The sequence below is a fragment of the Bacillus sp. SIMBA_154 genome (assembly GCF_046536015.1).
Classification (GTDB): domain Bacteria; phylum Bacillota; class Bacilli; order Bacillales; family Bacillaceae; genus Bacillus; species Bacillus pumilus_P.
The window spans coordinates 1-55,631 of record NZ_JAWJBV010000020.1; the positions used below are offsets into that span (position 1 = coordinate 1).

General features: G+C 41.8%; 58 protein-coding genes, 2 tRNA genes and 1 pseudogene. 60 read left to right on the forward strand and 1 reads right to left on the reverse strand.

Annotation, left to right across the window (positions count from 1 at the left end):
* Positions 1-208: 208 nt before the first annotated feature.
* The 13 genes from R0K30_RS18750 (at position 209) to rsmI (ending at position 9,351) form a co-directional block, all read left to right on the forward strand.
* Positions 209-400, forward strand: coding sequence for a sigma factor G inhibitor Gin (locus tag R0K30_RS18750; protein WP_017359334.1), 192 nt, complete (start codon positions 209-211; stop codon positions 398-400).
* Between the two features lie 128 nt (positions 401-528).
* Positions 529-1,143, forward strand: coding sequence for a 5-bromo-4-chloroindolyl phosphate hydrolysis family protein (locus tag R0K30_RS18755; protein WP_099728344.1), 615 nt, complete (start codon positions 529-531; stop codon positions 1,141-1,143).
* A gap of 19 nt (positions 1,144-1,162) precedes the next feature.
* The gene (locus R0K30_RS18760) at positions 1,163-2,227 is read left to right on the forward strand and encodes a toxic anion resistance protein (protein WP_410612236.1); all 1,065 of its coding nucleotides are present in this window, start codon (positions 1,163-1,165) and stop codon (positions 2,225-2,227) included.
* Between the two features lie 77 nt (positions 2,228-2,304).
* A complete protein-coding gene (locus R0K30_RS18765; RefSeq protein WP_410612238.1) occupies positions 2,305-3,714 on the forward strand; it encodes an aminotransferase class I/II-fold pyridoxal phosphate-dependent enzyme in 1,410 nt (469 codons plus the stop codon).
* Positions 3,711-4,349 (forward strand): dTMP kinase, encoded by a 639-nt coding sequence (gene tmk / locus R0K30_RS18770; protein WP_410612240.1) that lies wholly within the window; start codon positions 3,711-3,713, stop codon positions 4,347-4,349. Before R0K30_RS18765 ends, tmk begins: the two co-directional genes overlap by 4 nt.
* Before the next feature lie 79 nt (positions 4,350-4,428).
* On the forward strand, positions 4,429-4,758 hold the full coding sequence (locus R0K30_RS18775; protein ID WP_024425625.1) for a cyclic-di-AMP receptor: 330 nt from the start codon (positions 4,429-4,431) through the stop codon (positions 4,756-4,758).
* 12 nt (positions 4,759-4,770) lie between these two features.
* Positions 4,771-5,211: a YaaR family protein gene (locus R0K30_RS18780; protein WP_230031690.1), complete on the forward strand. Its 441-nt coding sequence runs from the start codon at positions 4,771-4,773 to the stop codon at positions 5,209-5,211.
* A gap of 11 nt (positions 5,212-5,222) precedes the next feature.
* Positions 5,223-6,212, forward strand: a complete 990-nt coding sequence (holB, locus tag R0K30_RS18785) for a DNA polymerase III subunit delta' (RefSeq protein WP_230031691.1) — start codon at positions 5,223-5,225, stop codon at positions 6,210-6,212.
* A 2-nt stretch (positions 6,213-6,214) separates the two neighbouring features.
* Positions 6,215-7,042 carry a competence/sporulation regulator complex protein RicT gene (gene ricT, locus R0K30_RS18790; RefSeq protein ID WP_099728338.1) on the forward strand — a complete coding sequence of 276 codons (828 nt, stop codon included), beginning with the start codon at positions 6,215-6,217 and terminating at the stop codon, positions 7,040-7,042.
* 14 nt (positions 7,043-7,056) lie between these two features.
* Positions 7,057-7,410, forward strand: coding sequence for a DNA replication initiation control protein YabA (yabA, locus tag R0K30_RS18795; protein WP_230031692.1), 354 nt, complete (start codon positions 7,057-7,059; stop codon positions 7,408-7,410).
* A 55-nt stretch (positions 7,411-7,465) separates the two neighbouring features.
* Positions 7,466-8,209: a tRNA1(Val) (adenine(37)-N6)-methyltransferase gene (locus R0K30_RS18800; protein WP_230031693.1), complete on the forward strand. Its 744-nt coding sequence runs from the start codon at positions 7,466-7,468 to the stop codon at positions 8,207-8,209.
* Entirely contained in the window at positions 8,196-8,495 is a 300-nt protein-coding gene (locus tag R0K30_RS18805) for a GIY-YIG nuclease family protein (RefSeq protein WP_099728336.1), read from the forward strand. Before R0K30_RS18800 ends, R0K30_RS18805 begins: the two co-directional genes overlap by 14 nt.
* A complete protein-coding gene (gene rsmI, locus R0K30_RS18810) occupies positions 8,470-9,351 on the forward strand; it encodes a 16S rRNA (cytidine(1402)-2'-O)-methyltransferase (protein ID WP_099728335.1) in 882 nt (293 codons plus the stop codon). Before R0K30_RS18805 ends, rsmI begins: the two co-directional genes overlap by 26 nt.
* 44 nt (positions 9,352-9,395) lie before the next feature.
* On the opposite strand, the gene abrB is transcribed toward rsmI, so the two are convergent.
* Entirely contained in the window at positions 9,396-9,686 is a 291-nt protein-coding gene (gene abrB, locus R0K30_RS18815; protein ID WP_087975202.1) for a transition state genes transcriptional regulator AbrB, read from the reverse strand.
* Between the two features lie 519 nt (positions 9,687-10,205).
* Here abrB and metG point away from each other — a divergent pair.
* From metG to lysS, 47 genes and pseudogenes are all read left to right on the forward strand, one after another.
* Positions 10,206-12,206, forward strand: coding sequence for a methionine--tRNA ligase (gene metG / locus R0K30_RS18820; RefSeq protein WP_099728334.1), 2,001 nt, complete (start codon positions 10,206-10,208; stop codon positions 12,204-12,206).
* A gap of 81 nt (positions 12,207-12,287) precedes the next feature.
* Positions 12,288-13,055, forward strand: a complete 768-nt coding sequence (locus tag R0K30_RS18825; protein WP_230031695.1) for a TatD family hydrolase — start codon at positions 12,288-12,290, stop codon at positions 13,053-13,055.
* A gap of 244 nt (positions 13,056-13,299) precedes the next feature.
* Complete coding sequence (locus R0K30_RS18830; protein WP_410612246.1) at positions 13,300-14,502, forward strand: ubiquitin-like domain-containing protein; 1,203 nt, start codon at positions 13,300-13,302, stop codon at positions 14,500-14,502.
* A gap of 160 nt (positions 14,503-14,662) precedes the next feature.
* A complete protein-coding gene (gene rnmV / locus R0K30_RS18835; RefSeq protein ID WP_034324499.1) occupies positions 14,663-15,223 on the forward strand; it encodes a ribonuclease M5 in 561 nt (186 codons plus the stop codon).
* Positions 15,216-16,094, forward strand: a complete 879-nt coding sequence (gene rsmA, locus R0K30_RS18840; RefSeq protein WP_099728331.1) for a 16S rRNA (adenine(1518)-N(6)/adenine(1519)-N(6))-dimethyltransferase RsmA — start codon at positions 15,216-15,218, stop codon at positions 16,092-16,094. Before rnmV ends, rsmA begins: the two co-directional genes overlap by 8 nt.
* Positions 16,095-16,417: 323 nt before the next feature.
* Positions 16,418-17,302 (forward strand): sporulation peptidase YabG, encoded by an 885-nt coding sequence (yabG, locus tag R0K30_RS18845; RefSeq protein ID WP_099728346.1) that lies wholly within the window; start codon positions 16,418-16,420, stop codon positions 17,300-17,302.
* Positions 17,303-17,515: 213 nt separating this feature from the next.
* The gene (veg, locus tag R0K30_RS18850; protein WP_003217979.1) at positions 17,516-17,773 is read left to right on the forward strand and encodes a biofilm formation stimulator Veg; all 258 of its coding nucleotides are present in this window, start codon (positions 17,516-17,518) and stop codon (positions 17,771-17,773) included.
* A gap of 162 nt (positions 17,774-17,935) precedes the next feature.
* Positions 17,936-18,121, forward strand: a complete 186-nt coding sequence (locus R0K30_RS18855) for a small, acid-soluble spore protein, alpha/beta type (protein ID WP_012008653.1) — start codon at positions 17,936-17,938, stop codon at positions 18,119-18,121.
* A 146-nt stretch (positions 18,122-18,267) separates the two neighbouring features.
* On the forward strand, positions 18,268-19,137 hold the full coding sequence (ispE, locus tag R0K30_RS18860) for a 4-(cytidine 5'-diphospho)-2-C-methyl-D-erythritol kinase (RefSeq protein ID WP_410612249.1): 870 nt from the start codon (positions 18,268-18,270) through the stop codon (positions 19,135-19,137).
* A gap of 55 nt (positions 19,138-19,192) precedes the next feature.
* Complete coding sequence (gene purR / locus R0K30_RS18865) at positions 19,193-20,026, forward strand: pur operon repressor (RefSeq protein ID WP_099728329.1); 834 nt, start codon at positions 19,193-19,195, stop codon at positions 20,024-20,026.
* Between the two features lie 38 nt (positions 20,027-20,064).
* Complete coding sequence (gene ridA, locus R0K30_RS18870; RefSeq protein WP_099728328.1) at positions 20,065-20,442, forward strand: 2-iminobutanoate/2-iminopropanoate deaminase; 378 nt, start codon at positions 20,065-20,067, stop codon at positions 20,440-20,442.
* A 225-nt stretch (positions 20,443-20,667) separates the two neighbouring features.
* The gene (spoVG, locus tag R0K30_RS18875) at positions 20,668-20,964 is read left to right on the forward strand and encodes a septation regulator SpoVG (protein ID WP_008357439.1); all 297 of its coding nucleotides are present in this window, start codon (positions 20,668-20,670) and stop codon (positions 20,962-20,964) included.
* A 199-nt stretch (positions 20,965-21,163) separates the two neighbouring features.
* Positions 21,164-22,534, forward strand: a complete 1,371-nt coding sequence (gene glmU, locus R0K30_RS18880; RefSeq protein ID WP_410612253.1) for a bifunctional UDP-N-acetylglucosamine diphosphorylase/glucosamine-1-phosphate N-acetyltransferase GlmU — start codon at positions 21,164-21,166, stop codon at positions 22,532-22,534.
* Between the two features lie 22 nt (positions 22,535-22,556).
* Entirely contained in the window at positions 22,557-23,510 is a 954-nt protein-coding gene (locus R0K30_RS18885; RefSeq protein ID WP_099728326.1) for a ribose-phosphate diphosphokinase, read from the forward strand.
* 137 nt (positions 23,511-23,647) lie between these two features.
* Positions 23,648-24,274, forward strand: coding sequence for a 50S ribosomal protein L25/general stress protein Ctc (locus tag R0K30_RS18890; protein WP_099728325.1), 627 nt, complete (start codon positions 23,648-23,650; stop codon positions 24,272-24,274).
* Positions 24,275-24,414: 140 nt separating this feature from the next.
* On the forward strand, positions 24,415-24,981 hold the full coding sequence (pth, locus tag R0K30_RS18895) for an aminoacyl-tRNA hydrolase (protein ID WP_099728324.1): 567 nt from the start codon (positions 24,415-24,417) through the stop codon (positions 24,979-24,981).
* A 55-nt stretch (positions 24,982-25,036) separates the two neighbouring features.
* On the forward strand, positions 25,037-25,267 hold the full coding sequence (fin, locus tag R0K30_RS18900) for an anti-sigma-F factor Fin (RefSeq protein WP_003217967.1): 231 nt from the start codon (positions 25,037-25,039) through the stop codon (positions 25,265-25,267).
* 67 nt (positions 25,268-25,334) lie between these two features.
* A complete protein-coding gene (gene mfd / locus R0K30_RS18905) occupies positions 25,335-28,868 on the forward strand; it encodes a transcription-repair coupling factor (RefSeq protein WP_099728323.1) in 3,534 nt (1,177 codons plus the stop codon).
* Positions 28,869-29,007: 139 nt separating this feature from the next.
* Positions 29,008-29,544 carry a stage V sporulation protein T gene (spoVT, locus tag R0K30_RS18910; RefSeq protein WP_003217990.1) on the forward strand — a complete coding sequence of 179 codons (537 nt, stop codon included), beginning with the start codon at positions 29,008-29,010 and terminating at the stop codon, positions 29,542-29,544.
* Between the two features lie 204 nt (positions 29,545-29,748).
* Positions 29,749-31,353 (forward strand): putative polysaccharide biosynthesis protein, encoded by a 1,605-nt coding sequence (locus tag R0K30_RS18915; RefSeq protein ID WP_410612257.1) that lies wholly within the window; start codon positions 29,749-29,751, stop codon positions 31,351-31,353.
* On the forward strand, positions 31,343-32,827 hold the full coding sequence (yabN, locus tag R0K30_RS18920; protein WP_410612259.1) for a bifunctional methyltransferase/pyrophosphohydrolase YabN: 1,485 nt from the start codon (positions 31,343-31,345) through the stop codon (positions 32,825-32,827). The genes R0K30_RS18915 and yabN overlap by 11 nt, the downstream gene beginning before the upstream one ends.
* The gene (locus R0K30_RS18925; RefSeq protein WP_008341839.1) at positions 32,824-33,084 is read left to right on the forward strand and encodes an RNA-binding S4 domain-containing protein; all 261 of its coding nucleotides are present in this window, start codon (positions 32,824-32,826) and stop codon (positions 33,082-33,084) included. Before yabN ends, R0K30_RS18925 begins: the two co-directional genes overlap by 4 nt.
* A gap of 75 nt (positions 33,085-33,159) precedes the next feature.
* Positions 33,160-33,468, forward strand: a complete 309-nt coding sequence (yabP, locus tag R0K30_RS18930; RefSeq protein WP_034665732.1) for a sporulation protein YabP — start codon at positions 33,160-33,162, stop codon at positions 33,466-33,468.
* Positions 33,465-34,103: a spore cortex biosynthesis protein YabQ gene (gene yabQ / locus R0K30_RS18935; RefSeq protein WP_099728320.1), complete on the forward strand. Its 639-nt coding sequence runs from the start codon at positions 33,465-33,467 to the stop codon at positions 34,101-34,103. Before yabP ends, yabQ begins: the two co-directional genes overlap by 4 nt.
* Positions 34,104-34,121: 18 nt before the next feature.
* Entirely contained in the window at positions 34,122-34,496 is a 375-nt protein-coding gene (locus R0K30_RS18940) for an FtsB family cell division protein (protein ID WP_034324461.1), read from the forward strand.
* An 82-nt stretch (positions 34,497-34,578) separates the two neighbouring features.
* A complete protein-coding gene (locus tag R0K30_RS18945; RefSeq protein ID WP_008357409.1) occupies positions 34,579-34,974 on the forward strand; it encodes a S1 domain-containing RNA-binding protein in 396 nt (131 codons plus the stop codon).
* A gap of 176 nt (positions 34,975-35,150) precedes the next feature.
* Positions 35,151-35,224 (forward strand) — tRNA-Met (locus R0K30_RS18950).
* Between the two features lie 25 nt (positions 35,225-35,249).
* A tRNA-Glu gene (locus R0K30_RS18955) sits at positions 35,250-35,321 on the forward strand.
* 202 nt (positions 35,322-35,523) lie between these two features.
* Positions 35,524-38,007 carry a stage II sporulation protein E gene (spoIIE, locus tag R0K30_RS18960; protein WP_410612262.1) on the forward strand — a complete coding sequence of 828 codons (2,484 nt, stop codon included), beginning with the start codon at positions 35,524-35,526 and terminating at the stop codon, positions 38,005-38,007.
* A gap of 77 nt (positions 38,008-38,084) precedes the next feature.
* The gene (locus R0K30_RS18965; RefSeq protein ID WP_410612264.1) at positions 38,085-38,822 is read left to right on the forward strand and encodes a vWA domain-containing protein; all 738 of its coding nucleotides are present in this window, start codon (positions 38,085-38,087) and stop codon (positions 38,820-38,822) included.
* Positions 38,806-39,816 carry a protein kinase domain-containing protein gene (locus R0K30_RS18970; RefSeq protein WP_367308384.1) on the forward strand — a complete coding sequence of 337 codons (1,011 nt, stop codon included), beginning with the start codon at positions 38,806-38,808 and terminating at the stop codon, positions 39,814-39,816. The genes R0K30_RS18965 and R0K30_RS18970 overlap by 17 nt, the downstream gene beginning before the upstream one ends.
* Before the next feature lie 96 nt (positions 39,817-39,912).
* A pseudogene (gene tilS, locus R0K30_RS18975) lies at positions 39,913-41,335 on the forward strand (tRNA lysidine(34) synthetase TilS).
* Positions 41,332-41,871 (forward strand): hypoxanthine phosphoribosyltransferase, encoded by a 540-nt coding sequence (hpt, locus tag R0K30_RS18980; RefSeq protein ID WP_249705140.1) that lies wholly within the window; start codon positions 41,332-41,334, stop codon positions 41,869-41,871. The pseudogene tilS and the gene hpt overlap by 4 nt, the downstream one beginning before the upstream one ends.
* A gap of 95 nt (positions 41,872-41,966) precedes the next feature.
* The gene (ftsH, locus tag R0K30_RS18985; protein ID WP_034325059.1) at positions 41,967-43,868 is read left to right on the forward strand and encodes an ATP-dependent zinc metalloprotease FtsH; all 1,902 of its coding nucleotides are present in this window, start codon (positions 41,967-41,969) and stop codon (positions 43,866-43,868) included.
* Positions 43,869-44,226: 358 nt separating this feature from the next.
* Positions 44,227-45,003, forward strand: coding sequence for a type III pantothenate kinase (locus R0K30_RS18990; protein ID WP_099728317.1), 777 nt, complete (start codon positions 44,227-44,229; stop codon positions 45,001-45,003).
* Between the two features lie 14 nt (positions 45,004-45,017).
* Positions 45,018-45,893 (forward strand): Hsp33 family molecular chaperone HslO, encoded by an 876-nt coding sequence (hslO, locus tag R0K30_RS18995; protein ID WP_410612268.1) that lies wholly within the window; start codon positions 45,018-45,020, stop codon positions 45,891-45,893.
* 46 nt (positions 45,894-45,939) lie between these two features.
* Positions 45,940-46,848 carry a peptidyl-prolyl cis-trans isomerase gene (locus tag R0K30_RS19000; RefSeq protein ID WP_099728315.1) on the forward strand — a complete coding sequence of 303 codons (909 nt, stop codon included), beginning with the start codon at positions 45,940-45,942 and terminating at the stop codon, positions 46,846-46,848.
* A gap of 77 nt (positions 46,849-46,925) precedes the next feature.
* A complete protein-coding gene (cysK, locus tag R0K30_RS19005; protein WP_099728314.1) occupies positions 46,926-47,849 on the forward strand; it encodes a cysteine synthase A in 924 nt (307 codons plus the stop codon).
* 124 nt (positions 47,850-47,973) lie between these two features.
* Entirely contained in the window at positions 47,974-49,392 is a 1,419-nt protein-coding gene (locus tag R0K30_RS19010; protein WP_230031702.1) for an anthranilate synthase component I family protein, read from the forward strand.
* A 13-nt stretch (positions 49,393-49,405) separates the two neighbouring features.
* The gene (gene pabA / locus R0K30_RS19015; protein ID WP_249705141.1) at positions 49,406-49,999 is read left to right on the forward strand and encodes an aminodeoxychorismate/anthranilate synthase component II; all 594 of its coding nucleotides are present in this window, start codon (positions 49,406-49,408) and stop codon (positions 49,997-49,999) included.
* Entirely contained in the window at positions 49,996-50,844 is an 849-nt protein-coding gene (gene pabC, locus R0K30_RS19020) for an aminodeoxychorismate lyase (RefSeq protein WP_410612271.1), read from the forward strand. Before pabA ends, pabC begins: the two co-directional genes overlap by 4 nt.
* Before the next feature lie 9 nt (positions 50,845-50,853).
* Positions 50,854-51,711: a dihydropteroate synthase gene (gene folP, locus R0K30_RS19025; RefSeq protein WP_410612273.1), complete on the forward strand. Its 858-nt coding sequence runs from the start codon at positions 50,854-50,856 to the stop codon at positions 51,709-51,711.
* Positions 51,704-52,066 carry a dihydroneopterin aldolase gene (folB, locus tag R0K30_RS19030; protein WP_099728309.1) on the forward strand — a complete coding sequence of 121 codons (363 nt, stop codon included), beginning with the start codon at positions 51,704-51,706 and terminating at the stop codon, positions 52,064-52,066. Before folP ends, folB begins: the two co-directional genes overlap by 8 nt.
* On the forward strand, positions 52,063-52,566 hold the full coding sequence (gene folK / locus R0K30_RS19035) for a 2-amino-4-hydroxy-6-hydroxymethyldihydropteridine diphosphokinase (RefSeq protein ID WP_230031705.1): 504 nt from the start codon (positions 52,063-52,065) through the stop codon (positions 52,564-52,566). Before folB ends, folK begins: the two co-directional genes overlap by 4 nt.
* Positions 52,518-52,751, forward strand: coding sequence for a helix-turn-helix domain-containing protein (locus tag R0K30_RS19040; RefSeq protein WP_034325046.1), 234 nt, complete (start codon positions 52,518-52,520; stop codon positions 52,749-52,751). The genes folK and R0K30_RS19040 overlap by 49 nt, the downstream gene beginning before the upstream one ends.
* On the forward strand, positions 52,744-53,745 hold the full coding sequence (gene dusB, locus R0K30_RS19045) for a tRNA dihydrouridine synthase DusB (protein WP_099728306.1): 1,002 nt from the start codon (positions 52,744-52,746) through the stop codon (positions 53,743-53,745). The genes R0K30_RS19040 and dusB overlap by 8 nt, the downstream gene beginning before the upstream one ends.
* A gap of 90 nt (positions 53,746-53,835) precedes the next feature.
* A complete protein-coding gene (gene lysS / locus R0K30_RS19050) occupies positions 53,836-55,335 on the forward strand; it encodes a lysine--tRNA ligase (RefSeq protein ID WP_099728305.1) in 1,500 nt (499 codons plus the stop codon).
* Positions 55,336-55,631: the final 296 nt, after the last annotated feature.

Genomic DNA, 55,631 nt, shown 5'->3' on the forward strand with positions numbered 1-55,631 from the left:
GGGGTTTCCCCCTGTGAGAGTAGGACGCCGCCAAGCTTTTCTAAGGATCAGTTCCAGACGGAACTGGTCTTTTTTGTTTTTTTAAGAAAAGGAACAAACACTCGATCTGGGATGTATACATATACTAAACTACCATCTAAAACATTCTTAATTTTGTATACAATTGAAAGCGCTAGGGCATACTGAAGCTATGAGTGGAGGTGTCACAATGAGCAAAAAAGAGCGAGAAGCGATTTGTTTGATTTGTGAAGAGAAAAAGACAAAGGGAATATATTTATATCATCAGTTTTTGTGCCGAGACTGTGAGCGAAAGTTAATTTCTACATCGACCTCGGATCCTAGCTATGCCGATTATGTAAGAAAGCTTAAAAATCTTCATACGCCGCCTTTGTATTCATAGACCACTAGATGGTCTTTTTTTATGAGCTATCGAGGATTGGACCTGTTTTTTGGAACTTAGTTTGGACAACACCCGTAATAAATAATAAGATAAACAGAGAGCCTGATTATTCATAGGAGTCGATGAACATGAAATCAATCTTTTTCACATTTATATGGGCCATCTTCTCTACTCTTTTCTCGATTGTGATTTTAACCGTCAGTATTGGGGTTTTCCACCATCATGTTGGATTATCGATACTGTATGCGATGATTGGGTGGGGTGCGATGTTTGCAGGAAGCAGATGGGTTGCTTTCCAGTTGTTTTTAAAGAAACACGGATTGTCTCGTAGTGATTATGTATATATTAAACAGCACTTCAAAGAAGCAGGGCAAAAGCTGGTTCGTTTGAAGAAAGCTTTATTTGCTGTGAAAAACATGCAGACGATCAAACATAATTATGAAATCCTTCGGCTTGCACGACGAATCTATACGATTACAAAAAAGGAACCGAACCGATTTTATGATGCACAGCGATTTTATTTCGAAAGTTTGGATTCTGTCGTTGAACTAATCGAAAAATATGCATTACTGTATAATCAGCCTAATCGCAGTCATGAGCTTGAAATGACACTGAGCCAAACTCGAGTTACACTGACAGAGCTGCAAAAGCAATTGACGAATGATTTGCAGCAAGTTTTAGGAAGAGACATAGAAGCCCTTCACATTGAACTTGAAGTGGCCGATAAAATGATCAAAAAATAGATGAAAGGAGTCAGACTCGATGAAACCAGAAGATCAAGTCACACCACCATCAGCATCTACTATAGATCTTCAGTTTCGGGTGTTTGATACCTTATCTGATAAGGAAAAACAAGAGGCTATAGAGCGGGCTGAAAAGATCCCTGACAATCCGCAAAAGCTGCTTTTCTATGGTACACGTGTGCAGGAACGATTATTGGAACAATCACAACACATGATGAAATATGTTGAGAAAAAAGATATCGATCAAATAGGAGATGTGCTTGAAGCCTTTTTGCAGCAACTACATTTAGTGGAGCCAGAGGATTTACTGCCAAAGAAGCAGGGCCCTTTTTTGAGGTTGTTTCATCGGGGGAAGCGTTCTACTCAGGAGATCATTTCTCGTTTTAAACAAGCAGAAGCTCAAATAGAGAGATTATCAGCAAGGCTCCGTTACGCAAGAGGCGTATTAATCTCCGACCATAAGTTATTAGAGCGTTTATTTGAAGAAAATCAAACATATTTCCAAGAGATGACGCTACAGGTTGCAGCAGTTGAAGCGAAATTGACACAGTTAGAGCAGCAGGTCCTATCAGAAGCGAAACATTCTAATGATCGGACATTAGAGGAGCAATTGATGAGTCAGGAAGTAAATGAGGAAGAATATATGGAGAGATTGAAAGAACGGAAGTATGACTTGCTGTTAAGCCGGCAAATTGCACTGCAATGTAATGCCCAAATTCGGATGATTCAGTATACAAATCATACCTTAGCCAATCATATCCAATCAACCGTCTCCGCATCTATTCCTCTATGGATCAACCAAATGTCAATTGCATTAACTCATATTCAGCAGCGAGCCAATTCAGCCCTTGAGCAGCGAATCCAACAAACGTATGAAAAGGTATCAAAGCAGCAGGGACAGCTTCTTGAAGACGCATCATTAACGCCTATAGATACGTTGAAAAAGGCTCAACGCCAATTAGCCGAAACATTACAGAAAACGTTACAGGTGAAAGAACATGGGAGCCAAGAGAGAGCTCAATTAAAAAGCAACATGTACGAGGCGGAGCAGAAGCTGGCGAATCATCAACCAATAAAGGAATGAGAAACCATCTTTCGGTTCACTTGTTTGAACGTTATAATAGAAATAAGATATCGTTTAAGTGAAAAGGGTCGATTTGTTTGAAAACACCTTTATATACAGCATTATCACAACATGCGGAAAAGAAGCCTTATTCTTTTCACGTTCCAGGACATCACAATGGAGATGTCTTTTTTGATGAGGCACGGTCTTACTATGCATCAATTCTTCAGCTGGATGTGACGGAGCTTGAAGGTCTAGATGATCTCCACCACCCGACTGGTGTGATTCAAGAGGCAGAGGATTTATTGGCAAAGCTATATGGGGCAAAGCAAAGCTTTTTCCTTGTGAATGGCACAACAGTTGGAAATCTAGCGATGGTGATGGCTGCATGTCGGACTGAAGATGAGATTTTTGTTCAGCGAAATTGTCATAAGTCTGTTTTCCATGCGATTGAGCTTGCAGGAGCAACGCCTATTATGTTAGACACTGAGATCGATTCATGCTTGCACGTCCCAACCCATGTTACTGATGAAACAGTCAAAAAAGCTATCGCGAAACACCCGAACTGCCGAGCAATCGTTTTGACGTATCCGAACTACTATGGACATGCAGCTGATTTATCAAAGCTGATTCACATGTGTCATGAAGCGGGCATGATTGTTTTGGTTGATGAGGCACATGGTGCGCATTTTGTATTAGGCGGCGCCTTTCCTCCATCTGCCCTTTCCTACGGAGCAGACGTGGTGGTACAATCAGCACATAAAACCCTTCCAGCGATGACGATGGGTTCTTATCTCCATCTCCAAGGGTACCGAATAGATGCGAAGCGTATGAAGACATTGTTAACGATGCTTCAAAGCAGTTCACCTTCTTATCCAATTATGGCTACGTTAGATGTGGCGAGAGCTTATGTTGAGGAGATCAAGGGAAAAGGGAAATTGGACGGAATCATGACAGGGCTGGCAAAGCTGAAAGAACAGTTCAACAGGATGTCCAATCTCGAAGTGGTCGAGTCTGACTCGTTATCTACGGATCCATTAAAATGCGTCATTCGTTCAACAAAAGGGCTGACAGGCTATGAACTAAAAAAGGTGCTTGAATCGGTTGATGTTCACCCAGAACTTGCGGATGAACATCAAGTCTTACTCGTTTTTGGTCTGGGACAGACGAAGGACGTCCCTTTTTCAGCCATAGAGCAGGCGCTTCAGCAAAGTGATGTATTGCTTGAAAAAAAAGAGCATCTTCAAAAGGCGACGCGATTCATAGAGGTCGATCAGCAAAGACAAGACATAGAAGCCGTCCCATTCGAAAAAGCAGCAGGCCTGATCAGTGCAGAATCGGTTATTCCCTATCCGCCTGGCATTCCTTTGATGATTAAGGGAGAGCGTATTGAAGCGGATCAAATTTCGAAGTTAAGCCGTTTACTTGGACATCACGTTCATGTTCAAGCAAGTCAGGTGATTCACCAGAGAAAATTATATGTTTATATAGAAGAGGAGACACTATGAGTGGTATGTTTATTACGTTTGAAGGGCCAGAGGGTGCTGGAAAAACGACAGTGATACGAAAAGTGTACGAAGAAATGGAGCGCCAAGGATATGCAGTGATGGCGACACGAGAGCCAGGAGGCATCGAAATTGCAGAGCAGATTCGTGAAGTCATTTTAAACGAAAAAAATACAAAAATGGACGCAAAAACAGAGGCATTGCTGTATGCAGCAGCAAGAAGACAGCATTTGGCTGAGAAAGTAGAACCGGCATTGCAACGCGGGGACACGGTCTTATGTGATCGTTTTGTCGATAGCTCCCTTGCTTATCAAGGCTATGCGAGAGGGCTTGGGATTGAAGAAGTCAAATCAATTAACGATTTTGCCATTAATGGTACAATGCCGCAAATGACTATTTACTTTTCCATTACACCAGAGGAAGGTCTAAAGCGAATCGACGCCAATCAAGGAAGAGAAAAAAATCGATTAGATATGGAGACCCTGAATTTCCACCAGCTGGTCAGAGAAGGCTATGAATTACTAATTGCGCAATCACCAGAACGATTCCGTGTAGTGGATGCGTCTCAGCCGATGCAGGATGTCTATGAAGAAGTGCTTCAGTTGATTCAGGACACATTAAAGAAAAATCAAATATGACCTGATTCCCAATCGTTGTTATAATATAGAGGAAGACATCGGCATGTCACCTGTGCCTAAAACGAAGGAGGCCAATCAAATGAAATTAATTGTTGCCGTTGTACAGGACCAAGATAGCAGCAAATTGTTGAAAATATTGACTGAACATCATTTCGGCGTGACAAAATTAGCTTCAACTGGTGGGTTTTTAAAGTCTGGAAATACGACTTTTATCATTGGTTGTGATGATGTCCGAGTGGATAAGGCATTACAGCTTATAAAGGAAAATTGCCGTAAACGTGATCAAATGATCGCGCCTGTATCACCAATGGGTGGAAATGCAGATTCATACGTACCATACCCTGTTGAGGTTGAAGTTGGTGGAGCTACTGTCTTTATTCTGCCAGTTGAACAATTTCATCAATTTTAAGGATGGGTTGCTGTGAAAATTAATCAAGATATGCGGCTGCTTTTAGAAAAGCGTGAACTTCAAGCGATTAAAGGAAGCCAGACATCTGCTTCTTTTAAAGCTTCTATGGAGACGCAAAGCGGCAAAATGCGCTTAGAACAACTGACGGTCATGCTGAGTGATATCGAGGTGTTCGGTAAAAAGCTGACAAAGTCACGAAACCTAAAGGATTTAGCCAGGTTTAAAGGACTTGTGAAGCGCTTTGTGAAAGAGACCGTCGATAATGGATTAAATATAGAGACGTCAAGGAGCTTTGACCTTTATGGCAACACGCGAACACTCGCTTTAGTCAAAGCATTAGATGAAAAGCTTATTGAATTAACAGAGGATATGATGGATCAAGAGAAACCCTCTATTGATTTGCTTGAACGTATTGGAGAAATAAAAGGTTTATTGATTAACCTTTACACATAGAGAGTGATAACATGGCAATTAGCTGGGATGACATGAATGATTTGCAGCCGCGCGTCATGCGGCTGATTTTTAATAGTATTGATAAAGACCGACTTGCCCATGCTTACTTATTTGAAGGGAAAAAAGGGACAGGAAAGCTAGATGCTGCCATGCTTTTGGCTAAGAGCTTTTTTTGCTTGGAAGCAGGAGTGAAACCATGTGAATCTTGTCAAAACTGCAAAAGGATTGAGTCTGGAAACCATCCAGATTTACATGTAGTGCAGCCTGACGGCCAATCGATTAAGAAAGCGCAAGTGCAGGCATTGCAGGAGGAATTTACAAAAGCAGGTGTAGAATCGCACCGGAAAATGTATATCATTCTTCATGCGGACAAAATGACGGTCAATGCCGCGAACAGTTTATTAAAGTTCCTAGAGGAGCCTAATCGGGAAACGATGGCGGTTTTAATCACTGAGCAATCGCATAAAATGCTGGATACGATTATTTCAAGATGTCAGATGCTTAGCTTTCAGCCGTTGCAGCCACAATCTTTGGAGCAGCAGCTTTTACAAGAAGGCGTATCTCAGCATCTTGCAAGGCTTTTGTCGAATTTAACTAATAATTTAGCAGAAGCACTCGAATTAAGTCGAAATGATCAGTTTGCAGAGTCTAGAGCGAAAGTGATAAAATTGTATGAAGTCTTACACCAGCGAAAAGAACATGCATTTTTTTATATACAAGATCAATGGATGCCTTTTTTCAAAGAGAAAGACCTTCAAGAAACAGGTCTGGATATGCTTTTATTTATATATCGTGATGTATTGTCGATTCAAATAGGAAATGAAGATAAAGTCATTTATCAAGACTTATTCCAGACAATGGAGCAGCACGCGCTGCATTCCACACAGCAGATGGTGACGAACCAGATCCTTGCTGTATTAGAAGCGAAAAAGAGACTTCAATCCAACGTGAATGCCCAAGGGCTAATGGAGCAATTGGTGTTGATGTTGCAGGAGGGATAAGCTTGTACAACGTAATTGGTGTTCGCTTTAAAAAAGCGGGCAAAATCTATTATTTCGATCCTAATGGATTTCATATAGAAAATGATAGTTGTGTCATTGTAGAAACGGTCAGAGGGGTTGAGTACGGACAAGTGGTCATCGCGAATAAAAAAGTAGATGAACACGACGTGGTCCTTCCTCTACGTAAGGTGATTCGTGTAGCAGACGAACGAGACCGGCTCATCGTTGAGGAAAACAAAGAAGCAGCGATGGCAGCCTTTGATACATGTCTTCAGAAGGTAAGTGAACACGGCCTGGAAATGAAGCTAGTCGATGTTGAATTTACATTTGACCGAAACAAGGTTATCTTCTATTTTACAGCGGACGGCAGAGTAGATTTTCGTGAGCTGGTGAAGGATCTCGCATCGATTTTCAAGACGAGAATTGAACTTCGCCAAATCGGTGTAAGAGATGAGGCAAAAATGCTGGGCGGCATAGGTCCTTGTGGAAGAATGCTTTGCTGTTCAACATTTCTAGGAGATTTTGAACCGGTGTCCATAAAAATGGCAAAAGATCAAAACCTGTCGTTAAACCCTACGAAAATTTCTGGGCTTTGCGGCCGTTTGATGTGCTGCTTGAAATATGAGAATGATGAGTATGAAACAGCGAAAGAACAATTACCGGATATCGGTGAAACGATTCAGACGTCTAATGGCTCTGCAAAGGTAGTAGGGCTCAACATTTTAGAACGAATTTTGCAAGTTGAATTAACCGGGCAAGAAAAAGTGGTAGAATATACTTGGGAAGAATTATTACAAGAAGGCGTTGTATCTGCACAAACAACTGAGTAACGAGGTGTGCCACCTTGGATAAAAAGGAACTATTTGATACAGTGATCAATTTAGAAGAACAAATCGGTTCTCTTTATCGACAGCTAGGAGATTTGAAAAATCATATCGGTGAAGTGATTGAAGAAAATCATCAGCTTCAGATGGAGAATCAGCACTTGCGTGAACGTCTGGATCAATCCGATCGAGACAAATCGTCTGAGGCGGAGAATGATTTTGCCCAGAAGTCAAGTCATTCTGATATAGGAGAAGGTCATGATAACCTTGCTCGGTTATATCAGGAAGGCTTCCATATTTGTAATGTACATTATGGGAGTATTCGTAAAGAGGGAGACTGTTTGTTCTGTCTGTCATTTTTAAATAAAAAATGAGAAAAGGCTTCCGCTGAATCGGGAGCCTTTTTCACAGGAATAGAAAGGATACATCATGGTTTCGTTAAGAGAAGATGAACGTTTAGATTACTTGCTCGCTGAAGATATGAAAATTATTCAAAGTAAAACCGTGTTCGCCTTTTCATTGGATGCGGTATTATTAGCAAAATTTGCGTATGTGCCGATCCAAAAGGGAGAAATCATCGATCTATGTACGGGAAATGGCATCGTGCCATTGCTGCTTTCAACTCGATCTAAGGCCTCTATTACAGGTGTTGAAATCCAAGAACGTCTGTTTGATATGGCGAAAAGAAGTGTGGAGCATAATCAATTAGAGCATCAGATTGAATTGATACATGGTGATTTGAATGATATGCCAGAACGCTATGGGAACCACAAAGTAGATGTGATCACATGTAATCCGCCGTATTTTAAGACACCCTCTAAGGATGAAATCAATGAAAATGAATATTTGGCAATTGCACGGCATGAAATTCATTGTACATTAGAAGACGTCATTCGTGTTTCTTCCACTTTGCTGAAGCAAGGGGGCAAACTGGCAATGGTTCACCGCCCAGGACGGTTGCTTGAGATTGTTGAAATGATGAAGAAATACCGTATTGAGCCAAAGCGAATTCGATTTGTTTATCCTAAACAGGGGAAAGAAGCCAATACAATCTTAGTAGAAGGCATGAAAGATGGAAAGCCAGATTTGAAAATATTGCCGCCCCTCTTTGTTTATGGGGAAGACCAAGAGTATACAGAAGAAATCAGGACGATACTATATGGAGAAGCATAATCATTACTTTTATGTATTGAAATGTGCAGATGGCAGTTTGTATGCTGGGTATACAAATGACTTACAAAAAAGGCTGACTACCCACAATAGTGGAAAGGGAGCAAAATATACAAGAGCGAGACGGCCGGTTGAGCTTTATTACCATGAATGTTTTTCAACCAAAAGAGAAGCCATGCAGCAAGAATATCGTTTCAAAACTTGGACACGTCAAAAGAAAGACATTTATATAGAAGAAATGCGAATGGAAAAGGAGGCGGCACATGAAAAAGACACAGAAGAGCTTTGATGGTCAATCCGAAATGGGTATTCTTTATCTCGTACCAACCCCAATTGGAAACTTAGAAGATATGACGTTCCGAGCGATACAAACGTTAAAAGATGTAGACTATATTGCCGCAGAAGATACGAGACAAACGAAAAAGCTTTGTCATGTATATGAAATTGATACACCGTTAACGAGTTATCATGAGCATAACAAAGATAGCAGTGGTTACAAGTTAATCGAATGGCTAAAAGAAGGGAAAAATATCGCACTAGTGAGCGATGCTGGTTTACCGACTATTTCTGATCCTGGAGCTGAAGTGGTTCGAGACTTTACAAGCATCGGAGGCTATGTCATTCCGCTACCTGGTGCAAACGCGGCATTAACGGCGCTCATTGCGTCAGGGATCGCGCCACAGCCATTTTTCTTTTACGGTTTTCTTGATCGTCAAAAAAAAGAAAAGAAAAAACAGCTGGAAGCATTGAAGAAACGCCAGGAAACGATTATTTTCTATGAAGCGCCCCATCGGTTAAAAGAAACGCTGACCGTGATGAAGGCAGTGTGGGGGAACCGGAACATAGCGATTACGCGAGAACTGACAAAAAAATTCGAAGAGTTTATTCGTGGAGATTTAGAGTACGTGCTGACATGGGCTACGGAACAACAAATTCGCGGCGAATTTTGTCTTGTGGTACAAGGAAATGACCAGGATGAAGAAGAGCTGAATGAAGAAGCCTGGTGGAAGGCCTTATCTGAAAAAGAACACGTGATCCATTACATAGAGGAAGGATTGACGTCGAAGGAAGCCATTAAACGTACAGCAGTCGAACGTGGTGTGCCAAAGCGCACGATATACGATGCCTATCATATTGAACAATAAAGAAAGGTTCTTGCAAACGGTGCAAGAACCTTTTTATATGAAACTTATTTTTGTGATTGAAGTTGGTTTTGGATTTCGTTAATGATTTGCTCTGCACCTTCACGGCTAAGAACTAATTTACCATTAGCAAGTTTAAGGTTATCGTCTGATACTTCACCTGTTACTTGGCAAGTCATGTTTGGTTTATATTTTTTTAGGATAATTTTTTCATCATCAACATAAATTTCCAAAGCGTCTTTTTCAGCGATTCCTAGTGTACGACGAAGTTCGATTGGAATCACCACGCGTCCTAATTCGTCAACTTTACGTACAATACCTGTAGATTTCATCTTCATTCTCCTCCCAAAAAGTTCTTATTCTTAATATAATATTATCTTCGTCATTATTCGACAAATTCCTTACATTCCTAGCATAACAAGGTTTCCATAAATCGTCAATCATTTTGTTTACTATTGTTTGTAAAATATGACTCTTAAAGTCAAAGGACCTTGAAACTATTGGTGTATAAGGATTTTGTGGACTTCGTCTATGAAAACATGATAAATGACGAGAACAGATTGACAAGACTTTTGCCCTAAATTAGCCAATTATAAATCTGGAAGTATATTTCATACGACAATATTCGACAAAATGTCGAGCGGTTTGTCGTTTTTTCGAAAAACTCATCTTTTTCGATCATTTCAGCTTGTTCTATGTATATATGCTTGATCTTAAAGGCTAAGATGGTATCATAGAGAAAGCACAAGTGCAAAACATAATGAAATGATCTGACACATTTTAATGAAGTGATTATAGCCGCTCTCGTCCATTGGGCGGGAGCTTTTGACATTTACACACACGCAGGAGGTTCCGACATGCCGGAAAAGAAAAAAACGTTTTATCTGACAACACCTATTTACTATCCGAGCGGAAAATTACATATTGGACATGCTTATACGACAGTGGCAGGGGATGCCATGGCTCGTTATAAACGTCTTCAAGGCTATGATGTGATGTATTTAACAGGTACAGATGAGCACGGACAAAAAATTCAGCAAAAAGCTGAAGAACAAAATATTACACCGATTGAGTATTTAGATCCCGTCGTTGCAGACATTCAATCATTATGGAAGAAACTCGACATTTCAAATGATGATTTCATTCGTACAACGGAAAAAAGGCATACGAAAATCATTGAGCAAGTCTTCCAAAAGCTGCTTGATCAAGGAGATATCTATTTAGATCAATATGAGGGCTGGTACAGTATTCCTGATGAAACATTCTATACGGAAACACAGCTTGTTGATGTTGAGCGAAATGAGAAAGGTGAAGTCATTGGCGGGAAAAGCCCCGACAGTGGTCACCCTGTTGAATTGATTAAAGAGGAATCATATTTCTTCCGTATGAGTAAGTATGCAGATCGTTTACTGGACTACTACGAAAAGAACCCATCGTTCATTCAGCCTGAATCAAGAAAGAATGAAATGATCAATAACTTCATTAAACCAGGTTTAGAGGATTTAGCTGTATCAAGAACAACCTTTGATTGGGGAATTAAAGTACCTAATAATCCGAAACACGTGATTTATGTATGGATTGATGCGTTATTCAACTATTTAACAGCGATTGGCTATGGAACCGATCAGGATGAAAAATATAAAAAATATTGGCCTGCCAACGTGCACCTTGTAGGGAAAGAAATTGTGCGCTTCCATACAATTTATTGGCCAATTATGCTGATGGCACTTGATCTGCCTCTGCCGAAACAAATTTTCGCACACGGCTGGCTGCTCATGAAAGATGGCAAAATGTCTAAATCAAAAGGGAATGTGGTAGATCCGGTCACATTAATTGATCGCTATGGTCTTGATGCCCTTCGTTATTATCTACTTCGCGAAGTGCCATTTGGTGCGGATGGCGTGTTTACACCAGAAGGATTTGTGGAACGTGTAAACTATGATCTTGCCAATGATTTAGGGAACTTACTTAACCGTACGGTCGCGATGGTACAAAAATATTTTGATGGTACATTAAGCAGCTATAAGGGTCCTGTCAATGAATTTGATGAGGAGCTTAAAGCTGTGGCTGAACAAACGGTAAAAGCCTATGAAGAAGCGATGGAAAACCTTGAATTCTCGGTGGCTCTTACAAATGTTTGGACATTGATCAGCAGAACTAATAAATATATTGATCAAACAGCTCCATGGGTGTTAGCGAAGGATGAAACGAAACGAAAAGAACTGCACTCTGTCATGTATCATTTGGCAGAATCACTTCGAATCACAGCAGTGCAATTAACACCATTCTTAACAAAAACACCTGAGAAAATCTTCTTCCAGCTTGGAATTGAAGAAGAGAAGCTTAAAAGCTGGGACAGCATTCTTTCTTTTGGTGCGATTCAAAAAGCAACAGTACAAAAAGGAGAGCCGTTGTTCCCGCGTTTAGAGGTTGAAGAAGAAGTGGCGTACATTAAAGAGAAAATGCAGGGAAGTGCGCCTAAGGTAGAAGAAGAGAAAGCTGAAATAGAAGAAACGGAATTACCTGAACTGGGAGCAGAAATTGCATTTGATGATTTCTCGAAAGTTGATCTTCGAGTAGCACAAGTTTTGGAAGCAGCTCCAGTTAAAAAAGCGGATCGTCTCTTAAAGCTTCAGCTTGATTTTGGATTTGAAAAAAGACAAATTGTCTCAGGGATTGCCAAGCATTATCAACCAGATGAATTGGTAGGGAAGAAGCTTGTTTGCGTAGCAAATCTCACGCCAGTTAAACTCAGAGGGGAAATTTCCCAGGGAATGATTTTAACTGGGGAAACTGGTGGGAAATTGCAGGTCCTTGAAGTGGATCAATCTCTAGCGAATGGAACAAAAATTTTATAAATCAACAAAGGTGTTCCACGTGTAACATTTCGTCGAACACCTTTTGTTTTTTAGGAGAATTGTCGAAAGGAGCAATCAACGATGTTATTTGATACACATGCCCATTTAAATGCGGAACAATACAATGAAGACTTAGAGCAGGTGATCGAAAGAGCGAAAAGTGAAAAGGTAGAGAAAATCGTCGTAGTCGGGTTTGACCGCTCAACCATAACGAGAGCGATGGAGTTAATTGAAGAGTATGATTTCATTTATGCAGCGATCGGCTGGCATCCTGTCGATGCCATTGATATGACAGATGAGGATTTGGCTTGGATCAAAGAATTATCTCAACATGAAAAGGTCGTTGCCATTGGAGAAATGGGTCTGGATTACTATTGGGACAAGTCGCCAAAAGATGTACAAAAAGAAGTCTTTAGACGTCAAATTGCTCTTGCGAAGGAAGTGAATCTGCCAATCATCATTCATAACCGTGACGCAACGGAAGATGTCGTGACGATCTTAAAGGAAGAGGGAGCGGCGGAAGTTGGTGGTATTATGCACTGCTTTACAGGAAGCCTAGAAATTGCAAAAGCGTGTATGGATATGAACTTTTATATTTCATTCGGTGGACCCGTGACATTTAAAAATGCCAAAAAACCGAAAGAAGTTGTAAAGGACATACCAAGTGATCGACTATTGATTGAAACAGACTGCCCATATTTAACACCAGCGCCATTTAGAGGGAAACGAAATGAGCCAAGCTATGTGAAATATATCGCAGAGCAAATTGCCGAATTACGAGAAATCAGCTTTGAAGAGCTTGCTGAATTGACAACAGAAAATGCGAAAAAAGTTTTCCGTATAAACTGACAGTATATGATGTCAAACCTTGTTTAAGCCTGTCCAATTGTGAAACATAACGAAAAAGTTCTACACGTTTGCTGTTCCTCATAGGATAAGTTGTCGATAAGTCTTTCTTCCCTTCCTTCCATAAATCTCCCATAATAGGTTTGCAATCGAGCATTTTTGTACAGTGGGTGGAAGGGTTGACAGGTTTTGAGATACTCTATATAATCTCTCCGAGGAGAAGGAGGCGTTTTTCATCGTACAAAAAATGAAAAATCTGTTTTCTGTCAAGCTAGGAAAAGGCAAGGTTTTATTACTAGTCGCTTGCTTACTTTTAGCTGGAACTGGGACGGCTTACGGTGCGCACGAGTTCACTAAGCAGTCTATTACCATTTCAATCAATGGTAAGGAGAAGACAATTCGTACACATGAAGAGACAGTAGCACAGCTGCTTTCAGACCTTGGGATAAGGACCAGGGCGGAGGATCATATCTCTCCAAGTCTAAATACAAAGATTCAAGACAATATGAACATTGTGTATGATGCGGCTATACCGGTTCATCTGACCCTAGATGGGAAAGAGAAAACGATATGGACAACAGATCAGACGGTTGGAGCATTATTGAAGAATGAGAAGATAGATATTGGGAAGCACGATCAAGTGACTCCAGGAAAGAATGACAAGATTAAAAAGAATATGAATCTTGTGGTTCAGCAGGCCTTCCAGGTCAGCTTAAAGGATGGAGGAAAGGATAAAAAAGTGTGGACCACTTCGACTACGGTCGCTGACTTTTTAAAGCAACAAGAGCTGAGGCTCAAGAAGCACGATAAGATCAAACCTGCGCTACATAGTAACATTTCTAAAGAAAGCGCAGATATCCAGATCACTCGGGTGGAAAAAGTCACCGATGTAGTGGAAGAGAAAATTGCTTTTGATACCAAACATAAAAAGGATCGTTCTCTTGAAAAAGGAAAAGAGAAGGTGCTTAAAAAAGGTGAAGAAGGTAAATTGAAGAAGCACTATGCCATTGTGAAAGAAAACGGCATAGTGGTGTCTAAAGAATTAATCAAAGAAGTAACTGAAAAAGATAGCAAGGATCGTATAGTGGCCATTGGTACTCAAGTGTCCAAAAAGGAACCTAAAGCATCCCCTGCAGTTTCAAGAAGCAATGAATCATCAGGAAAAGAATTCTACGTGGCGTCAACAGCCTATACAGCGAGCTGTGCTGGATGTACGGGCAGAACGTCTACAGGTTTTAATTTAAAAGCAAATCCGGGTGCAAAGGTCATAGCAGTTGATCCGAGTGTCATTCCGCTAGGCTCTAAAGTGTATGTGGAAGGCTATGGATATGCCGTTGCATCAGACACTGGATCTGCTATAAAAGGGAATAAAATTGATGTGTTCGTCCCAAGTAAGTCGGCAGCTTATCAATGGGGAAATAAACGAGTAAAAATTAGAGTGCTCAAATAAACACATCAAATCATTTATATGAACAGAGGGCTTTGCGCACCCTCTGTTTTTTTGGTTATAATAGAAGCACTGTTTTCTAATTAATTAGACGCAAAAACAGCATGAAAGGTTTCATTTTCTGACCAAAAAATGTTTATTGTTTTTGCAAGCGGAGGAATAAATGAAAATCAAAGAAATCATTGTGGTGGAGGGTCGTGATGACACTGCCAGAGTGAAGATGGCCGTTGATGCAGATACGATCGAAACAAACGGATCTGCCATTGGCGATACAGTCATTCAACAAGTGCGTCTTGCTCAGGAGACGAGGGGTGTCATTATTTTAACAGACCCTGATTTTCCTGGTGAAAAGATCCGTAAAACCATCGCAGAAGCGGTTCCGGGTTGTAAGCACGCTTTTTTGCCAAAACATCTTGCGAAAGCGAAGCGGGACAAAGGGATTGGCGTCGAGCACGCTTCCTTGGACAGTATTCGGGAATGCCTTGCTCATGTCCATGAGGAAATGGAAGAATCGGAAAGTGACATTACATTAGACGACTTATTTGACGCAGGCCTTATCGGAGGCGATGCATCGAAACGCCGCCGCGAACGACTAGGTGTGCTTTTAAATATAGGATATACCAATGCGAAGCAGCTGCAAAAGCGCCTTCATATGTTTCAAATAACCAAACATGATTTTATTGCGGCCTTAAAGACCGTCATGCAGGAGGAAGCCGATGAATAAAGATATTGCGACACCCGTCAGAACGAAGGAAATACTAAAGAAGTACGGTTTCTCTTTTAAAAAGAGCTTAGGGCAGAACTTTTTAATTGATACAAATATTTTAGATCGTATAGTCGATCATGCAGAGATTACGGATGAGACCGGCGTTATTGAAATTGGACCTGGTATCGGCGCATTGACAGAACAGCTCGCTAAACGAGCAAAGAAAGTGACCGCTTTCGAAATCGACCAGCGTTTATTGCCCATTTTAAACGATACACTTTCTCCATATGATAATGTCACCATCATTCACCAAGACGTATTGAAGGCGGATGTAGGAAAGGTCATCGAAGAAAACTTTGCTGACTGTAAAGAAGTGATGGTTGTAGCCAACCTTCCTTATTACGTGACGACACCGATTATTATGAAATTGCTGGAAGAAAACCTTCCATTGAAAGGGATTGTGGTCATGCTGCAAAAAGAAGTCGCAGATCGTATGGCAGCTGTCCCTTCATCGAAGGAATACAACTCGCTTTCTATTGCGGTTCAATTTTATACGGAAGCGAAAACGGTCATGGTTGTGCCTAAAACCGTTTTCGTTCCCCAGCCAAATGTTGATTCGGCTGTTATTAAACTAACAGTTCGTGAAACGCCTGCTGTCTCAGTAGAAAATGATGCATTTTTCTTTCAGCTCATCCGTGCGAGCTTTGGCCAGCGCCGGAAGACATTGATGAATAACCTGTTGAACAATCTGCCTGATGGTAAAAAACATAAAGCCATCATTGAAGAAGCCCTTGAAACAGCTGACATTGATGGAAAGCGACGCGGTGAGTCATTATCCATTGAGGAATTTGCCCGTTTAGCGAACGTTTTACAAAAAGCCCTACTTTAAGGGCTTCAGGCTGTCGAGAAAATCCCGACAATTTTTTTTAAGGTCTAGATACACCGTATATTGAATGTAACGAAAGCGAAAAACACCATATATCGTTTCGTGAACAGTTGAAAAGACAAAAATGAGGGCTTTGTTGACACCTTGTCTTGAAAACCCCCACTTTCTCTTTAAATCTGAAGCCCTACTTTAAGGGCTTTTTCTTTTGTTTTTCACCACTTTATCCGTTCGGGCATAGGCTAGAAAGAACAGCACACATGAAAGATGAACATGTTCAACGCAAGACGATACCAACAGGATATGAGCCTGATTGTGGAGTGAAAAGCATGCAATTTCAAATAGGAGATATGGTGACGAGGGCATCCTATCAAATGGATATTATGTTTCGTATCATTCGAATTGATGAGACAGATCAGCACGAAGCCACCGCCATTTTGCATGGGAATGAAGTGAGGCTGATTGCTGATGCAAAGATGTCTGACTTGGTCTTGATTCAAAAAGAGGAGCAGCTGACAAGAGAGAAGGACGACGAACGAAAAATTAACGAATCGCTCGATTTACTCAGACAGGATTATCAGCTGCTGCGTGAAAAACAAGAATATTATACTTCTGGACAATATCAGCATCAGGAGCAGTATTTTCACATGCCTGGAAAGGTTCTTCATTTAGATGGAGATGCTTCGTACTTAAAGAAATGCTTAGACGTATATGAACGAATTGGTGTGCCTGTGTATGGCGTTCATTGCCATGAGAAGAAAATGCCAAGCATGATTGACTCGTTAATCGATCAATATCGGCCTGATATCTTGGTCATCACAGGACATGATGCGTATTCCAAGCAAAAAGGCGGTGTACATGATATCGGTGCCTATCGCCATTCTCGTCATTTCGTTGAAACGGTTCAAAAAGCAAGAAGGAAAATTCCGCATTTAGATCAGCTTGTGATCTTTGCAGGTGCCTGTCAATCTCATTTTGAATCATTGATCCAAGCAGGTGCCAATTTTGCAAGCTCACCTTCTCGTGTCAACATCCATGCGCTAGACCCCGTCTATATTGTTGCGAAGATCAGCTTCACTCCATTTGTAGATCGAATCAACGTGTGGGATGTGCTCCGAAATACATTAACAAGAGAAAAAGGTCTCGGAGGAATCGAAACGAAGGGTGTTTTAAGGGTAGGTATGCCATATAAAAGAGACCAAGAATCGACATAACCCGACTGATTTCAGTCTGGTTTTTTTTATATTCAAAAAGAAATTTCAAACGGATACATAATTCACCGGAATTTGAGAAAAATAGGGAGAAGAAAAGGTAGAAGTTTGTCAAAATTATTTTGTTGACAATGGCTCGTGTTCGTTGATATAATTTAATTTTTATTTGACAAAAACGGGCCGTTGTTGTATAATTATCTCAGTGAGGTGGATGCAATGGCGAAGACTTTGTCCGACATCAAAAGATCGCTTGATGGTAACTTAGGTAAACGTTTGACGTTAAAGGCTAACGGAGGCCGCCGTAAAACAATTGAGCGTTCGGGCATTTTAGCTGAAACGTACCCTTCTGTTTTTGTGATTCAATTAGATCAAGATGAGAATTCGTTTGAAAGAGTTTCTTACAGTTATGCAGATATACTGACTGAGACGGTCGAATTAACGTTCGATGATACTGCTAGCTCAGTCGCCTATTAATGGGCAGTGAACTTCTTGTTTACTGCTTTTTGTTTTGCCTTTTTTTCTGTATGGGCGCCTGTCCATTATTTGAAAGGGGTAAAAGGAAAGATTCGATACAAAATAAGAAAGCCACGAAGCGGTGGCGCTGATTCGAATTCTCGACTAAAGGGGCTGTTTCGTTTGGGTAGACGCCGAGGCATTATGTCAGATGAGTTCAAATACGAACTGGCGAAGGATCTTGGATTTTATGATACCGTCAAAAATGGAGGCTGGGGAGAGATTCGTGCGCGTGACGCAGGTAACATGGTCAAACGTGCCATTGAATTAGCTCAACAGCACATGGCTCAGGATGAGAATCAACGATAGATAAACGGTCAGGGATACCTCGGGTGTCTCTGGCTTTTTTTGATGGAAAAGTCAGTGTGCTAGGCGTTAAAGCCAATATTCATCAGATCCATCAAATGTGATACAATATTGATACTTATGTTTAGATGGAGAAGTAGGTGAAATGTTTGCGTATTTTAGAAAAAGCACCGGCAAAAATTAATCTTTCACTTGATGTTCATGGAAAAAGACCGGATGGATATCACGAAGTGGAGATGGTGATGACAACAATAGACCTTGCAGATCGACTAGAGCTGACGGAGCTGGACAAAGATGAAATCCGTGTATCATCTCATAATCGATTTGTGCCAGATGATCAGCGTAATCTGGCCTATCAGGCGGCTAAATTACTAAAAACAAGATTCGGTATTCAAAAAGGAGTATCGATTGTCATCACAAAATCAATTCCTGTCGCAGCAGGTCTAGCTGGGGGCAGCAGCGATGCGGCAGCGGCTCTGCGCGGCTTAAATCGCTTGTGGAAGTTAAATCTCACGTTAGATGAACTAGCTGAGCTTGGAGCGGAGATCGGATCAGATGTCTCTTTTTGTGTACACGGAGGGACAGCACTAGCGACAGGACGTGGAGAGAAACTGAAGCATATTGCGACACCTCCGCATTGCTGGGTTATTTTAGCGAAGCCGGTGATTGGGGTATCTACAGCTGAAGTCTACAGACAATACGACGCAAGCAAAGTAGAACACCCAAATGTAGAGCGTATGATAGAAGCAATTGAAGCGAAAGACTATAAAGGGATGTGCGGCTCACTCGGTAACGTTTTGGAATCTGTGACATTGAAGATGTATCCAGAAGTAGATATGATTAAGAGACAGATGAAGCGTTTCGGTGCAGATGCTGTTTTAATGAGTGGAAGCGGCCCAACTGTATTTGGCTTGATTCAATATGAATCTAAGGTACAAAGAATATATAACGGACTGAGAGGATTTTGTGATCAAGTTTACGCTGTCCGCATGATCGGCGAACAAAATGCCCTTGATTAAATCCGTATATTAAGTTATATTATTCATAAATTATTCGGGTTCTGGGGGTAAGTTCATGAAGTTTCGTCGAAGCGGCAGATTGGTGGACTTAACAAATTATTTGTTAACCCACCCGCACGTACTAGTACCGTTAACATTTTTTGCAGAGCGATATCAATCTGCGAAGTCCTCCATTAGTGAAGACTTAACAATTATTAAACAGACCTTCGAACAGCAGGGCATAGGCACATTGCTTACTGTACCTGGTGCTGCTGGCGGAGTGAAATATATTCCAAAGATTCACCTAAAAGAAGCAGACGACGTAGTAAACGATATCGGAGAGGCTTTATCGACTCCTGAACGTGTACTTCCTGGCGGCTATTTATATTTAACCGATGTTTTAGGCAATCCATCGATTCTTGCGAAAATCGGTAAGCTTTTTGCGACCATCTTTGCGGACCGTGCGATTGATGTTGTCATGACCGTTGCGACGAAAGGTATTCCAATTGCCTATTCTGTTGCAGGTTATTTAAATGTGCCTGTTGTGATCGTTAGAAAAGATAATAAGGTAACCGAGGGATCAACTGTGAGTATTAATTATGCGTCAGGTTCTTCTAACCGAATTCAAACCATGTCACTTGCAAAACGGAGCTTAGATAAAGGATCCAATGTCCTGATCATTGATGACTTTATGAAAGCGGGCGGAACCATTAACGGCATGATGAATCTGCTTGAGGAATTCAATGCAAATGTTGCAGGGATCGGTGTTCTTTTAGAAGATGAGGGCGTAGATGAACGTCTTGTCGATGAATATATATCGTTGTTAAAGCTCTCAACCATTGATATGAAGCAGAAGATCATTGAGATCAATGAAGGTAATTTCCACGAGTTTTTTCATTCCAAAGCTTAAGCTTTGATCAAACATGTATTTGAATGGGAGAAATTGATATGACAAAAGTTGTTCAAACCAAAAACGCACCAGCAGCCATTGGACCTTACTCTCAAGGAATGATTGTCAATAACATGTTTTACAGCTCAGGCCAGATTCCATTAACGCCAGCTGGAGATTTCGTAAACGGAGATATTAAAGACCAAACACATCAAGTTTTCCGTAATCTCGAGGCCGTACTTGAAGCAGCAGGTGCTTCATTTGAAACAGTCGTGAAGGCAACTGTTTTCATTAAAGATATGGAACAATTTGCTGAAGTGAATGAAGTGTACGGTGAGTATTTCCATACGCATAAGCCAGCTCGTTCATGTGTAGAAGTAGCAAGACTTCCAAAGGATGCACTTGTAGAAATTGAAGTTGTTGCACTAGTGAAATAAACAGGCAGCCTCATTGAAAGCCGTTTGGTTTCATCATATGCAGGAAAAGGCATCATCATGATGTCTTTTTTTCACGTAACAGATGTAAGCGCCGTCATTTAAATGACAAAAAATGTATAAATATCCCGATATTTCAAAAAAAGTTTAAAAAAAGAGCAGGAGAATCACCACAATCGTTGAATACCTAAGTAATGCTTTTATATTGGGAAAAGGTGGTGAACTACTGTGGAAGTTACTGACGTAAGATTACGCCGCGTGAATACCGATGGTCGCATGAGGGCGATTGCATCCATCACGCTGGACCACGAATTTGTTGTTCATGATATTCGTGTGATTGATGGAAATAATGGGTTGTTTGTTGCAATGCCTAGCAAACGCACGCCTGATGGAGAGTTTCGCGATATTGCACATCCAATTAACTCAAGCACTCGGGGTAAAATCCAAGATGCTGTTTTAAATGAATATCATCGCTTAGGCGAAGAAGAAGAAACAATTGAATATGAAGAAGCTGGAGCTTCTTAATCATATGTGAAACCAAAAAGACAGCTTTAAGAGAAAATGGAATGTTTTCTTTTAAATGCTGTCTTTTTTGCGTTTTTTCTTCTGTTTCTTCTGTGTATCATCCATTAGAAAATTATTGTACTTCCTCATGTATCCTTGAAATCAGTTCATATTTAGGATATATTTTTCTATGGATAATAGGGATATTGGAGGCCAATCAATGGATAAGCGGTTCGCAGTGATATTAGCAGCGGGAAAAGGAACGAGAATGAAGTCAAAGCTATACAAAGTACTTCATCCAGTTTGCGGAAAGCCAATGGTCGAGCATGTGGCAGATGAAGCGTTAAAGCTTTCTTTAGCCAAACTTGTGACGATTGTCGGTCATGGAGCAGAGGACGTCAAGGAACAGCTTGGGGATAGAAGTGAATATGCACTTCAAGAAGAACAGCTGGGAACAGCACATGCCGTCAAACAAGCAAAGTCGTTCCTCGCGCAGGAAAAGGGAACAACCATTGTCATCTGTGGAGATACGCCATTATTGACAGCGGAAACAATGGAAGCCATGTTAACCGAGCATCAAAAACATCAAGCGAAGGTCACTATTTTAACAGCACATGCGGATGACCCAACAGGCTATGGCCGTATTATTCGTGACGAAACAGATGCTGTTGTGAAGATTGTGGAGCATAAAGATGCCAATGATGCAGAACGTCAAGTGAATGAAATTAATACAGGGACCTATTGCTTCGCAAATGAAGATCTCTTCCGTGTGATTGAGCAAGTGTCGAATGAAAATGCACAGGGCGAATACTATTTGCCAGATGTCATTGAAATTTTAAAGAATGAAGGACAAACAGTTGCAGCCTATCAAACACCGCATTTTGAAGAAACACTTGGAGTAAATGATCGTATTGCTCTATCACAAGCAGAGCAATTCATGAAGCGACGTATTAATCATCAGCATATGAAGAATGGTGTGACCTTGATTGATCCTGAGAACACGTATATCTCGCCAGATGCTGTCATCGGTGAAGATACAATCATTTATCCTGGGACGGTCATCAAAGGGAATGTAAAAATCGGTGCAGACGCCACCATTGGGCCGAACACTGAAATTGTTGATAGCATCATCGGAGATCGAACAGTGATTAAGCAATCTGTCGTCTGCGATAGTGATGTAGGAGTAGATGTGACAATTGGGCCGTTTGCGCATATTCGCCCGTTGTCGAAAATTGGCGATGAAGTGAAGATCGGGAATTTTGTCGAAATCAAGAAAACGGTTTTCGGTGACCGCAGCAAAGCATCCCACCTAAGCTATATTGGAGATGCAGAGGTCGGCACTGATGTAAACCTTGGCTGTGGATCAATTACAGTCAACTATGATGGGAAGAACAAATTCATAACAAAGATTGAAGACGGCGCCTTTATTGGCTGTAATTCAAATCTCGTCGCACCAGTCACTGTCGGAAAAGGGGCATATGTTGCAGCCGGTTCAACGGTTACAGAAGATGTGCCGCAGGATGCATTGTCTATTGCTAGAGCAAGACAAGTCAATAAAGAAGATTATGTGAAAAATATTCATAAAAAATAATCCAAATACCCGGAGGTTTACCATGTCTAATCGTTATGCTGATGCGAATTTGAAGATATTCTCTTTGAATTCAAACCCTGAACTTGCTAAAGAAATTGCCGATCGTATCGGAGTTGATGTAGGAAAGAGCTCTGTTAAACGTTTTAGTGACGGTGAAGTCCAAATCAATATTGAAGAAAGTATTCGCGGCTGTGATTGTTATGTCATTCAATCAACAAGTGCGCCAGTTAATGAGCACATTATGGAACTTCTCATTATGGTTGATGCATTAAAACGTGCTTCTGCGAAAACTGTCAACATTGTGATCCCTTATTACGGATATGCACGTCAAGATCGTAAGGCAAAACCTCGTGAGCCAATCACTGCGAAGCTTTTTGCCAACTTACTTGAAACAGCTGGTGCTACACGTGTTATCGCACTAGATCTACATGCGCCGCAAATCCAAGGTTTCTTTGATATTCCAATCGATAACTTAATGGCTGTGCCAATCTTAACAAACTATTTCGAACAGAAAAACTTGAATGATATTGTCGTTGTGTCTCCTGACCACGGTGGTGTGACACGTGCGCGCAAAATGGCAGACCGCTTAAAAGCGCCAATCGCAATTATCGACAAACGTCGTCCGAAGCCAAACGTTGCTGAAGTGATGAACATCATCGGTAACATTGAAGGTAAAACGGCGATTCTGATTGATGATATCATTGATACAGCTGGTACCATTACACTGGCAGCAAATGCGCTTGTCGAAAATGGAGCGACTGAAGTGTATGCTTGCTGTACTCACCCAGTATTGTCTGGGCCAGCAGTAGAACGCATCACAAACTCTAAAATTAAAGAATTGGTTGTAACCAACAGTATTCACTTAACAGATGACAAGAAAGTAGAAAAAATCATTCCACTTTCAGTTGGGCCTTTGCTTGCAGAAGCCATCATCCGTGTGCATGAAGAAGAATCTGTGAGCTACCTTTTTAGCTAATTCTCTTATCAAAAAGGCCCTAGGTATCAGCTTAGGGTCTTTTTGCTGTCATAATTGACAGCCAAACATGTTTAAAATGATTCAGTTATGGGTATTTATGAAAGTAGTGACAAAAAAGAAATAGGATGGTGCTGAATATGGCAACTTTAAAAGCAAATAAAAGAACTGATTTCAAACGTTCCACACTGCAAAAAATCCGTCATTCAGGACACGTTCCTGGTGTCATATACGGAAAAAACACAGACAACCTGGCTGTTTCATTAGACAGCATCGATTTATTAAAGACCTTACGTGATGAAGGGAAGAATACAATCATCACATTAGATGTGGGCGGCGATACAAAATCTGTGATGGTCACAGAATTACAAACAGATCCGCTGAAAAACGAGCTTGTTCACGCTGATTTCCAAGTGGTCGACTTACAGCGAGAAATTGATGCAGATGTACCTGTACAGCTGATTGGTGAGTCTAAAGGGGTAAAAGATGGCGGTGTACTTCAGCAGCCACTATTTGAATTATCCGTTACAGCAAAACCGAAGGATATCCCGCAACATATTGAAGCTGATATTACAAACTTAGATGTAAATGATGTACTAACAGTGGGTGATCTGCCTGTTCAGTCAACCTATCAAATAAATAACGATCCAGAAGAAGTCGTTGCATCCATTCTACCGCCTCAGCAATCCGAGGTTCCTGAGCCAGATAGCGAAGAGGAAACACAAGAACCTGAGGCTATTAAAGAAAAGGATAACAATGGAGAATAACTGGTCATTTAGAGACGTAACCCTCCCGCGGTTGCGTCTTTTGTGCTAGAATGAAAAGAATTCATACGTTTTTACATGAGGCAATCATATTGGCTCATTTTTTAGGCGTGTGCATTGTGATAAAGGAGGTTATTGGTCTCATGATTGCATTCGTTGGATTGGGTAATCCAGGAAGAGAATACGAAACAACAAGACATAATGTCGGGTTTATGACAATAGATGAATTATCAAAAAAATGGGACATCCCATTAAATCAATCAAAATTCCATGGACAATTTGGAACAGGGTTTGTTTCAGGGCAAAAGGTTCTACTTGTGAAGCCTCTTACATATATGAACTTATCAGGAGAATGCGTGCGTCCACTTTTGGATTACTATGATATTCCCCTTGAACATTTAAAAGTCATCTATGACGATCTTGATTTACCAACTGGGCGGATTCGTTTGCGTACAAAGGGAAGTGCAGGAGGGCATAATGGGATTAAGTCGTTGATTCAGCATTTAGGCTCACCTGAGTTTGACCGATTCCGCATCGGTATTGGCCGCCCGCAAAATGGCATGAAGGTCGTTGATTACGTACTAGGACGCTTCTCAGAAGAGGAACAGCCTGACATCGCATCAGCCATTCAAGCGTCTGTTGAAGCTTGTGAGGCGGCTTTAACAAAGCCATTTTTAGAAGTGATGAATGATTTCAACAAGAAGGTATAAGAATGATAAGCAAAGCACATACTGATCATAAAATCTCAGCATGGGAGGATCACATATGGCTTTGCATTATTACTGCCGGCACTGTGGTGTAAAGGTTGGCAGTCTAGATGAATCCGCTGTTCAAAGTGAAGCACTTGGATTTCATCACTTAACAAATGAGGAAAGAAACGATATGATTTCTTATAGGGAAAATGGTGATTTACATGTACAAACCATTTGTGAGGATTGCCAAGAGGCGCTCGAAAGAAATCCTGATTACCATCAGTATCATACTTTTATTCAATAAAAAGCTTTGGTGTAGGTACTAGACCAAAGCGTTTTTCTGTTTTAAACAAGCAGGGAGGAGGAGCCAAATGAAAAACATACAATCATTTATCAAACAAAGTGATGATTTTCAGTCCATTTTTAATGGACTAAAAGAAGGGTTAAAAGAACAGCTGCTCGCCGGACTATCAGGCTCCGTCAGATCTTTATTTACAGCCGCCATATCAGACGAGCTAAAGCGGCCGATGTTTATTGTGACCCACAATTTGTATCAAGCGCAGAAGGTAACAGATGATCTAGCAAGTGTGATCTCGGATCGCTCGGTCCTTCTTTATCCTGTAAATGAACTCATTGCATCAGAGATCGCAGTTGCCAGCCCTGAGCTTAGAGCACAGCGTCTAGATGTCCTGAATCGACTTGCTAATGGAGAAAACCCCATTATCGTAACCCCGGCAGCTGCGGTGCGCAGAATGCTTCCGCCAGTCGAGCTCTGGAAGGAGAGTCAGATCCATTTAAAGCTCGGTGAAGAAATTGATTTGGAGGCGTTTTCAAAACAACTCGTGCAAATCGGTTATGACCGGACGTCTATGGTTGCTGCGCCCGGAGATTTTAGTGTGCGCGGAGGGATCATCGACATTTATGCGTTAACGGAAGATCATCCTATTCGTATTGAATTGTTTGATACAGAAGTTGACTCAATTCGGACCTTCCATTCTGATACTCAGCGTTCACTAGAAACGCTTCAAGAGATCAAGATTGGCCCGGCAATAGAGCTGATTGTGAGAGGTTCTGAACGAGTGAGAGCGATAGAACAGCTTGACCAAGGACTTGCGAAGAGCTTAAAGAAATTCAACTCTGATCAACAAAAAGAGCTGCTGCATCAGAATATTTCTGCTGATCGAGAGAAGCTGCTAGAAGGCATCGTCACACAGGAAATGACGAAGTACCTGTCCTATTTCTATGAAAAGCCTGCTAGTTTGCTAGATTACACATCGCAGGATACGATTATCATTCTAGATGAAATTAGCAGAATTCAGGAGATGGAAGAGCAGCTTGAAAAGGAAGAAGCTGATTGGACGATTAGTCTGCTTGAAGAAGGCAATATTCTTCATGATTTATCTCTTTCCTTCCCATTCCAAGAGCTAATCAATCAGCAATCGAGATCCATTCTGTACTATTCCTTGTTCTTGAGACATGTCCAGCAGACAAATCCGCAAAATATCGTCAATGTATCTAGTAAGCAAATGCAGAATTTCCATGGGCAGATGAATGTACTTGCGAGTGAAATTGAACGCTACAAAAAACAACATTACACGGTTGTCTTTTTAGGTGCGGATGAAGAGCGAACAGAGAAGCTGTCGTCTGTCTTACATGATTATGACATTGAAGCTGCTCTCGCTAAACCGGACGCTGAGCTTGTAAGCGGGCAAGTGTACATTTTACAAGGTGAGCTGCAAACAGGCTTTGAACTGCCATTATCAAAAATTGCAGTGATCACAGAAGGTGAGCTCTTCAAGAAACGTGTGAAGAAGCAGGCGCGTAAGCAAAAGCTGACCAACGCTGAGCGAATTAAGAGCTATTCAGAGCTTCAAGTCGGCGACTATGTGGTGCACATTAACCACGGGATCGGTAAGTATTTAGGAATCGAAACGCTTGAGATCGGCGGCATTCATAAAGATTATTTAAATATTCATTATCAAGGAAGCGACAAGCTTTATGTACCGGTTGAACAAATTGATCAGGTGCAGAAATACGTAGGATCAGAAGGAAAAGAACCAAAGCTGTACAAACTAGGCGGCAGTGACTGGAAACGCGTGAAGAAAAAAGTAGAATCTTCTGTTCAGGATATTGCAGATGATCTCATTAAGCTGTATGCAGAACGTGAGGCAAGCAAAGGGTATGCCTTCTCGCCTGATCATGAGATGCAGAGCCAGTTTGAATCTGCGTTCCCTTACCAGGAAACAGACGACCAAATTCGTTCTATTCACGAAATCAAACAAGACATGGAGCGAGAACGTCCGATGGATCGCCTGCTTTGTGGAGATGTGGGATATGGAAAAACAGAGGTGGCCATTCGTGCGGCCTTTAAAGCTATTGCTGACGGGAAGCAGGTTGCACTGCTTGTACCGACAACGATCTTAGCACAGCAGCATTTTGACACGATTATGGACCGATTCCAGGACTACCCTATCAAAATCGCTCAGCTTAGCCGTTTCCGTACGCGGAAAGAAACAACAGAAACGTTAAAAGGGCTGAAGAACGGAACCATTGATATGGTCATCGGGACACACCGACTTCTTTCAAAAGACATTGTCTACAAGGATTTAGGACTGTTGATCATTGACGAGGAACAGCGTTTTGGCGTCACGCATAAAGAGAAAATAAAGCAGATGAAAGCCAATATCGATGTACTGACATTAACGGCAACGCCAATCCCACGAACGCTTCATATGTCGATGCTTGGTGTACGAGACTTATCCGTTATTGAAACACCGCCTGAAAACCGTTTCCCTGTTCAAACCTATGTTGTAGAGTACAATGGTGCTTTAGTCAGAGAAGCGATCGAGCGAGAACTAGCTCGAGGCGGCCAAGTGTACTTCCTTTACAACCGTGTTGAGGATATTGAACGGAAAGCAGATGAAATCTCGATGCTTGTCCCAGACGCGAAAGTCAGCTATGCGCATGGGAAAATGAGTGAGAACGAGCTTGAATCGGTCATGATCAATTTTCTTGAAGGCGAATCAGATGTATTGGTCAGTACAACCATTATTGAAACGGGCGTCGACATTCCAAATGTGAACACGCTCATTGTACACGATGCTGATAAAATGGGGCTTTCTCAGCTGTACCAGTTAAGAGGACGAGTCGGCCGCTCGAATCGAGTTGCTTATGCTTATTTCACTTATCGAAAAGACAAAGTTCTTTCTGAAGTAGCGGAGAAAAGACTTCAGGCCATTAAAGAATTCACAGAGCTCGGATCAGGTTTTAAAATTGCGATGCGTGATTTAACGATTCGAGGAGCAGGGAATTTACTTGGTGCACAGCAGCATGGATTCATTGATTCTGTTGGATTCGATCTGTATTCTCAAATGCTGAAAGAAGCGATTGAAGAAAGAAGAGGCGACACGACAGCTCAAGAAAAATTTGAGCCGGAAATCGATCTGCAAATTGATGCCTACATCCCTGACACATATATTTCTGATGGCAAGCAAAAGATCGAGATGTATAAACAGTTTAGAGCCATTGGATCGATTGAAGAGCGAAAAGAGCTTCAGGATGAAATGATTGACCGATTCGGTGAATATCCGCAAGAAGTGGCTGATTTGTTCACGATTGCGACGATGAAGGTGTACGCTGTGCAGGAACGTGTCGAGCTGATCAAGATGGAGAAAGGCATTGTCAGACTCACCCTAGATGAGAAAGAAAGCAGTGAAATCGACGGTCAAAAATTATTTGAGCTTGGCAGTAAATATGGACGTGACATTGGCTTAGGAATGGAAGGCAGCAAGCTGATTATTTCTGTCCAGACGAAAGGGAAGAAGACCGGGGAATGGCTTGAGATCGTTCTTAGCATGCTTAGAGGCCTTCAAAGTGTGAAAAAAGAAACCATTCCATCTTCATAAAATTTTGTTTGTCTCTCGTGTATATTACGTTTGATGTGACGGATACTAAACTCAGGGTCAAGTGGTGAATGTTGCATAAAGTGGACGCTTTTGTTCCATTCACCCAATACATCATCAAACGAAAGAGAGGCAGCAGTGAATGAAAGCAACTGGAATTGTACGCCGTATCGATGATTTAGGTAGAGTGGTTATTCCGAAGGAGATTCGCAGAACATTGCGTATCCGGGAAGGAGATCCGCTTGAGATTTTTGTCGACCGCGATGGAGAAGTGATTTTGAAGAAGTATTCACCGATTAGTGAGCTAGGAGACTTTGCGAAGGAATATGCTGATGCATTATTCGATAGTTTGGGTCATTCCATCCTGATCTGTGATCGTGATACGTATATTGCTGTATCCGGCAGTTCGAAAAAAGAGTATTTAAACAAATCCATCAGTGATTTACTTGAACGAACAATGGATCAGCGTAATTCTGTGTTAGAAGAAAGCAAGAAAGAAATCCAACTAGTCGATGGTATTGATGATGACGTATCTGCTTATACCATTGCACCTATTGTTGCAAACGGAGACCCAATTGGCGCCGTGGTCTTATTTTCTAAAGAGCGTTCAATGGGAGAAGTGGAGCATAAAGCGGCAGAAACGGCAGCTGGCTTCTTAGCCCGTCAAATGGAACATTAGGTCTAATAATTCTATATCATTTTGATCAAACGAAAGAATGCCGATGAAATCATTTGATTTTATCGGCGTTTTTTATATGGAATGAAACAAAACGGGTAATGTGTCGTCTACTCCTTAGAAAGAAACGGTGTTTCAGTAACGTATGATATAATGAGTGCGTTTAAATGTAGATCTATTTTTTGATTGAACATAAAGGAGTCATCCATGAAAAATGCTGTGAATCAGCCGCATTGGCTTTTCCAAGGTGCGGTGATTTTGACCATCGCAGGCTTGCTATCAAAGGTACTAAGTGCCGTTTATCGTGTCCCTTTTCAAAACATCGTAGGAGACACAGGTTTTTATATTTATCAGCAGGTTTATCCTTTTCTGGGCATTGCCATCATGCTTGGAACAACAGGGTTTCCTGTCATGGTGTCCAAGCTCCTGAGTGAGCATGGGGAAGAGAATCGACGAATCATTACAAGGGTATCGTTGATGTATATCACTTTACTGAGCTTGGTCTTATTTCTTTGTCTATACATAGGAGCAGGCAGGATAGCGAACCTCATGGCGGACAGCCATTTAATCTTGCTCATCCAGATGAGTGCATTTGTTTTTCTATTTCTGCCGCTCACCGTTATGCTGAGGGGTGTTTTTCAGAGTGACGGCATGATGCTCCCAACCGCTATTTCTCAGTTGGTTGAGCAGCTCGTCAGGGTAGGCGTCCTGCTTGTTTTATCCTTTTATTTCGTGAGGCACGGCTATTCGCTTTATGAAACAGGAGCGGGTGCAGTGTTCTCCTCTATAGCGGGAAGTGCGGCCTCACTCATCCTGCTTCTTTTTCTTTGGCTGACCTATCGGAGACAGTCGCCATTAAGCAGTGCGTTACACCAGGCGACTCTGCGGAAAAAAGATGTTTTGAAGAGTTTAGTCCTGTATACATTGACGATTTGTGTAAGCGGGTTGCTTATTTTATGGATGCAAATGATTGATGCCTTTCACCTGTATGCTTTGCTTCGCAGCGAGGGCTTGAGTGAAGCGGCAGCAAAGGCGGCAAAAGGCGTGTATGACCGAGGGCAGCCTTTCTTGCAGCTAGGGACGGTGTTTGCGATTAGTATCGGAACCTCTCTTGTTCCATTTTTATCGTCAGCCATGAGGAAAGGGCATCACGAAGCGATTCGGCAAAAAGTCCGTACATCGTTTAAGACAACGTCTGTGCTAGGGATTGGTTCAGCGGTCGGGCTGATTTGTATTCTATCGTCAGTGAATACAATGCTTTTTCGTAATGACCTAGGCACAGATGCGCTGCAAATATTCTGTATATCGATCGCATTTACGTCGATTGCCATTACGCAAACCGCTTTACTTCAAGGGCTTGGGCATCCCGTGTATCCGGCTATTGTGGTGATCCTCAGTGTGCTCGTGAAATGGGTGCTGACGCTTGCGCTTGTGCCGTTATTTGGCATCCACGGTGCCGCATGGTCAACCGTATCTGGTTTTCTCGCCGCAGCCGTGCTCAATGCGGTTTACTTAAAGCGTAAAGGATGGATTTCAATGAGAGAGCTTTTCCCAGTAAAAATTCTTTTATCAGCGGCTCTCATGGCCATCGTCTTAATAGGGTATCAGGCTTTGTTTTCTTGGGTCATTCCCTTTGAAAAACGCCCGTTTTCCGTTTTAGAGAGCCTGACGTCAGTTTTTATTGGTGGTTTCGTCTTTTTATATAGTATTCTTAAGCTAGAAGTATTTACGGACGAGGAATGGAGACTCATTCCATTAGGAGAAAAGATTTTATATTTTAAACAGATGAGAGGGAATAGAAATGACAGGTAAGATTACAGTCGTCGGTCTTGGGGCAGGCGACATGGATCAGCTGACGCTCGGTGTATATAAGCAACTGAAGCAGGCGACAGAAGTATTTATGAGAACGCAGGATCATCCGCTTACCGTAGAATTGATGCAGGAGATCCCGTCTCTGACCTTTTTTGATGAGATTTATGAAAAGCACGATCAGTTTGATTCGGTGTATCAGGAAATTACAGAAATTCTATTCGCAGAGGCTGCAGAGAAAAATATTGTGTATGCAGTGCCAGGACATCCATTTGTAGCAGAAAAGACCGTGCAGCTGCTTGTCGCCCAGCAGAAAGAGCGCGGGATTGAGGTGTACGTTGCTGGTGGACAAAGCTTTCTTGATGCGACCTTTAATTCCTTGCAGATTGACCCGATTGAAGGGCTGCAATTCGTTGATGCAGGGGATATGAGAGCGGATGATTTGAAATTAACCCAGCATGTTTTGATTTGTCAGGTGTATGATCAGATGACAGCTTCGAATGTGAAGCTTACGCTGATGGAGAAGCTGCCTGACGACTATGAAGTCTATATTGTGACCGCGGCTGGGAGCAGTCAGGAACAGATGACAGCTGTTCCTTTATTTGAACTTGATCGAGATGTGTCGATAAATAACTTAACGAGTGTTTATGTACCTCCAATTCAAGATGAAAAGCTGCTCTATCAACAATTTGACACTTTCCGTGATATCATTCGTACGTTAAGAGGTCCAGGCGGCTGCCCGTGGGATCAAAAACAAACCAATGAGTCACTCAAACCGTACTTAATTGAAGAGTGCTATGAACTGCTTGAAGCTATAGATGAAGACGACCCAGATCATATGGTGGAAGAGCTCGGAGATGTGCTGCTGCAAGTTTTACTTCACGCTCAAATTGGTGAAGATGATGGCTATTTCTCAATCGATGACGTCATCCAGCATGTTACAGAAAAAATGATTCGTCGACATCCACATGTGTTTGGTGATACGAGTGTCTCTGAGGCATCAGACGTGGTGGCCAACTGGGAAAAAATCAAGCAGCAGGAGAAGCCGGAGCGGCCAGCATCTATATTGCAGTCCATCACAGCGACACTTCCAGCTTTAACAAAGGCATATAAGCTCCAAAAGAAAGCCGCTAAGGTGGGCTTCGATTGGACAGAAGTAGAAGATATTTGGAACAAATACGAAGAAGAAAAGCAGGAATTCCTCGTTGAAGTGGCTGAGAAAACGGGCGAAGGTGCAACCAAGCATATGAAAGATGAATTTGGGGATCTTTTGTTTGTTCTTGTTAATATTGGCAGGTTCTATCATCTGGAGCCTGAAACGGCCCTCTCTTCCGCAAACACAAAATTCATGCGTCGCTTTCAGCACATCGAACAAAAAGCAAAGGACATGGGACGTTCACTAGAGGATCTGACGCTAGAGGAAATGGACGATCTGTGGAACGATGCCAAACGCATAGAAAGAGGTGAACACATATGAGACTAGATAAATTTTTAAAAGTTTCTCGATTAATTAAAAGAAGAACATTGGCAAAAGAAGTAGCCGATCAAGGCAGAATTTCCATTAATGGAACGCAGGCGAAAGCAAGCTCTGACGTAAAAGAAGGAGACGAGCTTCAAATCCGCTTTGGTCAAAAACTTGTGACCGTTCAAGTCAACGAGTTAAAGGACACGACGAAAAAAGAAGAAGCGGCTGGCATGTATACCGTGCTAAAAGAAGAAAAAACAGCAGAATAGGGCTTGTTCTAAATGACCCTCCTGTCACATACAATGCAGTAACAATGCAAGTATGAGATATGGGGGATGTATAAAATGAATCAATATTATAATCAACCTCAAGGCACGAAGCTGTCATCAGAAGCGGAGCACAATGTCACAATGCGAAACAGAAAGCATTTAGATATTACCGGCGTCAAACAGGTGGAAAGCTTTGATAATGAAGAATTTCTGCTTGAGACGGTCATGGGAATTCTGGCCATCCGCGGAGAAAATCTGCAAATGAAAAACTTAGACGTAGAAAAAGGCGTTGTGTCCATCAAAGGGCGTGTTTTTGACTTAATCTATGTAGATGAGCAGCACGGGGAGAAAGCTAAAGGATTTTTTAGCAAGCTGTTTAAATGACGCTGACAGTCCAGTTTTATACGATGCTTTCGATGGCGGCGATGGGCATCTGGCTGGGCGCATCGCTTGATACGTACAAGCTGTTTGTGAACCGGGAGAAAACAGCAAAATGGCTTCTGATCATACACGATCTTCTTTTTTGGATGGTGCAAGGTCTTTTATTCTTTTATGTGCTGCTGTTAACAAATGAGGGGGAATTCAGGCTCTATATTTTTCTGGCCGTTGCACTAGGTTTCTCGATGTATCAGGCATTGATGAAGCAGCTGTATATCAACATTCTCAAGTTTATCATGATGTGTATTTATCAGACCGTTCTAGTTCTTAAAAGGCTGGTCATGTCGATCGTCTTCCAGCCGATTCGTTGGATTGTCACATTGATCATAAGTGCTATACTGTTCTTATTCCACTCGCTCTTACGTCTTGTTCGTTTTACGTTTCGGCTCGTGTGGAAGGTGCTATCAATTGTTTGTTATCCGCTCATCTGGTTACTCAATGTGACCATTATTCATCGGATTCCCGAAAAATGGCGAACATCCGTTAGATTGTTTTTCTCAAAAGGAGCAGGAATTTTACAAGGGACCAAGAAATTATCTCGTACCATCAAAACGAAATGGAAACAATTCTGGACAAAGTAAGAGAGGAGGCCTTCATTCTTGAACAAGAGAAAAAGAAATATCGCACAAATTCAAAATGATTACCAAAAACAAATGGAACAGCAAGCTCAGCGCTTAAAACGCAAACGCCGTGGACTCCTTAGAAGGCTTACCGTGTTTGGTGTGATCGCGCTCATGTTTGCTGTTTTGGTGACAAGTGCCCTCTGGTCGCAATCGTCCGCATTAAAAGAAAAAGAAGAGAAAAAGGTTGCGCTCGAAAAAGAATTGAAGCAATTACAAACAAAGCAGGAAGATATTTCTGATGAGATCAAGAAGCTCAAAAGCAAGGAATACGTACTCGAACTGGCACGACGGGACTATTATATGTCCAAAAAAGGCGAAAAAATCTTTGATGTGGGCAATAAGAGCGATTAGCCTTGTTGACACTTAAAATTCAGTTTATGTATAATTGAACAAATGAGATTTTTTGATAAGTCTAAGGAGGAGCACTTTTTTTATGTCGATTGAAGTTGGCAGCAAGTTACAAGGGAAAGTTACGGGCATTACAAATTTTGGAGCTTTTGTGGAGTTGCCAGGAGGTTCAACTGGTCTCGTTCATATCAGTGAGGTAGCCGATAACTATGTAAAAGATATTAATGAGCATTTAAAAGTCGGTGAACAAGTTGAAGTGAAAGTGATTAACGTTGAAAAAGACGGTAAAATCGGCTTGTCCATTAAAAAAGCAAAAGATCGTCCTCAACAACAATCAAGACCGAGCAGAAATGATTTCCGTCCGAAGGAATCGTTTGAGCAAAAAATGAACAAATTCTTAAAAGATAGCGAAGACCGCTTAACATCTTTAAAACGTAACACGGAATCAAAACGTGGGGGGCGCGGAGCAAGAAGAGGTTAACTTGTTGCTGCTTTCTATATATTTTATAACAAAGCACCTGCTGTTCAGCGGGTGCTTTTTTTCTTTATAAACTCGACATTTTTTGAGATTTCGTCATTTAATTTAAAACTTTCTATTGACGGACAAGCGAATCCTTTGTATTATAGTTCTTGTGCTTCTTAGCGTATTTTCATTATGGCGGTGTAGCTCAGCTGGCTAGAGCGTACGGTTCATACCCGTGAGGTCGGGGGTTCGATCCCCTCCGCCGCTATCCTTTTAAGTAGAACATTAAGCAAGGCCCGTTGGTCAAGCGGTTAAGACACCGCCCTTTCACGGCGGTAACACGGGTTCGAATCCCGTACGGGTCATCTTTCGAGCAGCTTTCTATAGGAAAGCTGTTTTTTGTGCTTTCGTAAAATTCTGATGAAAGACATCGACTTTCATGAAAGTATGCCTCTTTGACGAATAAAGAGTCGAACGTTTTATGGAAACGACAACTTCTTTTGACAAAATTTCTTTTTCACCTTCGCTATAATGACAAACAAAGAATATCAGGTGGGGGATGAGAAGATGGAAAAACTAGAAAGAAGAACTGATTTAACAGGAGCGGGCTTTGAAAGAATCAGTGCAGGTTTGAAAAAGATGAAAAATCTGTTTCTTCATCATACGCATTCTCTTTTTTTCTATAAAGGGTTTATTTATGCTGTTCTCGGCTTTTTATTAGGACGAGCCTTTATTTTATCTGAGATTATGCCGTTTGCTTTGCCTTTCTTTGGTTCCATGCTGCTCATTAAAAGAGATAAGGCGATGCTCGCTTGTCTTGCTTTACTCGCTGGGGCGATGACCATATCACCTCAAAATGCATTATTTGTATTTGCGTCATTGATCGTGTTTCTCCTCATGTCAAAAGTTGTTTCTTTCATCATCAAAGATCCAGTGAAAACATTGCCGGTTGTGATTGTTCTTTCGATGCTGATCACCCGAGGGGCTTTTGTTTACCTAGAGCAAGGCGCTGTGCAAAGCTACGATTACGTCATGGCAGGCGTTGAAGCAGGACTTGCCTTCATATTGACATTGATTTTTCTTCAAAGTCTACCCATTTTTACAGTCAGGAAAATCAAACACTCCTTAAAGGTCGAAGAAATCATATGTTTTATGATTTTAATTGCTTCGGTTTTAACAGGCTTAGCGGGCATTTCCTTTCAAGGAATGCAGGCGGAGCATATTTTGTCGCGTTATGTAGTGCTTACCTTTGCCTTTATTGGCGGAGCTAGTATTGGGTGTACGGTTGGTGTCGTGACAGGTTTAATTCTCGGTCTCGCCAACATTGGAAACCTGTATCAGATGAGTCTTCTTGCCTTTTCAGGCTTATTAGGCGGGTTGCTCAAAGAGGGAAAGAAAGCAGGAGCAGCCATCGGTTTAATTGTGGGTTCCTTGCTCATTTCACTGTACGGGGAAGGATCAGCAGGTCTCGTGACCACGCTATATGAATCACTCATTGCTGTTGCACTGTTTCTGCTCACGCCACAATCAGTGACCTCTAAGGTGGCGAAATATATCCCTGGTACGGTAGAGCATGTACAGGAACAGCAGCAATATGCCCGGAAAGTACGAGATGTGACAGCAAAAAAAGTAGATCAATTCTCGAATGTATTTCATGCGCTGTCTGAGAGTTTTGCAACATTTTATGATTCCATTCCTGAAGAGAAGAAGCAGGAAGAGGATGTAGATCTTTTTTTAAGTACGATCACAGAACGATCCTGTCAAACGTGCTATAAGAAAAATAAATGCTGGGTGCAGAACTTTGATACAACCTATGAACTGATGAAACAAGTTATGCATGAATCTGATGAAAAAACGTATGAGCATAACCGGAAATTGAAAAAGAAATTTAGCCAGCACTGCTCAAAATCAAAACATGTCGAGGAATTGATCGAAGAGGAGATCGCTTACTACAAAGCAAATCAGACACTTAAGAAAAAGGTCCAAGACAGCAGGCGCCTTGTGGCAGAACAGCTGATGGGTGTCTCACAAGTGATGGAGGATTTTTCCCGGGAAATAAAAAGGGAAAGAGAACAGCATTTTATTCAGGAAGAGCAGATGATAGAAGCGCTTCAGCACTTTGGAATTGAAATTCAGCAAGTAGAAATCTATAGCTTGGAGCAGGGGAATGTCGATATAGAAATGCGAATTCCATATTGCCAAGGTCATGGGGAATGTGAAAAAATCATCGCTCCAATGCTCTCAGATATTTTAGAAGAACAGATTTTAGTAAAAGCAGAGCAGTGCGCAGAGCATCCAACAGGCTATTGTCATGTTGTGTTTGGTTCTGCAAAATCGTATCGAGTCACTACAGGCGTAGCGCATGCAGCGAAGGGCGGAGGCTTAGTATCTGGAGACAGCTACAGCATGATGGAGCTGGGAGCGGGTAAATATGCCGCAGCAATTAGTGATGGGATGGGAAATGGAGCAAGGGCTCATTTTGAAAGCAATGAAACGATTAAGCTGTTAGAAAAAATATTGGCGTCTGGTATCAATGAAAAAGTGGCGATCAAGACCATTAATAGTATTTTATCTTTACGGACGACTGATGAAATCTACTCAACATTAGATTTATCAATCATTGATTTACAGGATGCGAGCTGTAAGTTCCTAAAGATTGGTTCAACCCCTAGCTTTATTAAACGGGGTGATCAGGTGATGAAGGTACAAGCTAGTAACTTGCCGATTGGGATTATTGATGAGTTCGAAGTGGAAGTTGTGAGCGAACAGATGAAGGCAGGAGATCTGCTCATTATGATGAGCGATGGCATTTTTGAAGGACCAAAGCATATTGAAAATCATGATCTATGGGTGAAGCGGAAAATGAAAAGCTTTGAAACAGAAGATCCGCAAGAGATTGCTGATTTATTAATGGAAGAGGTCATTCGAACAAGAGCGGGTCAAATTGACGACGATATGACGGTTGTTGTCATTAGGCTCGATCACAACACGCCAAAATGGGCATCCATTCCGACTGGTACATTCTATCTTGAGAAACAAGAGATTTCTTAAAATATCGTATAATATGAATTTCTTCTGGCGATGATGGGGGATATAAGCATTCAGTTACAATCCCAGGAGGAATGAAGATGCGAAAAGGTCACGTAAACCAAATCTTATTGATTACAGATGGCTGCTCAAATCACGGGGAAGATCCACTTGCGATTGCCTCATTGGCAAAGGAACAGGGGATTACAGTCAATGTCATTGGCATTATGGAAGAAAACAGACACGATCATGAAGCGATGAAAGAAGTAGAGGGGATTGCTCTCGCAGGCGGAGGCATCCATCAGGTTGTCTACGTACAGCAATTGTCTCAAACGGTACAAATGGTCACAAAAAAGGCAATGACACAAACATTGCAAGGTGTCGTCAATAAAGAATTGCAGCAAATACTCGGCAAAGATACAGAAATTGAAGAGCTTCCGCCTGATAAGCGTGGAGAAGTGATGGAGGTTGTCGATGAGCTAGGGGAGACTGTTCATCTTCAAGTGCTAGTGCTTGTTGATACAAGTGCAAGCATGAAACCGAAGCTGCCGACTGTCAAAGAAGCACTCATCGATCTCTCCATTAGTTTAAATTCAAGAATTGGTGAAAATCAGTTTGGGATGTGTGTATTTCCCGGGAAAAACTCAGATGCAGAAATTGTGTTGAATTGGACGCCTCGATTCGATTGGTTATCATCTATTTTCCCAAAGCTGACGACTGGAGGAATTACTCCGACTGGACCAGCACTCCGAGAAGCACTCCAGCATTTCAAATCAGTTCGTTCACGTAAAGGGCTGCTTGAAGCAAAGGAAGAGCATGATGATGAATTCGGCTTCTAACATCCCGCTAGGCACGGTGATTAAAGGGAAATGGCACCACCATCATTACCGCATTGTAAAAGAGCTGGGAAAAGGGGCGAACGGTGTTGTCTATCTGGCCGAATCGCCAAACGGGCAAGTGGCCCTTAAAGTGAGTGATGACAGTATGCTTATTGCATCTGAAGTCAATGTATTAAAATCCTTTTCAAAGGCTCCTGTGAAAACCATGGGGCCTTCTTTTTATGATATGGATGATGTTATTTATCCTGGCATGTCTCAAAAGCGTTCGTTTTATGTGATGGAGTATGTCAGAGGCCCGCTGCTGCTCGAGTTCGTTAAACAAAAAGGTGATGAGTGGATCGTCGTCTTAATGATTCAGCTTTTGTCTAACTTGGCTCATTTACATAAGGAAGGCTGGATATTTGGGGACTTGAAGCCGGATAATCTCATCGTTTCGGGTCCTCCAGCCACTATTCGATGTATCGACGTTGGAGGAACGACGAAGGCAGGTAGGGCAATCAAGGAGTATACCGAGTTTTTTGATCGAGGCTACTGGGGATTCGGTACAAGAAAGGCAGAACCATCTTATGATTTATTTGCCTTAAGTATGGTCATGGTGAATTGTGCGTATAAAAAGGAATTCAAAAAAGGGGCAGAACCAGAAAAGCAGCTTTATCGAGCGATTGAAGGGCATCCTTTATTAAAGCGATATGAGAGGGTGTTGAAGGCAGCCCTTCAAGGTAAGTACCAATCAGCGGGAGATATGAAAAGTGCTATGCTGAAAGAAGGACAGCTGCTTACTTCAAGAAAAACACCTCAAAAGAAGCAAACACAAAAAAACAGGTCAAAGCCTGCTGTTAGTCAAAATCAACAGGTGACTTCACAATCGCGAGTTGCTGCGGCAAAAAAAAGAACGTCAGTACGTAAAAAGTCAGGCGGTCTTTTTGAAACCATTCTCATCGTGTGCAGTGTACTCGCCCTTTACTGTGCATATGTGGTTTTATTCCTGTTGTAGAGCTGTAAAAAAGCAGGCTTCTTCTTTGCTTGGAGCTACTGAAAGTGATAGGATATGTATATCTTTAAATTACCTGCTCTTTGTGAGGAGGCAGTTGTGAATAGAATTGAATCTTTTTTGAAAAAACATGATGTTTTCCTTGAAAATACGACAGTCATTGTCGGGGTTTCCGGCGGACCGGATTCCATGCTCTTGCTGCATGAACTAAACAAGCGTCGAAAGGGTTCCTTTCAGCTGATTGCAGCCCATGTAGATCACATGTTCAGAGGAGAAGAATCCTTTGCTGATTTGGCATTTGTTGAGGCTTACTGCAAGGAGCAAGAGATCGCTTTTGAATCGGCCCGCATACAGGTGACCCAATATGCAAAAGAAAATCACTTAAACAAACAGGCAGCTGCAAGAGAGTGCAGATATGCTTTCTTTCGTCAATTGATGGAGCAGTACAACGCTCAATTTATAGCGCTTGCACATCATGGAGACGACCAAGTAGAAACAATGATGATGAAGCTGACGAGAGGGACTGTTGGAATAGGACTCGCAGGTATTCAAGCAAAACGCCCTTTTCAAGAAGGGTGGCTGATTCGTCCGCTGATTGGATATTCTAAGGACGACGTGCTAAAAGCTTGTGAAAAAGAACATGTTCCCTATGTCATTGATCAAAGCAATCACACAGATGACTACTTGAGAAACCGGATAAGAAGATACATTCTTCCCGTGTTAAAAGAAGAGGCGCCTCATGTACATGAAAGCTTTCAGTTTGTAAGTGACATGCTGACTGAGGATGAGCAATACTTGCAGGCATTAACAAAGGAACAAATGAACCATGTGATGATCAGTCACACGCCTAAGAAAATCGATATCAAAACGAAGCCTTTGCTTGACCTGCCTTTGCCTTTACAAAGAAGAGGCATTCAACTAATATTAAACTATCTTTATGAAAACACTCAATCAGCGTTTTCAAATCAGCATATTCTAGGGACTTTGGACTGGTTATCTCATACGGAACAACCGTCTGGATCATTAGATTTGCCAAAGGGTTTACAAGCTGTCAAGTCTTATGATCACTGTATGTTTACCTTTGAACGATCGCTTGGATTAGATCAGTCCTATGCTCATCACTTAAAGGTTGAGATGGGAGAGGAGCTTTTTCTCCCGAATGGACATTCTATTGTGGTATCAAATCATATTCCGAAGGATGCACGGAACGGGAACTATTTTTTCTTGCTTCAAAAAGATCATGTTCGTCTCCCTTTGATCATTCGCTCACGAAAAAATGGTGATCGAATCAAACTTAAAGGGATGAATGGATCAAAAAAGGTGAAGGATATATTTATTGATAAAAAAGTGCCTCTTGCAGAAAGAGACAGCTGGCCGATCGTCACTGACTCGGATCATCAAATCCTCTGGATCCCAGGTCTGAAAAAATCCGTTTTTGAAGAAATTGATATGACAAACAGCGATCTCATTGTATTACAATATAGACAGCACGAAAATTTGTAGGGGGCAAGCAAAAGCATGAAACAAGATATTGAAAAGATTTTGATCTCAGAAGAAGAGATCCAGAAAAAAGTGAAGGAACTGGGTGCAACATTAACCAGCGATTATGATGGTAAATTTCCCCTGGCTATTGGTGTTTTGAAAGGGGCTCTTCCATTCATGGCAGACCTGATCAAACACATTGATACATATTTAGAGCTTGATTTTATGGATGTATCTAGCTATGGCAAGTCTACCGTATCTTCTGGAGAAGTGAAGATCATTAAGGATCTAGATACTTCTGTTGAAGGAAGAGATATTCTAATTATGGAAGATATCATCGACAGTGGGTTAACTTTGAGTTATCTGGTAGAGCTTTTCCGATACCGTAAAGCAAACTCCATTAAAATTGTGACATTGCTTGATAAACCGAGCGGTCGCAAAGCAGACATCAAAGCAGATTATGTTGGATTTGAAGTGCCAGATGCATTTGTTGTCGGCTATGGATTGGATTTCGCTGAACGTTACCGAAACCTCCCGTATATTGGAGTGTTAAAACCATCTGTTTACGAAGGCTAATCAGCATACGTATACATGAGGTTATTGGTTGTATTGGAATGATTTTCTATGATACTATTGAACATAGTTGTGCTTACTGTGGGAGGAGGTAAGGAATGAATCGGGTTTTTCGTAATACGATTTTTTATATACTTATTTTATTACTTGTAATAGGGGTTGTTAGTTGGCTAGGATCCCCTAATCAAAAGCCTGAGAACATGTCTTACAGCAAATTTTCGCAAAATTTAAGTGCGGGAAAAGTGGAGAGCATCTCCATCCAGCCTGTAAGAGGGGTTTATGAAATTCGTGGTCAATTAGATGGCGCGAAGAAAGATGAATACTTCATTACCCATGTTCCAGATGGTCAAGGTGTTGACCAAATTTACAGTGCACTGAAGAATACAGATGTAAAAGTAGAACCAGCACCTGAAACAAATGGATGGCTGCAAGTTCTGACAACCATCATTCCGTTTATCATCATCTTTATTCTGTTCTTCTTCTTATTGAACCAAGCTCAGGGCGGTGGAAGCCGAGTCATGAACTTTGGTAAAAGTAAGGCAAAGCTTTACACAGAAGAGAAGAAGCGTGTGAAATTTAAAGATGTGGCCGGTGCAGATGAAGAAAAGCAAGAGCTTGTAGAAGTGGTAGAATTCCTGAAGGATCCGCGTAAATTTGCGGAGCTTGGCGCAAGAATCCCTAAAGGGGTTTTACTAGTAGGACCTCCAGGTACAGGTAAAACATTGCTTGCGAGAGCATCTGCAGGAGAAGCAGGCGTTCCTTTCTTCAGCATTAGTGGTTCTGACTTCGTCGAGATGTTCGTCGGTGTCGGTGCATCACGTGTACGTGATTTGTTCGAAAATGCGAAAAAGAATGCACCGTGCTTAATCTTTATTGATGAGATTGATGCAGTTGGTCGTCAGCGTGGAGCAGGTCTTGGCGGCGGTCATGATGAGCGTGAACAAACGCTGAACCAGCTTCTTGTTGAAATGGATGGTTTTAGTGCCAACGAAGGAATTATTATCATCGCTGCGACGAACCGTGCAGATATTTTAGACCCTGCATTGCTGCGTCCGGGACGTTTTGACCGTCAAATTACGGTTGACCGCCCAGATGTCATTGGTCGTGAAGAAGTACTGAAGGTTCATGCGAAAAACAAACCGCTTGATGATACAGTCAACTTGAAAGCCATTGCAAGCAGAACACCAGGTTTCTCTGGAGCAGATCTTGAGAACTTACTAAACGAAGCAGCGCTAGTTGCTGCCCGTCATAACAAAAAGAAAATCGATATGCGTGATATCGACGAAGCGACTGACCGTGTTATCGCTGGACCGGCGAAGAAAAGCCGCGTCATTTCGAAGAAAGAACGTAATATCGTGGCTTACCATGAAGCGGGTCATACTGTCATTGGACTTATCCTAGACGAAGCGGATATGGTGCATAAAGTAACGATCGTTCCTCGTGGTCAGGCAGGTGGATATGCGGTCATGCTTCCAAGAGAAGATCGTTATTTCCAAACGAAGCCAGAACTTCTTGATAAAATTGTCGGCTTACTCGGCGGTCGTGTTGCAGAGGAAATTACGTTTGGTGAAGTAAGCACAGGCGCTCACAATGACTTCCAGCGTGCAACAGGCATTGCAAGAAAAATGGTTACTGAGTTCGGTATGTCTGATAAGCTTGGTCCGCTTCAGTTCGGTCAAGCACAAGGTGGTCAAGTGTTCCTTGGCCGTGATTTTAACAACGAACCGAATTATAGTGAAGCCATTGCTTACGAGATTGACCAAGAAATTCAGCGTTTCATCAAGGACAGCTACGAACGTGCGAAACAAATTCTCACTGAGAATAAAGATAAGCTAGAAATCATCGCACAAGCTCTTCTAGAAGTTGAAACATTAGATGCTGAGCAAATTAAATCTCTTTACGAAACTGGAAAGCTTCCAGAGCGTATATACGCGGATGACGAAGAGAAAAACGATGATGTGAAAGTGAACATCAAGAAAAAAGAAGATGAGGAGATCTAATCTCCTTCTCAGATTGTTGACAAAGGGCTAAAATGAACTTTATTTTAGCCCTTTGTCTTCTTTTCAGCGTGATAGAAAACCTTTGAAGTCTAGGAAGGACGAGTACCGGAGCGGAGCGAATTGACATTCGTGAGCACCGGCGCGCAGGACTGACAACGAATGCGAGAGTTTGTCTACACGCTGGAGGAGATCTAATCTCCTTCTGTGAAAGCTGCCGGGATCACTGGCAGCTTTTTTTTATTTCGATTCATGAATGGATCGGTTTCGAATTGTTTACAAATGGAACTCGATTCGTGTATGGTATGATAGAAAGTCGAAAAATGATCTTTTTGAGAAACTATTCAAAGTGGTGATGAAGTTGTTACTCGTGATAGATGTAGGAAACACAAATACCGTTTTAGGTGTTTATCATAATGGCGATCTAAATTACCATTGGCGAATTGAAACAAGCCGTCATAAAACAGAAGATGAATTTGGTATGTCCATCCGGTCTTTATTTGACTATGTAGGGCTGATGTTTGACCAAATAGAAGGTATTATCATCTCCTCTGTGGTCCCGCCAATGATGTTTGCACTAGAAAGAATGTGCGAAAAGTACTTTCACATTACACCCCAAATTGTAGGGCCTGGGATGAAGACTGGACTAAACATTATGTGCGACAACCCAAAGGAAGTCGGCGCTGATCGAATTGTCAATGCGGTGGCGGCCATTCACCTATATGGGGCGCCTCTCATTGTGGTAGACTTTGGAACAGCGACAACCTACTGCTATATCAATGAACAAAAACAATACATGGGTGGAGCAATTGCACCGGGTATTACCATCTCAACGGAGGCTTTATATACAAGAGCGGCTAAGCTGCCGAGAATTGAAATCGTCCGCCCAGATCACATCGTTGGAAAAAACACCATCAGTGCGATGCAATCAGGTATCCTTTATGGATATGTTGGACAAGTAGAGGGAATAGTGAAACGGATGAAGCAGCAAGCCAAACAAACACCGAAAGTCATTGCAACTGGTGGCTTGTCTACATTGATTGGAAATGAATCAGACTGTATTGATATGGTCGATCCGTTCTTAACATTAAAAGGACTCCAATTAATTTATGAACGTAATCGTGTCGGTGTACTATAGGAGGTTTAAATCGAATGGATTACTTAGTTAAAGCGTTAGCATATGACGGTAAAGTCCGTGCATATGCTGCAAACACAACAGATACAATCAACGAAGCACAAAGGAGACACCATGCGTGGCCAACTGCGTCAGCAGCGATTGGGAGAACCATGACGGCTACAGTTATGATGGGAGCCATGCTCAAAGGCGAGAACAAGTTAACTGTCAAAATTGAAGGCGGTGGACCAATCGGAGCCATCATCGCTGATGGAAATGCAAAAGGTCAGGTTCGCGGATATGTCTCAAACCCACAAGTTCACTTTGATTTAAACGAACATGGCAAGCTGGATGTCAGACGTGCAGTTGGAACAACAGGAACATTAAGTGTTGTGAAAGATATTGGGCTGAAAGACCACTTTACAGGACAAACAGAAATCGTCTCAGGTGAAATTGGAGATGACTTCACTTATTACCTCGTCTCTTCTGAGCAAGTGCCTTCCTCTGTAGGCGTAGGCGTCCTTGTCAATCCAGACAACTCTATCCTCTCGGCAGGCGGTTTCATCATTCAATTGCTGCCTGGAACAGAAGATGCAGTCATTGAAAGATTAGAAAAACGTTTATCCACAATTGAACCGATTTCGAAACTCATTGAAAAAGGGATGACACCAGAAGAAATTTTAGAAGAAGTTCTTGGTGAAAAACCTCAAATTTTAGAAACTGTACCTGTCGAATTCTCTTGTAACTGCTCAAAAGAACGGTTTGCTAATGGCATTATCAGCTTAGGAAAAGCCGAAATTGAAGATATGATTGAACAAGACGGACAAGCAGAAGCTCAATGCCATTTTTGTAACGAAACGTATGTATTTACAAAAGAAGAGCTAGAAGAGCTACGTGAAGAAATAACCCGCTAAGCTCTCAGCAGCGGGTTTTCTTTTTAGGATGGAAAGGAGACGAAAGATGAGACTAAAAGCAAGAGTGGTATGGACATTTATCCTCGTTTTGCTCATGATCAATGCCGTTGTCATTGCATATGTACTAACAAAATCGCAAATGTCGCAGGCTTCCTCAAACGGGAAGAACGGTGAAGAAATTGCGTCCATTGGAAAAGAGAAGGTTACGCGTCAAGAATGGTTAAAGAAGATGGAAGACCGCTACGGAAAGGCAACACTTGAACAAATGATCAATCAGAAGGTAGTCAATCAGCTTGCGAAGGAAAACAAGCTAGAGGTGTCTTCAAAAGAGATCAATCGTGAATTACTGATGCTTAAAGCGGTTTCTAATAATTTCTACGAAGATGGACATACAAGTGAAAAGGAATGGAAAGAACAGATTCGTTATCAAATTTTATTAGAACAGCTCTTAACGAGAGATGCCGTTGTTTCTGAAAAAGAAGCCAAAGCCTTTTATGAAAAAAACAAGGACTTATATCAATATGATGATTCATACCGTATTCGTCATATTGTCGTTAAGACAAAGGACGAGGCTGAAAACGTGTTGAAAGATTTAAAAGGCGGATCTAGTTTCGAAGCCGTGGCAGCTGAACGCTCGATCGACCGCTACACTTCACCCTACGGCGGAGATCTTGGTTTTGTGACAGAAGAGCAAGAGAGTATCCCAGCTCTATACATACAAGAAGCTCAAAAGCTTCAGCCAGATGAATGGACGAAAGAGCCGATTGAGACCAAAAACGGGTATGCCATCATCCAATTAAAAGAAAAATTAAATGGCCGCTCCTTCTCTTATGAAGAAGTCAAAGATCAGATCAAAAGACAGATCGCCATGGAAGATCTAGGTGAAAAGGCGAATGTCAAAACCCTGTGGAAAGAAGCAAAAGTCACATGGTTTTACGATGGAGAGCAGGACTAAAATCATTGACAAAATTTTTTGAAATTGATAATTTAATATTAATACAATAAAATTACTCGGAGATAGAGGTGTTAGTGATGGCTCGTATTGCAAATTCAGTTTTTGAACTAATAGGAAATACACCAGTCGTTAAATTAAACCGTTTAGTAGAAGAAGGCAGTGCAGATGTCTACTTGAAACTTGAATATATGAACCCGGGCAGCAGTGTGAAAGATCGTATTGCGTTAGCCATGATCGAAGATGCTGAAGCGAAAGGTACATTAAAAGCTGGCGACACGCTTATTGAGCCAACAAGTGGAAACACGGGAATCGGTCTTGCGATGGTAGCGGCTGCTAAAGGAATCAATGCGATTTTGGTTATGCCGGAAACAATGAGTCAGGAGCGACGCAACCTTTTACGCGCTTACGGTGCAGAGCTTGTATTAACACCAGGTGCAGAAGGAATGAAAGGTGCCATCAAAAAAGCGGAAGAACTGGCAGAAGAGCATGGTTATTTCATGCCTCAGCAGTTTAACAACGAAGCCAATGCTGAGATTCACCGCCGTACAACTGGGAAGGAAATTCTTGATCAGTTTGATGGCGAGCTTGATGCGTTTATTGCAGGTGTTGGTACGGGCGGTACGATTACAGGGGCTGGTGAAGTCCTAAAAGAAGCCATCCCATCTATTCAACTTTATGCGGTAGAGCCTACAGATTCCCCAGTATTATCAGGAGGAAAGCCAGGTCCGCATAAAATTCAAGGGATTGGAGCAGGGTTTGTTCCATCCATCTTGAATACGGAAGTATATGACGGCATTATCCAAGTAAGAAACGAAGATGCATTTGAGCTTGCAAGAAAGGCAGCAAAAGAGGAAGGAATTCTTGGCGGTATTTCCTCAGGAGCCGCCATTTATGCAGCTCTTCAAACAGCGAAGAAGCTTGGTAAAGGGAAAAAAGTGTTAGCGATCATCCCAAGTAATGGTGAGCGTTACCTCAGTACACCTCTATATCAATTCGATTAAACGTTAGGCCCCAGCATTTGCTGGGGTTTTTTCATGAATTCTGAAGATGGAAAGCAAATACTATTTTCTAAATAAAATGGATTGCATTACAATAAGATTAATGAAAATGAAAAAGGATGATAACATGACACAACGCAGGCCGATGGGCATCAAAATTCCTTTTACGAAAGATGCATTCTTGAAAAGATACGAACAACTAGCTGCAAGTGAAACACACCATGTCCTTCTTGAAAGTGCACGCGGCGGAACATATAGCATTGCTGGAATTCACCCGATTGCTAAAGCAAAAGGGAAAGACGGGATGACAACCATCCATTATCAAGATGAGGTGCTGTTTAAAGAAGGTGACCCATTCAGAGCCTTTGCTGATTGGTTTCAAACCCTCCAAACCGAAACGAACGAGGATTACCCTGACTTTCAAGGCGGAGCGATTGGATTTTTAAGCTATGACTATGCAAGGTATATCGAGCATTTTAAAATGCTGTCAATCGATGATCTCAAGACACCTGACCTGTATTTCCTCGTGTTTAATGATGTCGCGGTCTTTGATCACGAAAAAGATATGTTATGGCTCATTACTCACACAGAGGGAGAGGAACCTGTGAGTGAAGCTCATCGAAGGTTGGAGGAATTGAAGCTAAGCTGGACAAGCTCTTCAGAAGAATCAGTACACTCACCTGTCAGCGTAACTTCTTCAGAATTTGTGCCAGCTGCACCTTTTACTGAAGAAACCTTCGGAGAAGCAGTAGAGAAAATTAAGCAATATATCGCAAACGGTGATGTGTTCCAAGTGAACCTATCCATCAGACAAGATGAACAGCTCCATACTCACCCGTATGATTTATACAAAACATTACGTCAGGTGAACCCATCTCCTTATATGTCTTATCTGCACACACCAGATTTTCAGATTGTTTGTGGATCTCCAGAGCTGCTGATTAAGAAAAAAGGCATTCAACTAGAAACAAGACCGATTGCTGGCACAAGGTCACGAGGCAAGGACGACGCTGAGGATCAAGCGCTGGCAAAAGAACTCATTGAAAATGAAAAAGAACGCGCGGAGCATGTGATGCTCGTTGATCTTGAGCGAAATGACCTTGGTCGCGTGTCCACTTACGGCTCCGTGCAGGTGAACGAGTTTATGGCGATTGAGAAATATTCACACGTGATGCACATTGTATCCAATGTACAAGGGGAGCTGCGTGCTGAATGTGATGCAGTAGATGTCATGCATGCTGTATTCCCAGGCGGAACGATCACAGGTGCTCCAAAAGTGAGAACGATGGAAATCATAGAAGAACTTGAGCCAACAAGACGTGGGCTTTATACTGGATCTATAGGCTGGTTTGGATTCAATCAAGATATGCACTTTAATATCGTCATTCGTACTGCGTACTGTACAGAGGGCAAAGCCTTTATGCAGTCAGGTGCCGGTATTGTGATTGATTCTGTACCAAAGCACGAATATAAAGAATCCATTAAAAAAGCCTATGCAGTAAAAAAAGCATTACAGCTGAGCAAAGAAGAGACTATTTTGAGTTAGAGGTGAGCAGAGTATGATATTAATGATTGATAATTATGATTCATTTACGTACAACCTGGTCCAGTATTTAGGTGAGCTTGGAGAAGAATTGATTGTGAAACGGAATGATCAAGTAACAATTCAAGAAATCGAACAGCTCAAGCCAGACTTTCTGATGATTTCTCCAGGACCATGCAGTCCTGATGAAGCGGGAATTAGTATGGAGGCGATCAAGCATTTTGCCGGAAAGATACCGATCTTCGGTGTGTGTTTAGGTCATCAATCTATCGCACAAGTCTTTGGCGGAGATGTGATTCGCGCAGAGCGGTTAATGCATGGTAAAACGTCAGAGATCGAACATGACGGCAAAGGTGTCTTCACTGGACTCCAAAATCCGCTCGTCGCAACGAGGTATCATTCATTAATTGTCAAAAACGAGACGCTGCCGGAGTGCTTTGTCGCAACAGCTAGCACGAAGGAAGGCGAGCTCATGGCCATTCGCCATAAAGAACTGCCAATTGAAAGTGTTCAGTTCCATCCTGAATCGATTATGACTTCCTTCGGAAAAGAAATGCTCAAGAATTTCATTGAAACCTATCGTAAAGAGGGGCATGAAGTAAACGCATGATCATTTATCTGAACGGTCAGTATATAGAGGAGAAAGACGCGACTCTTTCTCCTTTTGATCATGGATTTCTATATGGCATCGGTGTATTCGAAACATTTACCAGCCTGGCAGGACAAGTCTTCCTGTTAGATTGGCATCTTGAAAGGCTCAATCAATCGTTACGTGACCTTTGCATCGAATCCACAATAGAGAAACCATTTGTACTCGACATCATTCATACCTTACTGAATCAAAACCATATAGCCGATGGTCGTGCGAGGATTCGCTTCAATGTCTCTGCGGGCAGAGGCAATGGATTTTCTGCAGACCCTTATGAAGAGCCTGTCGTTTTTGTGATGATCTCTCCATTCCGGCCGGAGTCTCTACTAGATGAAAAGCAGGGAATCTTTCTTCAAACGAGGAGAAACACACCAGAAGGTCCAAGGCGCCTCAAGTCTCATCATTATATGAACAACCTGCTGGCTAAAAGAGAAGTAGGGAACGACCCATCGATAGAAGGCATCTTTTTAACAAAAGAAGATGATGTGGCAGAAGGAATTACCTCGAATGTATTTTGGCGAAAAGAAGATGTGATCTATACACCGTCACTTGATACAGGTATCTTAAGTGGGGTAACCCGTCGATATTGTATAGAAACGCTTCACGCGCTGGGGATCTTGCTTATAGAAGGACGGTACCCAGTCTCACATCTGCTCTCAGCTGATGAAGCATGGATGACCAATTCTGTTCAGGGGATTGTGCCTTTCAGGCGTATAGGAGAAATCGTCTTGCCGAAAAATAACCGAACGATCTCAACAAAGTTGAGAACGCAATATACAAAAGAACGTCTAGAACATAAAGAGTAGGTGGACACAATGACACAACAAGTGATAAAACAGCCTAAAATCATACAAGCCAAGCGCCACACCCTTAGTTATGAAGAAAAGACATTGGTCATGGGCATTTTAAATGTCACACCTGACTCTTTTTCAGATGGAGGAAAGTTTAATCAAATGGATAAAGCGCTGGCTCATGCAGCGCAGATGATGGAAGATGGAGCGCATATCATCGATATTGGCGGAGAATCGACTCGGCCGGGAGCGGCACTTGTCTCAGAGCAAGAGGAGCTTTCAAGAGTGATACCTGTGATTGAGAAGATCACAAAAGAATTGGATGTGCCTATTTCCATTGATACGTATAAAGCTCATGTCGCAGATGAGGCGGTGAAAGCTGGAGCCTCCATCATTAATGATGTATGGGGAGCAAAAGCCGATCCTCAAATGTCACATGTAGCAGCGAAGCACAATGTTCCGATCATCTTAATGCACAATCGACCAGAGCGAAACTACACACATCTGATTCCAGATATGATGGCAGATTTGAAAGAAAGTGTTCAAATTGTCAAACAAGCGGGTGTCCGTGATGACATGATTATATTAGATCCAGGTGTAGGATTTGCAAAAAATAAAACAGACAACCTGATGGTGATGAATGAACTTGAACATTTTTGCCATCTCGGCTATCCACTGCTTCTTGCTACATCTCGAAAACGATTCATCGGCGCTGTCTTAGATCTGCCGCCTGAAGAACGTACAGAAGGAACGGGTGCCACGGTCTGCCTAGGGATTCAAAAGGGCAGTGCGATGGTCCGTGTGCATGATGTGAAAGAAGTTGCAAGAATGGCAAAAATGATGGATGCCATGCTGAATAAGGGAGGCGCTTATCATCGATAAAGTATATGTAAATGGAATGGAATTTTATGGATATCACGGAGTGTTTGCAGAAGAGAATAAATTAGGACAGCGATTCCGTGTGGACTTAACAGCTTCACTTGATTTAAGCAAAGCAGGACAAACGGATGACCTAAACGAGACTATCAACTATGCAGAGCTCTACCAAATCTGCAAAAGCATTGTAGAAGGAGAGCCGGTTAACCTTGTTGAAACGCTGACAGAAAGAATTGCAAACCAAGTGTTAAAGCACTTTCCGACAGTTCAGGAATGTACAGTGAAGGTGATCAAGCCAGACCCGCCAATTCCAGGACACTATCAGTCCGTTGCAATTGAAATGACGAGATCACGCACATGAACAATACAGCATATATCGCTTTAGGTTCAAACATAGGTAAAAAGGAAACCTATTTAAAAGAAGCAGTCAAAAAACTGCACGAACACCCAGATGTTCAAGTGGAGTCAATCTCATCTATATATGAAACAACACCCATAGGCTACGAGGACCAAGATGACTTTTTGAATATGGCCGTGAAGATTTCCACCTCGCTCCGTCCAGAGGAACTGCTGGCCCTTACTCAGAAAATCGAACAAGAGTTAGGCAGAACAAGGGAAGTGAGATGGGGCCCGCGAACGGCTGACCTTGACATTTTACTTTATAATCGTGAAAATATTGAAACAGAACAACTTGTAGTGCCGCATCCTAGAATGTATGAACGTTTATTCGTTCTTGTTCCGATGAGTGAGATTTGCCCAGAAATCGGCGAAGTACAAATAAATGCCGTAACAGACCAAGAAGGTGTTAGCATATGGAAAAAGACATGTGGGGTAGAAGAATTCGTGCATACCGAAAGCTAAAAGGGTATACTCAGGAAGGGTTCGCCAAAAGACTGGGCATCTCTGTCTCTGTCTTAGGAGAAATTGAGCGGGGCAATCGATTACCAACAAACCAAATGGTTGGTCAAATAGCAGATGCTTTAAATATAACGGTGGAAGAACTTTCACCAATACTCGAGGAAGAAAGGAGGGGGAAAGATGTTTAAAATCGGAGATATCGAGATTAAAAACAAAGTGGTGCTCGCACCAATGGCTGGTGTATGTAACTCTGCCTTCAGACTCACAGTTAAGGAGTTTGGAGCGGGCTTAGTCTGCGCTGAAATGGTCAGTGACAAAGCGATCCTGATCAACAATGCAAGAACAATGGGTATGCTATACATTGATGAACGGGAAAAGCCTTTGAGCCTTCAGATATTTGGAGGAGAAAAGGACACACTCGTAGAAGCGGCAAAGTTTGTAGATCAGCATACAACGGCGGACATTATTGATATCAACATGGGCTGTCCTGTACCGAAGATTACGAAATGTGATGCAGGAGCGAAATGGCTGCTTGATCCAAACAAGATTTATGAAATGGTCTCCGCTGTCGTAGAAGCTGTAGATAAACCTGTTACGGTAAAAATGAGAATGGGCTGGGACGAAGACCATATCTTCGCTATCGACAATGCCCGTGCTGTTGAACGAGCAGGCGGAAAAGCGGTTGCGCTTCACGGACGGACCCGCGTGCAGATGTACGAAGGAACAGCGAATTGGGATATCATGAAAGAGGTAAAACAATCTGTTTCCATCCCTGTCATCGGGAATGGTGATGTCAAAACCCCTCAAGATGCAAAACGAATGCTTGATGAAACCGGTGTGGATGCTGTGATGATCGGAAGAGCCGCACTAGGAAACCCGTGGATGATTTATCGTACGGTTCATTATTTAGAAACGGGAGAATTGAAAGAAGAACCAAACGTGCGTGAAAAAATGTCTGTGTGCAAACTTCACTTAGACAGACTCATTGACCTGAAAGGCGAACACGTGGCTGTCAGAGAAATGAGAAAGCATGCAGCGTGGTACTTAAAAGGTGTCCGAGGAAACGCAGACGTTAGAAATCAAATCAATCAAAGTGAAACGAGAGCGGAGCTTGTACAAGTTCTTGATGACTTTACGATCGAAGCCGAGGCAAAAGAGCTTCAAAGAATAAAAGTAGGATAAGACTATCTTTCTTTTTGTAGCTCACTGCTAGTGCATGTACTGGCAGTTTTTCTGCTTTTCTCTGCAAAATACATTATTGGAGTGATATAAATGAGTAATGAAGGGCTTAATAACGAAGAATTAAACGACCAATTCCAAGTCAGACGTGACAAAATGAATAAAATGAGAGAAGAGGGTATCGATCCATTTGGTGAACGATATGACCGTTCTCATCAATCTGCGAAAATTATTGCTGAATATGACGAGTTTTCAAAAGAAGACTTAGAAGAAAAAGCGGCTCAAGTGACAATCGCTGGCCGTATGATGACAAAGCGTGGAAAAGGGAAAGCTGGCTTTGCGCACATTCAAGATTTAGAAGGACAAATTCAAATCTATGTTCGTAAAGATAGTGTAGGAGAAGAAGCTTACGAATTATTCAAAAGCTCAGATCTAGGTGACATCATTGGTGTGACAGGAACAGTATTTAAAACGAATGTGGGAGAACTTTCAATTAAAGCGACTGGCTTTGAGGTTCTCACAAAAGCACTTCGCCCGCTTCCTGATAAATATCACGGACTAAAAGATGTGGAGCAACGCTATCGTCAGCGCTACCTTGACCTGATTGTAAACCCAGAAAGTAAGCAGACGTTCATCATGCGAAGCAAAATCATTCAATCAATGAGAAGATACTTAGATTCTAAGGGATACTTAGAAGTTGAAACACCAACAATGCATAGCATCCCTGGTGGTGCATCAGCTCGTCCTTTCATTACTCATCACAATGCACTTGATATGCCGCTTTATATGCGTATTGCGATTGAGCTGCACTTAAAACGTCTCATTGTCGGTGGTCTAGAGAAAGTATACGAGATTGGCCGCGTATTCCGTAACGAAGGTGTATCTACTCGTCATAACCCAGAGTTCACAATGATCGAGCTATATGAAGCATACGCAGACTACAAAGACATCATGAACCTGACTGAAAATCTGATTGCTCATATTGCCCAAGAGGTACTAGGAACAACAACAATTCAATATGGAGAAGATGAAATTGATCTAAAACCTGAATGGAAGAGACTGCATATGGTTGAAGCGGTTAAAGAAGCCACAGGTGTAGACTTCTGGCAGGAGATGTCTGTAGAGGAAGCGAAACAGCATGCTGCTGATCACGGTATTGAAATTACGAAAAACATGACAGTGGGTCATATTATCAATGAGTTCTTCGAGCAAAAAGTAGAAGAAACATTGGTTCAGCCTACCTTTATTTACGGACACCCAGTGGAGATTTCTCCATTAGCTAAGAAAAACCCAGAAGACCCTCGCTTCACAGATCGCTTTGAGCTATTTATCGTACGCCGTGAGCACGCAAATGCATTCACAGAGCTAAACGATCCAATCGATCAAAGAGAACGCTTTGAAGCTCAGTTAAAAGAACGTGAAGAAGGAAATGACGAAGCGCATCTAATGGATGACGATTTTGTTGAAGCGTTAGAATATGGAATGCCGCCAACAGGCGGACTAGGAATCGGTATCGACCGATTAATCATGCTATTAACAAATTCTCCATCAATCAGAGATGTACTGCTTTTCCCACAAATGAGAAACCGTTAATACATCAATAAAAGCGCCATTTTATCTGTGGCGCTTTTTATTTTTCATAAAATGAAACTTTTTTTAAAAAAACTATTGCAAGGAAAGAATCAAGGTGGTATATTATTATTCGTTGCCGCAAAACAGCAGCGAGGTTAAAAAAAGAAATCGAAAAAAGTTCTTGACTTTAACCGATACGAAATGTTAAGATATTAAAGTCGCTTAAGAGCGATAATGAAAATGATCTTTGAAAACTAAACAAGACAAAACGTACCTGTTAATTCGAGTTTTTATAAAAAAATCCTATGATACATCAT

What these genes read in the sequence shown, in the direction of transcription:
- hpt (WP_249705140.1), top strand. Translation starts at nt 41,332, where the DNA reads ATGAAACAAGATATTGAAAAGATTTTGATCTCAGAAGAAGAGATCCAG.
- tmk (WP_410612240.1), top strand. Translation starts at nt 3,711, where the DNA reads ATGAGTGGTATGTTTATTACGTTTGAAGGGCCAGAGGGTGCTGGAAAA.
- dusB (WP_099728306.1), top strand. Translation starts at nt 52,744, where the DNA reads ATGTTTAAAATCGGAGATATCGAGATTAAAAACAAAGTGGTGCTCGCA.
- R0K30_RS18750 (WP_017359334.1), top strand. Translation starts at nt 209, where the DNA reads ATGAGCAAAAAAGAGCGAGAAGCGATTTGTTTGATTTGTGAAGAGAAA.
- spoIIE (WP_410612262.1), top strand. Translation starts at nt 35,524, where the DNA reads ATGGAAAAACTAGAAAGAAGAACTGATTTAACAGGAGCGGGCTTTGAA.
- yabQ (WP_099728320.1), top strand. Translation starts at nt 33,465, where the DNA reads ATGACGCTGACAGTCCAGTTTTATACGATGCTTTCGATGGCGGCGATG.
- R0K30_RS18830 (WP_410612246.1), top strand. Translation starts at nt 13,300, where the DNA reads ATGAAAAATCTGTTTTCTGTCAAGCTAGGAAAAGGCAAGGTTTTATTA.
- yabG (WP_099728346.1), top strand. Translation starts at nt 16,418, where the DNA reads ATGCAATTTCAAATAGGAGATATGGTGACGAGGGCATCCTATCAAATG.
- yabN (WP_410612259.1), top strand. Translation starts at nt 31,343, where the DNA reads ATGACAGGTAAGATTACAGTCGTCGGTCTTGGGGCAGGCGACATGGAT.
- R0K30_RS18775 (WP_024425625.1), top strand. Translation starts at nt 4,429, where the DNA reads ATGAAATTAATTGTTGCCGTTGTACAGGACCAAGATAGCAGCAAATTG.
- R0K30_RS18925 (WP_008341839.1), top strand. Translation starts at nt 32,824, where the DNA reads ATGAGACTAGATAAATTTTTAAAAGTTTCTCGATTAATTAAAAGAAGA.
- R0K30_RS18890 (WP_099728325.1), top strand. Translation starts at nt 23,648, where the DNA reads ATGGCAACTTTAAAAGCAAATAAAAGAACTGATTTCAAACGTTCCACA.
- R0K30_RS18825 (WP_230031695.1), top strand. Translation starts at nt 12,288, where the DNA reads ATGTTATTTGATACACATGCCCATTTAAATGCGGAACAATACAATGAA.
- holB (WP_230031691.1), top strand. Translation starts at nt 5,223, where the DNA reads ATGGCAATTAGCTGGGATGACATGAATGATTTGCAGCCGCGCGTCATG.
- cysK (WP_099728314.1), top strand. Translation starts at nt 46,926, where the DNA reads ATGGCTCGTATTGCAAATTCAGTTTTTGAACTAATAGGAAATACACCA.
- folP (WP_410612273.1), top strand. Translation starts at nt 50,854, where the DNA reads ATGACACAACAAGTGATAAAACAGCCTAAAATCATACAAGCCAAGCGC.
- R0K30_RS18760 (WP_410612236.1), top strand. Translation starts at nt 1,163, where the DNA reads ATGAAACCAGAAGATCAAGTCACACCACCATCAGCATCTACTATAGAT.
- yabP (WP_034665732.1), top strand. Translation starts at nt 33,160, where the DNA reads ATGAATCAATATTATAATCAACCTCAAGGCACGAAGCTGTCATCAGAA.
- spoVT (WP_003217990.1), top strand. Translation starts at nt 29,008, where the DNA reads ATGAAAGCAACTGGAATTGTACGCCGTATCGATGATTTAGGTAGAGTG.
- R0K30_RS19040 (WP_034325046.1), top strand. Translation starts at nt 52,518, where the DNA reads ATGGAAAAAGACATGTGGGGTAGAAGAATTCGTGCATACCGAAAGCTA.
- lysS (WP_099728305.1), top strand. Translation starts at nt 53,836, where the DNA reads ATGAGTAATGAAGGGCTTAATAACGAAGAATTAAACGACCAATTCCAA.
- pth (WP_099728324.1), top strand. Translation starts at nt 24,415, where the DNA reads ATGATTGCATTCGTTGGATTGGGTAATCCAGGAAGAGAATACGAAACA.
- mfd (WP_099728323.1), top strand. Translation starts at nt 25,335, where the DNA reads ATGAAAAACATACAATCATTTATCAAACAAAGTGATGATTTTCAGTCC.
- ftsH (WP_034325059.1), top strand. Translation starts at nt 41,967, where the DNA reads ATGAATCGGGTTTTTCGTAATACGATTTTTTATATACTTATTTTATTA.
- purR (WP_099728329.1), top strand. Translation starts at nt 19,193, where the DNA reads ATGAAGTTTCGTCGAAGCGGCAGATTGGTGGACTTAACAAATTATTTG.
- ridA (WP_099728328.1), top strand. Translation starts at nt 20,065, where the DNA reads ATGACAAAAGTTGTTCAAACCAAAAACGCACCAGCAGCCATTGGACCT.
- R0K30_RS18805 (WP_099728336.1), top strand. Translation starts at nt 8,196, where the DNA reads ATGGAGAAGCATAATCATTACTTTTATGTATTGAAATGTGCAGATGGC.
- rsmI (WP_099728335.1), top strand. Translation starts at nt 8,470, where the DNA reads ATGAAAAAGACACAGAAGAGCTTTGATGGTCAATCCGAAATGGGTATT.
- abrB (WP_087975202.1), bottom strand. Translation starts at nt 9,686, where the DNA reads ATGAAGATGAAATCTACAGGTATTGTACGTAAAGTTGACGAATTAGGA.
- fin (WP_003217967.1), top strand. Translation starts at nt 25,037, where the DNA reads ATGGCTTTGCATTATTACTGCCGGCACTGTGGTGTAAAGGTTGGCAGT.
- rnmV (WP_034324499.1), top strand. Translation starts at nt 14,663, where the DNA reads ATGAAAATCAAAGAAATCATTGTGGTGGAGGGTCGTGATGACACTGCC.
- R0K30_RS18970 (WP_367308384.1), top strand. Translation starts at nt 38,806, where the DNA reads ATGAATTCGGCTTCTAACATCCCGCTAGGCACGGTGATTAAAGGGAAA.
- glmU (WP_410612253.1), top strand. Translation starts at nt 21,164, where the DNA reads ATGGATAAGCGGTTCGCAGTGATATTAGCAGCGGGAAAAGGAACGAGA.
- R0K30_RS18945 (WP_008357409.1), top strand. Translation starts at nt 34,579, where the DNA reads ATGTCGATTGAAGTTGGCAGCAAGTTACAAGGGAAAGTTACGGGCATT.
- R0K30_RS18965 (WP_410612264.1), top strand. Translation starts at nt 38,085, where the DNA reads ATGCGAAAAGGTCACGTAAACCAAATCTTATTGATTACAGATGGCTGC.
- pabA (WP_249705141.1), top strand. Translation starts at nt 49,406, where the DNA reads ATGATATTAATGATTGATAATTATGATTCATTTACGTACAACCTGGTC.
- rsmA (WP_099728331.1), top strand. Translation starts at nt 15,216, where the DNA reads ATGAATAAAGATATTGCGACACCCGTCAGAACGAAGGAAATACTAAAG.
- pabC (WP_410612271.1), top strand. Translation starts at nt 49,996, where the DNA reads ATGATCATTTATCTGAACGGTCAGTATATAGAGGAGAAAGACGCGACT.
- R0K30_RS18915 (WP_410612257.1), top strand. Translation starts at nt 29,749, where the DNA reads ATGAAAAATGCTGTGAATCAGCCGCATTGGCTTTTCCAAGGTGCGGTG.
- R0K30_RS18755 (WP_099728344.1), top strand. Translation starts at nt 529, where the DNA reads ATGAAATCAATCTTTTTCACATTTATATGGGCCATCTTCTCTACTCTT.
- R0K30_RS18885 (WP_099728326.1), top strand. Translation starts at nt 22,557, where the DNA reads ATGTCTAATCGTTATGCTGATGCGAATTTGAAGATATTCTCTTTGAAT.
- folK (WP_230031705.1), top strand. Translation starts at nt 52,063, where the DNA reads ATGAACAATACAGCATATATCGCTTTAGGTTCAAACATAGGTAAAAAG.
- R0K30_RS19000 (WP_099728315.1), top strand. Translation starts at nt 45,940, where the DNA reads ATGAGACTAAAAGCAAGAGTGGTATGGACATTTATCCTCGTTTTGCTC.
- hslO (WP_410612268.1), top strand. Translation starts at nt 45,018, where the DNA reads ATGGATTACTTAGTTAAAGCGTTAGCATATGACGGTAAAGTCCGTGCA.
- metG (WP_099728334.1), top strand. Translation starts at nt 10,206, where the DNA reads ATGCCGGAAAAGAAAAAAACGTTTTATCTGACAACACCTATTTACTAT.
- R0K30_RS18800 (WP_230031693.1), top strand. Translation starts at nt 7,466, where the DNA reads ATGGTTTCGTTAAGAGAAGATGAACGTTTAGATTACTTGCTCGCTGAA.
- R0K30_RS19010 (WP_230031702.1), top strand. Translation starts at nt 47,974, where the DNA reads ATGACACAACGCAGGCCGATGGGCATCAAAATTCCTTTTACGAAAGAT.
- veg (WP_003217979.1), top strand. Translation starts at nt 17,516, where the DNA reads ATGGCGAAGACTTTGTCCGACATCAAAAGATCGCTTGATGGTAACTTA.